Consider the following 57,671-nt stretch of genomic DNA (forward strand, 5'->3'; position numbering starts at 1 on the left):
TCATGGTGTAAATCTTTATTACAGCGAGTGAGTGCAAGCCCGGATATTCCGCGCCAGAAATCCCTCACGCTGTAAATCTTTATCACCGCAGCCGCTACATACGCGCCAGACAGCGCAAAAAACCGCGCTAGACTGGCCGCGCACTGGTTGCTGCGTCGATGCGATTCAGACCAGATTCAATCCGTCGCCGTAGTATCCGGCGCTCCGTTTGCCCGCGGTTCACGCGCACTGGGCAGCGGTCCCGATTATTTCTCGAAGAAGGGTTGAACCCATGAAAAAACTCCTGATCGCCACGACCTTACTTGCCGCACTGCCGTTCGCCGCGTTCGCCGACGGTGGCTGGAACGGTTCCGGTGAACTCGGCTTCGCCGCCTCGCGCGGCAATGCCAAGTCGGAAAACCTCAATGCCAAGTTGAACTTCAGCAAGGAAGACGACACCTGGAAGGACAACTTCTATCTCACCGCCCTGCGTTCCAAGGGCAATAGCACCAGCATCCAGAGCATCGACGGCGTACCCACCGCCGTCACCAGCTACGACTACACCGCTAACCGCTACGAGGCAGGCGCCTCGGCCGGCTACAAGTTCGACGAGCGCAGCTATCTGGTCGGTGCGCTGCGCTACGAAAACGACGATTTCTCGCCGTTCAACTACCAGGCCGTGGTTTCGCTGGGTTACGGCTATACCGCCATCAAGAACGAACGTACCGAGCTTTCGTTCGAAGTCGGCCCGGGCTACAAGCGCGTCGAGCCGGTGCTGACCGGCGAGACCGAATCGGACGTCGTCGGCCGCGGCCTGATCGGCTTCAAGTACCGCTTCAACGAGAACACCGGCTTCGAAAACACCTTCCTGGTCGAAGCGGGTTCCGACAACACCTTCTACCAGAACGATGCCGGCCTCGTGGTCAACATGAACAAGACCCTGGCGCTGAAGCTCGGCTACCAGGTTCGCCACAACAGCGACGTTGCGCCGGGCCTGAAGAAGACCGACCAGCTGATGACGACGAACCTGGTCTACAACTTCTGATATTTGTTGCAGAAGGTAAAAAGAAAACGGGCCCTGCGGGGCCCGTTTTCGTTGGCGACGGCGACGGCGACAGAACTCAGCGCAGCATGGCATCCGCGCCCTGGTCGAGCAGCCGTTGCGCCACCTGCTCGCCCAGCGCTTCGGGTGCATCGACCGCACCGAGCGCCTCGGCACGCAGCAGCCGGCCGCTGCGCGCATCGCCGACCAGGCCGATCAGTTGCAGCAGCCCCTGCTCGATTTCCAGGCAATACGCGCCAATAGGCACACTACAGCTGCCATGCAGGCGCCGGTTCATCGCGCGCTCGGCTGCCGTGCAGCGCCAGCTGTCGGCGTCATTGAGCGGCTGCAGGCGTTCCAGCGTAGCGCGGTCGCCGCTACGGTATTCGACGGCAATGGCGCCCTGGGCCACGGCAGGAATCCAGTCCGGCGGCTGCAGGCGGCTCGCGATGCGCCCGGCCAGGCCCAGGCGGTCCAGTCCGGCGCAGGCCAGCACGATGGCGTCGTACTGCTCGGCATCGAGCTTGCCCAGGCGCGTACCGACGTTGCCGCGCAGGTCGATCAGCTGCAGGTCCGGCCGCAGTGCGCGCAGTTGTGCCTGGCGGCGCAGCGACGAAGTGCCGACGCGGGCGCCGGCCGGCAGCTCGACAAGGCTGCGGTAGCGGTTGCTGACGAACGCGTCGGCCGCGTCGGCTCGCTCCAGCACCGCCCCCAGGGCAAAGCCCGCTTCCAGCTGCATCGGCACATCTTTCAGCGAGTGCACGGCGATGTCGGCGCGGCCTTCCTGCATGGCGACTTCCAGTTCCTTGAGGAACAGTCCCTTGCCGCCGATCGCCGACAGCGGCTGGTCGAGAATCTGGTCGCCCCGGGTCGTCATTGGCACCAGTTCCACTACCAGGCCGGCATGCAGCTGGCGCAGGCGTGCGGCCACATGCTCGGCCTGCCACAGGGCCAGCGCGCTCTGGCGCGTGGCGATTCGAAGCTGTTTCATCGGTCGTTCGGCGGATTGAGGGACGGCGCATCCTAGCCTGACTCGGCCCGCGCACCCAATCGCCGCGGCTGCGGCATGGCGCCGCGGGCGAGCGGCCCGCGCCGGCGGCCTGCTTGCGCAGCAGCCCCGGCCATGACCCGCGCCGCCAATGCAGGCGTATCTGCGGATTCGACAACCACCTCACGCATGCCTGAGGGATTCCCCCCTTGCGCCGCCGACTTCGTGACAAGTTATTTACTTTTTCGACATTCAACTATTCTTTTTGTGTACTTGTGGTTATAGACTAGCAACGCCGAAGGATCGCAACATCTGCGCAAGACCTGGAGAACGCGAATGACTCACCCTCTGGACGATGCAACGGCGTCCTGTCTGGTGCTGCTCAATCAGGAAGGACGCTACTCCCTGTGGCCGGCGTTCCTGGCCGTACCTGCGGGCTGGGCTGTCGCCCTGGCCGCCAGCGACCGCGAAACCTGCCGCGTCTACCTGGAAACGCACTGGCGCGATTGCGGCAGGGTACAAGCCGCCGACACGACACCGGCCTGACCGGTCGGCGCCGCGCGCCAAAACGTCACGCCATCGCCGTTCCGGCGCTGCTTCCCGCTGCCTCCAGGGTGCAGCGCGGTGTCGTATCGCCCGGGACACACCTGCGCCGATTGCCGCGCCGGCTGCTGCCGGCTGGAGACTACTCATGTTCAGCGCCGCGCCCGCTTCCGCTTCGCTGCCGTTGACCGGCGGCCAGATGGGCATCTGGCTGGGTCACGAATTTGCCGGCAGCGACACCAATTTCAATCTGGCCGAAGCGGTGGAAATCCGCGGCGGCATCGACGTCGCGCAGTTTCTCGCCGCCATGGCCGACCTGGTGAGCGAAGCCGACACCACGCGCGTGCGCATCGCCGCCGGCAGCGACGGGCCGCACCAGCTGATCGACCCGTACTTTCGCGGCGATTTGCCTTATGTGGATTTTTCCCGCGAGGCCGACGGCCGCGCCGCGGCGGAAGCCTGGATGCGCCAGGACTACCTGCAGCGCGGCGACCTGGCGCGCGAAGCATTGTTCCGCTTTGCCTTGCTGCGCGTCGGCGACGACAGCTACATCTGGTATCACCGCTGCCACCATATCGTCATGGACGGCTTCGGCGGCGGCCTGGTGGCGCGGCGCCTGGCCGAGCTGTACAGCGCCCGCGTACAGCAGCGCGCGCCCGACCCGGCCAGCGCTTTCGGCTCGCTCGCCAGCCTGGTCGAGGAAGAGGCCGCCTATCGCGAATCCGGCCGCTTCCCCCGCGACCGCCACTACTGGATGAGCCGCTTCGCCGACACGCCGGCACCGGCCAGCCTGGCCCAGCGCCGCCTGCCCAACCGCGGCGGCCTGCTGCGCCGGACTGCCTTCCTCGCGCACACACGCGTCGGCGAGTTGCGCCGCATCGCACAGGAACTCGGCGCCACGCTGCCGCAGCTGCTGATCGCGGCAACCTGCGCCTATCTGTATCGCATGACCGGCGCGGACGATCTCGTCGTCGGCGTGCCGGTGACCGCACGGCATAACGAGCGCATGCGCCGCGTTCCGGCCATGGTCGCCAACGCCGTGCCGCTGCGCCTGGCCGTGCGGGCCGAGCTGCCGCTGGCCGAACTGGTGCGCGAAACTGGCCGGCAGATGCGCCAGCTGCTGCGCCACCAGGCGTATCGCTATGAAGAACTGCGCCGCGACCTCGGCCTGCTGAACAGCAACCAGCCGCTGTTCACCACCGTCGTCAATGTCGAACCCTTCGACTACGACTTTCGCTACGGCGACTGCCCCGGCACACCGCGCAACTTGTCCAACGGCACGGCCGAAGACCTGGGCATCTTCTTCTACGATCGCGGCAACGGCCAGGACATACAGATCGACTTCGACGCGAATCCCGCTTTGTATACCGAGGAAGCGCTGGCCGGGCACCAGCAGCGCCTGCAGCAGCTGCTCGACGCCCTGATCGAAGACCCGCACCGCTGCCTGGGCAGCATCGAGCTGCTCGATGCCGCCTGCCGCCACCAGGTAGTACACGACTGGAATGCCACCGCACAGCCACTGGCGCGCACTACGCTGGCTGCCCTGCTGCAGGTCGCACTGCGGCAGCATGCAGCGCGCACGGCGCTGCAGTTCGGCGACGCCAGCCTGGACTATGCGCACCTCGACCAGCACGCCGAAGCGCTGGCGCAGCAGCTGCGCCGGCGTGGCGTGCGCCGCGGCAGCATCGTCGCCGTGGCGATACCGCGTTCGTTCGAGCTGGTCATCGCCCTGCTCGCCAGCCTGCGCTGCGGCGCAGCCTATCTGCCGCTGGACAGCGACTATCCGCGCGAACGCCTCGCCTTCATGCTCGACGACGCCCGGCCCGGCCTGGTGCTGACCACGACCGTCGCCGCCGCCGCCCTGCCCGACACCGCGCCCCTGCTGCTGATCGACCAGCCCTGGCAAACCGACGCTACCGATACGGCGGCGGCAACGCAGCAGGAAGCAACGCCGGCCGACCCGGCCTATGTCATCTACACCTCCGGCACTACTGGCCGCCCCAAGGGCGTAGTCACCGCGCATGCGGCCATCGTCAACCGCCTGCTCTGGATGCAGGACGCGCTGCAGCTCACTCCGCAGGACCGCATTCTGCAGAAGACGCCGGCGAGCTTCGATGTCTCGGTATGGGAATTCTTCCTGCCGCTGCTCGGCGGCGCCACCCTGGTGCTGGCCCAGCCGGGCGCACACAAGGATCCTGCCCAGATAGCCGACGTCCTGGCCCGGCAGCAGATCAGCATTGTGCATTTTGTCCCATCTATGCTGGATGCATTCCTGTCCCAGGCCGCCCTGCCGCAACTGCCGGCGCTGCGGCATGTGGTCTGCAGCGGCGAAGCGCTGCCGCCGGAACTGCTGCGCCGCTTCCGCCGGCGCTATTCCTGCGCGCTGCACAACCTGTACGGCCCTACCGAGGCCGCCGTCGACGTGAGCAGCTGGACCGCGCCGCAATCCGACTCCTTGCCCATCAAGGGGCAGGCCAGCATTGGGATGGCGCCTGCCTCGGCCCCATCGGTTGCGAACACCGCAAGCACCGCACAGCCGTCCTCGCATACCGCGTACGACGCGCGGCGAGTGGAAACCGGCCAGAACCTGCAGCTGTCGGCGACAGAGCTTCACCCGCTTGAGCGGAACGCATCGGCACCCGCCAGCGTGCCGATCGGCAAGCCAATCTGGAATATAAAACTTTATATACTCGATGCCGCCTTGCAGCCGCTGCCACCGCTCGCCCGCGGCGATCTGTATCTCGCCGGCCTGGGCCTGGGCGAAGGCTATCTGGACCGGCCCGACCTTACGGCCGAACGCTTCATCGCCAATCCGTTCGGCCCGCCGGGCAGCCGCATGTACCGCAGCGGCGATATCGCCAGCTGGAATGCCCAGGGCGAGATCGAATACCACGGCCGCAGCGATGCCCAGATCAAGCTGCGCGGCCTGCGCATCGAACTGGCCGAAATCGAGGCCGTGCTGCTGCGCCAGGCCGGAGTGGCCCAGGCCGCGGTCGACGTGCGCGACCAACGCCTGGTCGCCTACCTCGTAGCCAGTCCCGGCAGCGATCCGGTGCCTGCGTCATTGCGCGAACAGTTGGCGCGCACCCTGCCCGACTACATGCTGCCTGCCAGTTTCGTGCTGCTGCCGCGGCTGCCGCTGAGCCTCAGCGGCAAGCTGGACCGCGCCGCCCTGCCGGCGGCCGAGGCCCGTCCGGCCGCGCCGTATGCGCCGCCGCGCACGCCGACGGAAAGCGCGCTGGCCGAACTGTGGGCAGCCACCTTCAAACTCGACCGCCTGGGCATACACGACAACTTCTTCGAACTGGGCGGCCACTCGCTGCTGATCGTGCAGCTGCTGTCGAAGATCCGCGAGCGCTTTCTGGTGGAGCTGCCGCTGGACACGCTTTTCCAGGTTTCCACGATTGCAGAACTGGCCGAACGCCTGGACCAGGCCGCGCCGCCGCGCCCGCCGCTGCGGCCACAGCCGCGCGGCGAACGCGCGCCGCTGTCGTTCGCCCAGGCGCGCTGGTGGTTCCTCAGCCACCTGGCCGGCGCGGCGCCGGCCTGCAACATGCCGCTAGCCCTGCGCCTGTCCGGCAACCTGGACAAGGCCGCGCTGAGTGCGGCGCTGCACGACCTGGTACAGCGTCATGAAAGCCTGCGCACGGTCTACCGGCTGCACGAGGGCCGGCCCTGGCAACAGGTGCTGCCGCTCGCCGCGGCGCCGCCACGGCCGATCGAGGCCATCGCGAGCGAGGACGACATCGAGTCGCGCCTGCAGGCCGCTGCCGAAGTCGGTTTCGACCTCGCCCAGGAAGCGCCGCTGCGCGTACACCTGTTCGCGCTGGACAGCGACGAGCACGTGCTGTTGCTGCTGCTGCACCATATTGCCGGCGACGGTGCCTCGCTGCTGCCGCTGGGACGTGATCTTGGCCTGGCCTATGCGGCACGCCTGCGCGGCACCGCGCCGGACTGGCAGCCGCTGCCGCTGCAGTACGCCGACTTCGCCGTGTGGCAGGAGCGCCTGCTGCGCGAGGACGACGAACAGCACAGCATGGCGCGCCAGCGCGCCTACTGGCAGCAGGCGCTGCACGGCCTGCCGGAGCAGATCCGCCTGCCCTGGGACCGGCCGCGGCCAGCCCAGGCCAGTCATCGCGGCGGCGTTGCACCGCTGCAGATTTCTGCCGAAGTGCATGCCCGTCTGCTGCAACTGGCGCGCGATACCCAGGCCAGCATCTTCATGCTGGTACAGGCCGCGCTGGCAGCACTGCTGACGCGCCTGGGCGCCGGCAGCGATATTCCGCTGGGCTGCGCTGTCGCCGGCCGCCACGATCACCAGCTCGACGACCTGATCGGCTGCTTCGTCAACACCCTGGTGCTGCGCACCGACACCGCGGCCGTGCCGGGCCAGTGCGAACCGAGCCTGCGCGAACTGGCGGCGCGCGTGCGCGAGCGCAACCTGGGCGCCTATGCCCACCAGGATCTGCCCTTCGACCATCTGGTCGAACTGCTGCAGCCGCAGCGTTCCCGCGCCAGCCATCCCCTGTTCCAGGTGATGCTGGGCTTCCAGAACAGCCAGGCGCTGGAATTCGACCTGCCCGGCCTGGCGTTGACGCCGCAGCCGGTGCCGCGGCATTCGGCCAAGTTCGACCTCGCCTTCATCCTGAGCGAGACGCGCAGCGGCGACGGCCTGCCCGGCGGTATACAAGGCGGCATCGAATACAGTGCCGACTTGTTCGACGCGGCCACGGCGACGGCGCTGGCACGGCGCTTCGAACGCTGGCTGGAACTGCTCAGCGCCTCGCCGGACGAATCCTTCGCCGCCCTGCCCCTGCTCAGCGCAGACGAACACGAGTGGCTGGCCGCGCATGCGCAGCGGCCGCGCGCGCTGGCCTGGCGCAGCCTGGCCGATTTCGTGCAGCAGCAGGCCGCGCAGCAGCCCTCGCTGCCGGCCTTGCTGTGGGGTTCGCAGCAGTGGAGCTACGCGGAACTGAATGCACGGGCCAATCGGCTGGCGCATCTGCTGATCGGCCGCGGGCATGGGCCCGGCGACGTGCTGGCCGGCGTGTTCGACGACGCGCGCACGCGCATCGTGGCACAGCTGGCGATCGCCAAATGCGGCGCGGCCAGCCTGCTGCTGCCGCCGGCCCAGGCCCTGCTGCGCCTGCCGCAGGCACTGGCACAACTGCCCATCGCCGCGGTGCTGGCCGATACCGATCTGCCCGCCGCAGCAATGCCACTGCCGTTCATCCAGCTGCACGCGGCAGATACCGCAGCCACACTGGCCGGCCAGGCCGCACACGATCCCCGCGACGGCGAACGCCGCCGGCCGCTGCAGCCGCAGGATCTGGCCTATGTGATCTTCACCTCCGGCTCCAGCGGCACGCCCAAGGCCGTCGCCGTCGCCCATGCCGGCCTGGCCAGCCTCGCCACCGACCTGGTGGAACAGTTGCACCTGGATACAAGTGCACGTGTATTGCAGTACTCCTCCTGCGCCTTCGACGCCTCGGTAATGGACCTGCTGATGGCCTTCGCCGCCGGCGCCGCACTGGTGCTGCCGGTGCAGGAACGGCCACTGGGCGATGAGCTGGCCGAGCTGCTGCAGCAGCAGCGCATCAGCCATGCGCTGATTCCGCCTGCGGCGCTGGGCACCTTGCCGATGCGGGAACTACCGGCGCTGCGCTGCCTGGTGGTCGGCGGCGAAGCCTGCGCACCAGAACTGGTGGCGCAATGGTCGCGCGGACGCCGCCTGATCAATGCCTACGGCCCCACCGAGGCAACCATCTGCAGCAGCCTGAGCGCGCCGCTGTCCGGCAACGGCCGCATCGACGCGGGCAGGCCGGTGAGCAATACCGGCCTGCTGATCCTCGACGAGCAATTGCGCCTGCTGCCGCCGGGGCTGTGCGGCGAGCTCTATATCGCTGGTGCCGGCCTGGCCAGCGGCTATCTCGGCCAGCCGTTCCTGACCGCCCAGCGTTTCATCGCCAATCCACACGGCCCGGCTGGCAGCCGCCTGTACCGCAGCGGCGACCTGGCGCGCTGGAACGCCCAGGGCCAGCTGGAGCTGCTGGGGCGCTGCGATGCACAGCTGAAGGTGCGCGGCTACCGCATAGAACCGGCGGAAATCGAGGCGGCACTGCTGCTACATGCCCAGGTGCAGCAGGCCGCCGTCGTGGCCCGAGCCGATGCAGCCGGCAGCCAGCGCCTGATCGCCTATGTGCTGGCGCGGCCGGCAGTGGCCCCGGCGGTGCTGCGCCAGCATCTGGCCGCGCTGCTGCCGGACTACATGTTGCCTTCTGTCTTTATGGTTTTATCCAGCTGGCCGCTGGGCGTGGGCGGAAAGCTCGACCGCGAGCAGCTGCCGCCGCCGCAGTTCGACGCCGACACGGCATTTGCCGCCGCGCAGACGCCGCTGCAGCAGACCCTGGCGGCGCTGCTGGCCAGCACGCTGGACCTGGCCCGCGTCGGCCTTCACGACAACTTCTTCGACATCGGCGGGCATTCGCTGCTGGCGCTGCAGCTGGGCCAGCGCATCCGCGCCGAGATCGATGCGGCCTTTCCTCTCAGCGGCATCTATACCCATCCCAGCGTGGCCGAGCTGGCACGCCTGATCGAAGTCGGCAGCGCCGAGGAAGTGCCGCAGCTGGACCGCGACGCGCAACTGCCGGCGGATATCCGCTGGAACGGCGCGCGTCCGGCGCCGCAGCCCACGTGTGTGCTGCTGACCGGCGCTACCGGCTTTGTCGGCAGTCATCTGCTGGCCGCCCTGCTGCGCGACACCTCGGCGCAGGTGATCTGTACCGTGCGCGCCGCCGATGCGGCACAGGCGCGCACGCGGCTGCTGCAGTCGCTGGCGCTGCGCCGGCTCGATGTGGATGCGGCGCAGGCCCGCATCGATGTGATCGCCGCCGATCTGGACCTGCCGCAACTGGGCCTGGCGCCGGCGCAGCTGGCACGCATCGAACACGACTGCGACCTGCTGCTGCACTGCGCCGCGCGGGTCGATTTCCTCAAGCCCTATGCCGCCCTGCGCGCGGCCAATGTGGATAGCACGCTGGCGCTGATCCGCTGCAGCCAGCGCGGCCGGCCCAAGCACCTGCACCTGGTTTCCACGCTGGCCGTGATCGGCCCGGACAACGGCGCGGAAGTCGACGAAGCCGCGGCACTGGCGTCCTGGCACGGCCTGGTCGACGGCTATAGCCAGAGCAAATGGGTGGCCGACAGCCTGGCGCGCCAGGCGCAGCGGCGCGGTCTGCCGCTGAGCATCTATCGCCTGGGCGCGGTGACCGGCGACCGCCGCCACGCGATCTGCAATCCGGCCGACCTGATCTGGCGCGTGACGCGGCTGTATGCAGACCTGGGCGCGATTCCGGCGCTGGAACTGCCGCTCAACCTCACCCCGGCCGACGACGTGGCCAGCGCCATCGTCGCGCTGGCGACACGGGCGGAAAGCTGGGGCCAGGTCTATCACCTGGGCAGTCCGCAGCCACTGCAGGCCAGCGATATACCCGCCGTGTTCGAGCAACTGGGCCGCACGCTGCAGACATTGCCGCTGGCGCACTGGCTGGAACGCGCCCGTGCCCGCCTCGCCCGCACGCAGGACCTGGAGCTGGCCGCCGTGCTGGGCATTCTCGACCGCTACGATAGTGTGCAGCGCTATCCCCAGGTACATGCCGCGGCGACCCAGCTCGCCCTGCAGCGCGCCGGTGCGGCGATTGCGCCGGTCGATCGCGCGCTGCTGCGGCGCTATTGCGAAAACCTCGGCCTGGGCAAGGGCACCAGCCCGGCATTGCCCGCGTGAAACCACCGCATAGTTTTCTTGTATACGAAAGGAGATTGCTGCCATGGCCCGCTACCTGATCGCCGCCACCGCCCTGCCCGGCCATGTCGCGCCGCTGCTGGCCATCGCCGCCCATCTGCGGCAGCGTGGCCATCAGGTGCTGCTGCATACAGGCAGCAGCTTCGCCGCCGCGGCGCGTGCCCGCGGCATCGACTTCGTGCCGTTCGCGGCCGAGATCGACTACGACTACCGCAGCGTACACGAGCGCTTTCCCGACTGGAAAACCCTGCCATCGGCGCATGCACAGCTGTGCTACGGCCTGCGTCATGCGTTTGCCGATGCGATGCCGGCGCAGCTGGCCGGCATCGATGCGCTGCTGCAGCAGTTCCGCCCCGACGCGATCGTGGTCGATTCCATGTTCTGCGGCACCGTGGCGCTGCAGCGCCGCGGCCCCGCGCGGCCGCCCGTCGTCGGCATCGGCATCTCTGCGCTGGCCTTGTCCAGCGCCGACACCGCGTTCTTCGGCACGGCGCTGCCGCCGTCGTCGGCCGCTGCCGACCGCCAACGCAACCTGGCCATGGCGCGCAATCTGCAGCAGGCCATGTTCGGCGGCGTGCAGCAGCATTTCGATGCGGTGCTGGCCCGACTCGGCCTAGCGCCGCTACCGTGCTTTTTCGTCGACGCGATGATCCGCCTGCCGGAACGCTATCTGCAGCTGTGCGTGCCGGGCTTCGAGTATCCGCGCAGCGACCTGCCCGACAGCGTGCGCTTCGTCGGCTCGCTGCTGGCACCGGCCAGCGCCGACTTCGTCGCACCGCCCTGGTGGGCCGAACTCGGCGACCGGCGGCGCAAGGTACTGGTGACCCAGGGCACGCTGGCCAACCAGGATGCACAGCAGCTGATTGTGCCGACCTTGCGCGCACTGGCCGATCGCGACGACCTGCTCGTCATCGCCACCACCGGCCGCGACGAAGCGCCCGATTTCAGCGTGCCGGCGAATGCGCGCGTCGTGCCTTTCCTGCCCTACGACCGCCTGCTGCCGCAGATCGACGTGCTGGTCAGCAACGGCGGCTATGGCTCGGTCAATCATGCCTTGAGCCTGGGCGTGCCCCTGGTCGTCGCCGGCGACAGCGAAGAGAAGCCCGAGATCGCCGCGCGTGTGGCCTGGTCGGGCGCCGGCATCAACCTCGTCACCGGACGGCCGGCGGCGCGGCAGATCGCCGAAGCGGTGAATCGCGCGCTGGAGCAGCCGCGCTATCGCGAACGCGCGCGCCAGCTGCGCGACGAATACGCGCGCTACGATGCCCTGGGCACGATCGAGGCAGAGCTGCACGGGCTGGTCACCGGCCAGCCGCTCGCTGCGGGTGCCACAGCCGCCGCCGCGTCAGACCACCGGCAAAGCCAGGCAAGCGGTGTCGCCCCGTAGGCTGCGATGAGCAACGCGAATTGCACCATCGCGGTGTCGGCCGTACTGCAACCGTCAGACCGTGCGGCCCAATTCGCTGCGCTCATCGCGCCCTACCAAGGCCCTTCCGCTCCGGTAGGCTGCGATGAGCAACGCGAATCGCACTGCCGTTGTCGACTACTGCCACGCCGGCAAAGCCGCCGTTTCGCGGGCTACAGATTCCTGACCAGCTTGCGCAGCGCCGGCAGGTTGCGCCGGCTGACTTCGAGTACGTCGCTGGCGCCGTCGATGCGCACGAATACGCGGCCATCGCTGCCGCGGGTGAGGCCGGACATGCGTGCGCGCGCCACCAGGCAATTGCGATGGATGCGCACGAACTGGTCGCCGAATTCGTCTTCCAGGCCTTTCAACGCATCTTCCACCAGCACCTGTCCCTTGACGTGATGGACGACGACGTATTTGTCCTCGGCCTGCAGGTAGAGGATTTCCTCCACCGGCACCAGCACCAGGTTGCCGCGCACGCGGGCGCAGATATGGCTGCGCTGGCGCTGCGGCCCCAGCGTCTGTGCAACTTTTTCCACTTTGCCACCGCTCAGCCGCGCCGCGCGGGCCAGCGCCTGTTCCAGGCGTTCGCGCCGCACCGGCTTCATGACGTAGTCGACGGCGTGCGCGTCGAAGGCCTTCAGCGCGTATTCGTCGTAGGCGGTACAGAACACCACCGCTGGCGGATTGGCCAGCTGGCCGATCAGCCGCGCCGCGTCCAGCCCGTCCATGCCCGGCATGCGGATGTCCAGCAGGCAGACCTCCGGCTGCAGCCGCTCGGCCGCTTCCACCGCACGCTCGCCGTTTTCCACGCTGGCGACGACTTCGCTGCCCGCGTCGCCGACCAGTGCGGCCAGGCGTTCGCGCGCCAGCGGCTCGTCGTCGGCAATCAGTACACGCATGGCTTTCTCCCTTTTTCCATTTATCGGTGCGGCGCCGGCTGCTGCGCCAGCGGAATGCGCAGGCGGCATTCGAACCAGCCGTCGCCCTGGGCGACCTCCAGCCGCGCGCGCTCGCCGTAATGCAGGGCGAGGCGGCCGCGGATATTCGCCAGCGCCATGCCGTTGCCATTGCCGTGACGCGGCGCGGTGGCCGGCGGACAGGGATTGTGCACAAGGATTTCCAGCGTATCCGTGCTGCACTGCCCGACCAGGCTGACGCAGCCGCCCTCGGTCAGCGGCTGGATGCCATGGTAGACCGCGTTCTCCACCAGCGGCTGCAGCAGCAGCGAGGGCAGTTCCAGGTCCCGCGGCAGGCCGTCGACCTGCCATTGCACGCGCAGGCGCTGGCCCAGGCGCAGCTCTTCGATGCGCAGATAGCCGCGGGCCAGATCCAGTTCCTCGCCCAGGGTGCCCTGGGCGTTCTCGCGCCCCAGCGCGGCGCGGAACAGGTCGGACAGGTCTTCCACCGCGGTCTCGGCCTCCCGCGGGCGGGCGCGGATCAGGCTGGCGATCATGTTCATGCTGTTGAACAGGAAATGCGGGCGGATGCGCGCCTGCAGCGCTTCGAAACGCGCGCGCTCTTCGGCGCGGATGCGCGCGCGCCATTGTTCCTGCACATAGAAATAGCGCAGCACCGCCGCCGCGACGAGGGCGCAGATGACGCTGTTGCGGACGACGAAGCGAATGCTGTCGGCGGCCCGGTCGACCAGGCCCAGGCCCAGCCCTTCGTCCACGGCGAATACCAGCCAGCTGGCCAGTGCCGTGGTCGACACCATCACGCCGAAGGCGGCGAACTCGCCCATCCATGGCTGCAGCCGCAGCAGCAGCGGCCGTGCCTTGCACAGGCAGACGGTCCAGACCACCGCCAGCCATTGCACGAACAGGCTGGCCACGCCCAGCTGCTGCCAGCGCGGCACATTCACGTCGCTGGCCGACAGCACCACGACCAGCGCGGTCAGCTCGCCGATCACGATCAACGCGACCAGCACCGGCCAGCTGCAGAAGTTCGGCAGCCAGTGATGGGCCAGATCGGTACCGCGGCTGGATTCCTGGGCGCGTAGGGACGTCGGCAATCTGCGCCTCCCCGCGCCACGATCGACGCCGGATTATGCCCCGAGGCGAAGCGCCAGCCACTGCCGCAGGTCGGCGATTTCCTCCGCATTGACCTGGTGTGCCATCGGATAGCTGTGCCAGTCCACGCTGTAGCCCAGGCCGCGCAGCACGTCGCGCGAGCGTGTGCCGAGGTTTTGCGGCACGACCTGGTCGTGGCTGCCATGGGCCATGAAGATCGGCAATTCGGCGTTCGCTACGCTGCGCTCGGCGGCGGTTTTCTCCGCGATCGGCAGGTAGGTGGACAGGGCGACCACGCCGCCCAGGCGCTTGGCATGGCGTACGCCACCGGCCAGCACGACCGCGCCGCCCTGGGAGAAGCCGGCCAGGATGACCCGCTCGGCCGGCACGCCGCGGTCGGCTTCGCGGGCGATCAGCGCATCGAGCTGGGCCACCGATTCGCGCACGCCGGTTTCGTCCTGGCGCGAGGCGATGTCGGTGCCGGCGATGTCGTACCAGGCGCGCATCTTCATGCCGTTGTTGATCGTCACCGGACGCACCGGCGCATGCGGAAAGACGAAGCGGATGGCGGGCCAGTCCTTGGCCACCAGCTCGGGAATGATGGGCGCGAAATCGTGCCCGTCGGCGCCCAGTCCGTGCAGCCAGATGACGCTGTGGCGCGGCTTGGGCTTGGTTTCCAGTTCGACGGCGGGCAGGACCATGGGGGGACTCCGGCAAAGGGCGGCATGGTGCCTGAGGCGTGCGGCAATGACCATTGCCACGGCTCAAGCCGGCAACCATTGGGTATGCTCGACCGGTCCTGTCCAGGAGTTGCCCATGTCAGCCAGGCTCAGTGCCGCCGTCGCCGCCCTCGTTACCTTCCTCGCCCTGCCGGCGCAGGCCGAAACCAGCCTCGACCGCATCATGTCCGATCCCGAATGGATCGGCGCCCCGGTCGAATCGCCGTACTGGTCGGCCGACGGCAGCGCTTTGTATTACTCGCTCAAGCGCGGCAGCGGCAGCGTGCGCGACATCCATCGCATCGCCCTGGCTGACGGCAAGGACAGCGTACTCACGCCGGCCGAGCTGGCGGGCATCGACGGCAACGACGCCAGCTACGACCAGGCGCGCCGCCGCGCTGCCTTCGTGCGCAACGGCGATGTGTTTGTGCGCGACCTCGCCAGCGGCCGGCTGATCCAGGTCACCCGCAGCAGCGAAGAGGAAAGCGCGCCGCAGTTCTCTGCCGACCAGGCCAGCCTGCAATACCGCGTCGGCAACGACTGGTACGGCTACGATTTCGCCAGCGGCGTGAACTTCCCCATCGCCGTGCTGAAGGCGGAAAAGAACCCCAAAGACAAGAAGCCCGGCGATTTCGAGCAGCTGCAGCTGCGCCTGATCTCGACGCTGAAACAGGACTACGACAACAAGCAGGCGCTGAAGGCCCGCGCCGACGAACTGCGCAAGGCCGATCCCAGCCGCGCCGCCGAGCCGGTCTATCTCGGCGACGACGTGAAGGTGACGATCAGCGTGCTGTCGCCCGACGGCCGCTGGCTGCTCGCCGTGACCACGCCCAAGGGCTTCGACGAAGGCCGCGCCGGCAAGATGCCGATGTACGTGACCGAGTCGGGCTACGAGGAAATCGAGGACGTGCGCACCCGCGTCGGCCGCGGCAACCCGGCGCCGGATACGCTCTGGCGCATCGACCTGGCCAGCCAGACTGCGCACCGGCTCGACTACGCCGTGCTGCCCGGCATCGACGACGATCCGCTCGCCACCGTGCGCGCCGAGAACGAAAAGGCCGCCGCCAAGGGCGAGCCGGCCGCCAGGGACAGCAAGGCCGGCAAGAAGAAAGACACCGCCAAGGACAAGCAGGACGCCAAGCCCGACAAGGTGCTGCGCGTCGTCCATGTGACCGGCCTGGAATACACCCGCGACGGCGCCCAGGCCGCGGTGATGCTGCGTGCCGGCGACAACAAGGACCGCTGGATCAGCGTAGTGAACAATGCGGAAAATGCTGCATTGGTGCCACGCCACCGCCTGACCGACCCGGCCTGGATCAACTGGAACTTCAACGAATTCGGCTGGCTGCAGGACAACCGCAGCCTGTGGTACGTATCCGAGGAAAGCGGCTTTGCCGGCTTGTATACCCGGCATGACGGCGACAAGGCCAGGGCTGTCGTGCTCGGCCGCTTCGAAGTGTCCGCGCCGCAGCTGTCGCCCGACGGCAGCTGGTTCTACTTCAAGAGCAACGCCGACGCGCCGTACAGCTACGACATCTACCGCGCGCCGGTAGGCGGCGGCGCCGCAACGCGCCTGACCAGCCAGAAGGGCGTGGAAAGCTTCCTGCTGTCGCCCGACGGCAAGCAGCTGGCGGTGGCGCATTCGTCGAGCTACGTGCCGCAGCAGCTCAGCCTGCTGCCGGCCGACGGCGGCAACGCACGCCAGCTCACCGACACGCGCACGGCCGAGTTCAAGGCAATCGCCTGGCAGGAACCGAAGATCGTGCCGGTGCCGTCCACGCATACCAAGGAACCGATCTGGAGCAAGCTGTATACGCCCGCGGCGAATGCCAGCGCCGGCAAGCGGCCCATCGTGCTGTTCGTGCACGGCGCCGGCTATACCCAGAACACCCACCTGGCTTTTCCGTATTACTTCCGCGAGCAGATGTTCCACAACCTGCTGACCGAGCGCGGCTACCTGGTGCTGGATATGGACTACCGTGCCTCCGAAGGCTATGGCCGCGACTGGCGCACGGCGATCTACCGGCACATGGGCAAGCCCGAGCTGGAAGACCTGGTCGACGGCGTCAACTGGCTGGTCAGGGAACACAACGGCGACAAGGACAATGTCGGCGTCTACGGCGGCTCCTACGGCGGCTTCATGACCCTGATCGCGCTGTTCCAGGCGCCCGACGTGTTCAAGGCCGGCGCCGCGCTGCGCCCGGTCACCGACTGGACCCAGTACAACCACGAATACACGTCGAACATCCTGAATACGCCACAAGTGGACGATATTGCCTACCGCCGCAGCTCGCCGATCGAGTTCGCCGAAAACCTCAAGGGCTCGCTGCTGATCGCCCACGGCATGATCGACGACAACGTGTTCTTCCAGGACTCGGTGCGCCTGTTCCAGCGCCTGATCGAGCTGAAAAAGGACAATGTCGAACTGGCGCCGTATCCGCTGGAACGCCACAGCTTCGCGCATGCGGTGGCCTGGCGCGACGAATATGCACGCATCCTCAAATTGTTCGAAACCAATCTGCGTCCGGCCACGACCCGGTAACGCTTTTCGGTGTAAGGTTTCGTCCCTCGTCGCGATTCTCGTCGCGGCAACCACTACTCCCATCGCGCCCTGCCCCTGTCCGGGGAGGGCGCTGAGGCTCCATATCGGCTAGCTGGTTCGCTATTCGCTGTTGGGTTCGACCTCGATGCTGTGCCCCCTGCGGGCGCGGCGGCACGGGAGTGGTGGCGACGGTCCGGCGGCAACGCCGGCGTACATCCACATCCTCAAGCCCCCTGGTGACCGATGCCCCATAGCGTAGAACTGATCAGCACCATCGCCGCCGCTCTCGGCCTCGCCCTGATCGTCGGCTTCATCGCCGTAAAGCTGAAGCTGCCCGCCCTGGTCGGCTATCTCGTCGCCGGCATCATCATCGGCCCGGCCACGCCGGGCTTCGTCGCCGACGTCCACCTGGCCGGCCAGCTCGCCGAAATCGGCGTGATGCTGCTGATGTTCGGCGTAGGCCTGCATTTCTCCCTCGACGACCTGCTCTCGGTCAAACGCATCGCCCTGCCCGGCGCGCTGGTGCAGATCAGCGTGGCCACGGCGCTGGGCGCCGGCCTGGCCTGGCTGTGGGGCTGGCCGCTCGCCGCCGGCCTGGTATTCGGCCTGGCCCTGTCCGTCGCCAGCACCGTCGTGCTGCTGCGTGCACTGGAAAGCCGCGGCCTGGTGGAATCGGTCAACGGCCGCATCGCCGTGGGCTGGCTGGTGGTCGAAGACCTGGTCATGGTGCTGGCCCTGGTGCTGCTGCCGGCGCTGGCCGGCATGGACGGCGGCGACGCCGCCAGCGCCGGCCACGCCGCGCATGCCGCCCGGCCGCTGTGGCTGGCCATCGCCATCACCCTGGGCAAGGTCGCTGCCTTCGTCGTGCTGATGCTGGTCGGCGGGCGCAAGCTGTTTCCCTGGCTGCTGTGGCAGGTGGCGCGCACCGGTTCGCGCGAACTGTTCACCCTGTGCGTGATCGCCGCCGCGGTCGGCATTGCCTATCTCGCCGGCATTCTGTTCGACGTGTCGTTCGCGCTGGGCGCCTTCCTCGCCGGCATGGTGCTGCGCGAATCCGAACTGAGCTACCGCGCCGCGGAAGAATCGCTGCCGCTGCGCGATGCGTTCGCGGTGCTGTTCTTCGTCTCAGTCGGCATGCTGTTCGATCCGAAGATCCTGCTGACCCAGCCGCTGATGGTGCTGGCCGTGGTCGGCGTGGTCATCGTCGGCAAAGGTATTGCGGCGACCGCGCTGGTGCTGCTGCTGCGCTATCCGCTGAACACGGCGCTGACCGTCTCCGCCGGCCTGGCGCAGATCGGCGAGTTCTCTTTCATCATCGCTGCGCTGGGCGTGTCGCTGAAGATCCTGCCGGTGGAAGGACAGAACCTGATCCTGGCCGGCGCGATCATTTCCATCGCGCTCAATCCGCTGATCTTCCAGGCGATAGAGCCGGCCCAGTCCTGGATACGCAAGCGCTCGCGCTTCGCGCGCAAGCTGGAGCGCCCGGCCGACCCGCTGGCCGAACTGCCCATGAGCGTGGGCTCGGACTACCTCACCGGCCATGTGCTGCTGGTCGGCTACGGCCGCGTCGGCCGGCGCATCGCCGCGGCACTGCGCGAGCGCGGCCTGCGCCTGGTGGTGGCGGAAGAAAACCGCGAGCGCGTGGAAACCCTGCGCCAGCAGGGCATCCATGCCGTCGCCGGCAATGCGGCGGAAGCGGCCGTGCTGATCCAGGCGCATGTGGCGCGCGCGCGCCTGCTCGTCATCGCCATTCCCGATACCTTCCATGTACGCCAGATGGTGGAAACCGCGCGCGCGCTGAATCCGGCCATCCAGGTGGTCGTGCGCTCGCACAGCGAAGAGGAAGCCGCCCTGCTGCAGCAGGACGCCGCGACCGACGTCTTCATCGGCGAGGAAACCCTGGCCACGGCCATGACGCGCGACGTGCTGGAAAAAGCCGCAGCCACCCCGGCACCGGCACACTGAGAACACATCGGGAAACGTATACATGTCTGAAACGGACAGCGGCCTGACCATCCGCCGCGGCGTGGCCGCCGACGCGCCGGAGCTGGCACGCAACATGGCGCAATGGTTTCTCGCCGCCTACGCCCATGCCAGCGACGCGGCCAACACCGGCGCCTTCGTCGCGGCGAATTTCGACGCGGCGCGGCAGGCGGCCGAGCTGGCCGATCCGTCCATCGTCACGCTGCTGGCGGAAAGCGCCGGCGTCATGGTCGGCTATGCACAGCTGCGCCTGGCGCGGCCGGCACCGGACTGCGTGGACAAGGACGCCAGCGCCGAAGTCGGCCGCTTCTACTTCGCGCCCTCGCAGCACGGCCGCGGCGGCGCGGCGGCACTGATGCAGGCACTGCGCGCCCAGGCGCGCGAACGCGGCCGCTACTGGCTATGGCTGCTGGTCTGGCAGGAAGCGCCGCAGGCCATCCGCTTCTACGAGAAGCAGGGTTTCGAGAAAGTCGGCACGGCCGTCTTCCTGGTCGGCGAAGACCGCAAAGCCGACTGGGTCATGTGCGGACCGGTCTGACACAGCTGCCTCGTAGGGCGCCGATGAGCGCAGCGAATTGCGCCGCCCTTCCCGCACGAAGGTAGCCCACCCCACTACCTCACCGTGCGATTCGCATGCGCTCGTCGCACCCTACGAATCAATTCATGCGCCGGGCAAACCGCCGAACACACTGACACCGGTCGCCGCGGCAAACTGCTCTATCGCGGCGGCGGCGGCGATGGAATTGCCTGTTGCATCCAGCCGCGGCGACCAGGCGCAGATGCTCATGCGCCCGGGCACGATGGCGAGAATGCCGCCGCCGACACCGGTCTTGGTCGGCAAGCCGATGCGGAAGGCAAAATCGCCGGCCGCATCGTAGGCGCCGCAGGTCAGCATCAAGGCGTTGACACGGCGCGCATCGAGCGGATCGAGCACACGCACGCCACTGGGCTGGCGACCATCGGCAGCAAGGAACAGTGCCGCCTGCGCCAGTTCCGCGCAGGACATGGCAATGGCGCACTGCGCGCAGTACGCGTCCAGTACCGCGGCGACCTCGCCTTGCAGATTGCCAAAGCTGCGCATGAAATGCGCAATCGCCGCATTGCGGTCGCTGTGCAGGCGCTCCGAGCGCGCGACCTCCGTGTCGATCGCCACCGTGGTGCGGCCGAGCAGGCGATGGACGAATTCCAGTACGGCGCGCTCAGGCTGCAAATAGCGCCGGCACAGCACGTCGGTGATGACCAGCGCGCCGGCATTGACGAACGGGTTGCGCGGAATGCCGCGTTCGCGCTCCAGCAGAACCAGCGAATTGAATGGCGTGCCGGAAGGCTCGCGGCCGACGCGCTGCCATAGCGCATCGCCTTCGCGCTGCAGGGCCAGCGTCAGCGCGAACAGCTTGCTGATGCTTTGTATCGAAAATGCCTGATCAGCCTGGCCGGCGCGGAACACTGCACCGTCCACCGTGGCAACGGCAATGCCGAACTGCTGCGGCGCGACGCGCGCCAGGGCGGGGATGTAATCGGCAACGTCGCCGCTATCGGTAAGACATATAGCGGCTTCGGCGATTTGCGCGAGCAGCGGGGAAAAATCGTCGGCCATGGGTACAGCGTGGTGCGGCGAGGGCTAAACACCGGATGATAGCGTGCTGCCTGGACAAACCGGCAAAGCCCTCTCCCCCGGGCCTTGTGCCTGGAGGAGAGGGAATACGTCTTGCCGGCTTCAGAACTGGAGGCTCCAGTCGTCGAGATAGCCCGCATCGGTGCTGTAGACGTCGGTCACGCGCAGACGCCACAGACCGTTCTTGGCCGAGGCCGAGGCATTTACGGTGTAGGTGGCGTGGATGTCGTCACCGCTGTCGTTGTCGTAGTTTTTCAGGCGCACGGTCTGGCCGCTGGGAGCGATCAGGTCGATCTGCACGTCGCCGCGATACGGATGCACGATATTCACCGTGACCCTGGTCTGGGCGGAGGCGTTGCCGCTCTGGCCGGATACCGTGATCGGACTGGTGACATTGCCCGGATCGGGAATCGCGTAGTCGGTGGTGTTGCTGAAACCGCCGCCACCGCCCGTGGTATAGCTGCCGGTGAGGCTGACGCCGGAAAAAGCCGCATAGGCGACCAGCTTGACGTAGTAGGTGCCGGCCTGGACATTGCTAATTGTGCAGGTTTCGCTATTGCTCGGCGTATCGGACTTGCAGGTATAGCTGGCCGTGGTCGGCGCGCTGCCCAGCTTGGCGTAGACGTCGACATCGCCGCTGCCGCCGCTGGTGACGAACTTAAGGTTGCTGGCACCGGCCGGCACGACCAGGCTGAAATCGAGCGAGCCGTTCAGAGCCGCACTCAGGCCGGTCTTGGCCACGCCGTTCTGCAGCACTGCGCCGCCGCCGTTGCTGGGCACAGTGACCGAGGCGGTCTTGGTGTTGTCCAGGCCGCCGTTGTCGGTGACCTTGAGGGTGACCGTGTACGTACCGGCGGCCGCATACGTCTTGCTAGGGCTGGTCGCGGTCGAGGTGGTGCCGTCGCCAAAATCCCAGGCATGCGAGGCGATGCTGCCATCGCTGTCGCTGGACGCGTCAGTGAAGCTGACGGTGAGATCGTTCGCGCTGAAGGTGAAATTCGCCGTTGGTGCGACATTGCCGCCATTGCCGCCAAGAGCGAGCAAGGTCTTCTTCGCATCGACCAGGCCGGCGCCGCAACCGCCACTGCAGCTGCCGGGCAAGGTGCGCACGTTCTGCTTGAGCAGGGTTTCGATCTCGTCCGGCGTCTTGCCGGGTGCCTTGGCCAGGATCAGCGCGGCCAGGCCGGCTACATGCGGCGTCGCCATCGAGGTGCCCTGGTAGTAGGCATAGGTTTCGCTGCCGGGCGCGCTGGTGCCGCTGTTGAGCGTGGACAGCACGCCGTTGCCGGCGACCGCGGTTTCGCCACCGGGCGCGGTCACGTCGATGCCGGTGCCGTAGTTGGAATACGACGCGCGGTTGCCTTCGCGATCGCTGGCGGCGACGGCGACTACCCCACTGCAGTTGGCCGGCTGGAAGCCCGACACGTTGGTATTCGAATTGCCCGCCGCGATGATGACGACGGTGCCGCGCTGCCGCGCAGCGTTGATCGCACTCTGATAGGTGGAACTGCACGAGCCGCTGCCGCCGAGGCTCATGTTGATCACCTTGGCCGGCGTCTCGTTCGCGGGCACGCCCTGCACGCTGCCGCCGGAAGCCCAGATGATCGCGTCGGAAATATCCGCCAGGCTGCCGCCGCCCTTGCCCAGTACACGCACGGGCTGGACCTTGGCATTGAAGGACACGCCGGCCACGCCCTTGGAGTTGTTGGTCAACGCGGCAATGGTGCCGGCGACATGGGTGCCGTGCCAGCTGGAATTGTTGCCATTGTAGGCATCGCCAGGATCGGCCGGATTCGAATCGCGGCCGTTGCCGTCGTTGGAGACTGTGGTATCGCTGATGAAGTCGTAGCCGGCCACGGTCTGGCCGGACAGATCGCTATGGGTGGTGATGCCGGTATCGATCACTGCCACCACGACGCCGCTGCCGGTGGAAATGTCCCAGGCTTCAGGCAGGTTCATGCCGGCGGTGGACTCGAAGTAATGCCACTGGTCCTGGTAGCGCGTGTCGTTGGGTGTCAACGCAATCTGCATGCGCGCATCGGGCTCGATCAGGGCCACGTCCGGGTTCTTGGCGAATTCGGCCATGATCTTCTGCGCCGACGGTACTGCGCCGCGGTGGCTGGCAGCAGCATTCAGCTCGATCAGGAAGCCACCGGTAGCCAGCGGCCGCACCTGCCTGAATTCGCTGCCCAGTGCCTGGCCGGCACGTGCCAGGTCGGCGTCGAGGCGCTTGGCCGAGGCTTCGGCCAGGGCGGCGTTCTCGCTGGTGCCGAACGGCATCGCGTCAAAATAATGCACAATGAAACGCGTATACGTGTCGCCGCCCCGCAGCGCGTCCAGCGCCATGCGCTCGCCGCTGGCGGCGCGTTCGGTCCAGACCGTGCCGGCCATGGCGCTGGTCACCGTTCCTGCCAGCAAGGCTGCGGCAGCCAGGCTGAGGGCCGTGCGCCGACCCAGGTTGATGCTTAGTTTGCTCACGAGTTCACCTATGCAAAAGCGATTTGTGGTGTGGGCAGCCCCCTCTGGCTGCCCGCTCGTCCTTTTCGCCGCGCACGCACGTCCCGCCGCGCTGCTGGCGCGACGTCGCTGATCTGTACCGAATGTGCGGCGCCGGAACTTCGATGGGTTGCCCGGCGGCGTGACGGTCTGCGCGGCCCCCGCCGCGTTCGACGGTGTCACGCTAACGCTGCCGGCGCTGCCCAGGCATGAGCGCAGGGAATGCCGCCACAACGGTCATACCGTCAGGGCGAGAGCGCCAGGGGAAATACGCAACACGCCAGGCTGCCGGACTCGGCGACGCACAGGCCGGAATGACGCCCATCGCCAGGCAGTACGTCGCCGTGCGATTTTGCGAAAAAATAACTATCAAATAGTGAGCGGTGCATCGCTCTACCCCAACGGCCGGCCGGTACATGCCGCAACCGTGGCAACAGGGCAAAGAAACAGGCGGCACACGCCATGGCCGCGATGGCGGGGAATGGATCGGCGGCGGCGCCAATTCGGCGCGGAAATCAACCGTGGGCGACGACGGCGATCTGGATAGACCTCAACACGCCATCGATCATGGCCGCGGCCGAATAGTTGCCGACGCCACTGATCGGACTGTCATCGATCGCAATCAGCCCCTGCAGCGGCGAAACGTCGACGAAACCGAGCAGCTGGGTCAACTCCGCCGGCGACAGCGGCCGGGGCAGCTTGCCGCTGTCGTCGCAGTCGATCTGGATGGCGACATGGGCGTCGAACCGATCGATGCGCCGTATCGGCGAATGCAGGCTTTGCGGCAAAAAGCTCATGCGGCCGCCAGGAATGGCCGCGGCACTGCCCTTGGGGGTGCGATTCGCCGGTGGACGAATATAGAACGGCGTGTCGTCTCTTTGCGGATCGAACGTAACCGCTCCGCCGGTAATGACCGACGGCTGCCGGATGCCGAGCATGGCCGGGCGGGAAACATGCCAGTCCGGATCCTGCTCCAGCAGGTGAAGATCGTCTTCCTGCACCTGCGCTTCGACCAGGATGGCAGTCTTGGGCGTCAGCACAATACGCGGCACGCGTTTGCGCAGGCGGTTCTCGGCATCATGGCGCGATGCCGGCTTGCCGGTGTAGGTAAGGACGACGCTAGTCATGACAGGCGATTCCGTAACCTTCATATGCCTTTCCCCAGCCGACTTCGCGGGCGAGGTCGGTGACGAGTTTGACGATAGCTTCGGCGCGCGCTGCAGTTCGCGGCATGCTACGCACGCGCTGGTTGCCAGACAAGAGGCGCGCCGCCATGCCGCTGGTAAACGGCGTGGCCATCGACGTGCCCGAATTTGCGGAAAACTTGTTGCCCGGATAGGTGGAAACCACGCCAACACCGGGGCCGATGAAGCGGGTGGAATCTCCATAATTGGAAAATCCGGCAAAAAACTCGCCCCCCCTGGACCAGAACTTCGCCAACCGGGCCGCCAGGCATTGCTCGGGAAAACTGGCATGGCGTCCCAGCGCCGCGACGCCGAGTACAGGTTCATAGCAGGCCGGATAACGCGAATAATCCCTGCCATCATTGCCCGTGGCGGCAAAAATGACGATTCCCGAATTCCACGCCTGCTGCAGCAGCGGTTTCACTTCAAGCATTTCGTCGAAACTGCCCAAGCTGATATTCACGATATCGCATTCGGCCGCTATGGCACGCTCAAGCGCCCCAGCAACGTCCAGCGAACTCGCCATGGTTGCATCTTTGTCCAATGCCCCACCTCTTCGCGGAAAGACCCGGTAGGAGAGCAGCGTGCAAGCGGGTGCGAGTCCGTAAACATTTGTGTTGGCGCCGCGCCTGGCGGCAATTATCCCGGCCACATGCGTGCCATGGCCGAGACCGTTGTCGCTGAAATCGGAAGAGACCTCGCCTGTTACAGGGCAGTATCCGCCGGCGACTGTAATGTCTTCGTGCGGACCTACACCGCTGTCGATGACTGCGACGGTCACGCCGCCGCCGGCTTGTTCGTCGTACCTGGCATAGTGGGACAGCAGCATGAATTCGTCGGGAACGATGGGCTGCAGCTGTAGCTGAAATTGCTTGTCGGCCGCGGAAAGCTGGATATTGGCTTCGAAGCTAGACCAGTAGGAGTGGTCCGGTTCCGCCGCAAGCAGGATGATGTAGTCGTGCAAGCCTTTTTCAATCTCCAGTAGCGCCTTGCCCCTGCGATTGGTTACTGCTGCATAGTGCAAATCCGAAGAGTAATTGACGTAAGCGCGCACTTTCACGTCTTTGACAGGCTTTCCCTCGGAATCGTTCACGCTGACCTGCAAGCGCCGCAATGCGGCGCCCTGCGCCGGGCGGTAAATCCATCGGTCGAGTTCGGAAGCCAATGGCAGGAAAGTCTGCGGATAAAGCATCGCAACCGGTGCGACTTCGATGGAAGGGAATTTGCGCTGGATTTCCGCGACCTGCCGGGTATCGCCACGCACAATGCGCGAACGCAGTGCCGGTTTCGAGAAATTCATGCGGTTACCGCGGGACATCGATTGCAGGCCGGCACCGCCGGCATCTTCTTCCAGATTGGTTATGGCCGCTACTTCGGGGCTGTTCCTTGGTGTCTCGCTGGCAACCTGTACGACGACGAGCCCGGAAGTTTCCTGTTGCCGCCTGGCCTGGCGCAAGCTCATCTGCTTCAAAAACTCGGTTACGCGCTCGTCCCTGGCTTGAGCTTCGGCATCAGATACAGCAAGTCCAAGCGCGAATTCTGCAGCCATCGAAAACACCCCCGTAAAAATTCTTGTTAATGTCGAGCTATTTCCAGCCATTGGCGACGGCCGGTCCTTCGGCTGCCGGCAGATCAAACGCTGGAGAAGTTGTCGTTTTTGACGGGGCAGGATGCCGTGGACCAGCGGCGGATTTCCCGGCATTTCCCACCCGTCACGACATTCCGTCAGGCCTGTTCAAATTTGGATTTTCGGGTATCGAATGCGGTGCCGTCGGCACGCCAGGAAGACGATGACCCCGTTGCAGCGGCCCGACATTGCCGGCCGTATTTAGCGCGCAACTAGTGATGTTCGCAACAGTATTGTCATGTGCACAAATTTGTCTTCGCCGACAGATGGCATCTCATGGAGTGCTGTGTCGCCAGGGCGCACAACCTCTCAGGCAGGACGGCTGCAACGCTCCACGCCGCGGAGCAGCCGGGCCACCACGCTCGCTCAGGCGGCAGATCTGTCCCATCCCGGTGGAGCCGGCCATTCCCCGGCCTCGCCCAAGGCCAACGTGCGCCGCATGCTGCGCAACTCCATATGCGGCGCCAGCTCGGCCGCCAGCTCCAAAGCCTGTTCCAGTGGCGCGCAGCGTGCCGGAAAAGCCGCCCAGGCGGTACAGGGGCGGAACAGGTTACCCAGGGGCAGGGCCTGCAGGTCGGCATCGCGCTCGCGCTCGTAGGCGGTTTCGGCCACGATGCCGACGCCGAGCCCGGCACGGACGTAGGTCTTGATCAGATCGGCATCGGCCGTACAGGTAGCGATGGTCGGCTTTACGCCATGCAGGGCAAATGCGCGGCTGAAGTCCGACACCGGATCACGCGCAGAGGCGTAGGTCACCAGCGGATGGGCAGCCAGATCGGCCAGCGTCGCCGCACGGCCGATCGCCGCCAGCGGATGGCCCGCCGGCAGCAGGGCGAGCCGCTGCCAGCGGTAGAGCGGCACCGCCGCGACGCGGCGCGGGCGCAGGCCCTGCGTGCTGGCCAGGGCCAGGTCGATCTGACCGCTTTCGGCCCAGCCCAGCACTTCCTCGTCACCCCCCACCCGCAGCGCAATCTGCAGCTGCTGGTGGCCGCGCTTGAGCCGCTCCAGCGCGGCAGGCAGCACATAGCGCGCCTGGGTCGGCGTGGTAGCGATGCGCAGGGCGCGGCCCATGCCGGGCGCGCGCTGCGCAACCAGGCTGCGGATGCCGGCCATTTCCGCCAGCACGGCACGGCCGTGCTCGATGACGCGCTGGCCGCACGGCGTCAGCGCACTGAGGTTGTAGCCGCGGCGCTGGAACAGTGGCTGGCCCATCTCGGTTTCGATCTGCTTGAGTTGTTTGGACAGGCCGGACTGCGTGGTGTGGACGCGCTCGGCGGCACGGGAAATCACCAGCCCGGCATCGACGATGGCAACGAGATAGCGCAACTGGTTCAGCGTCATGAGAGAACGGCCTGCAGCGACGGACGAAGGCCGCAGCCTTGCCGCAGCGGTCGCCGAGCTTCCTCGGCGGACGACTCAAATCTGTCTCAAAGGTGGCTCAAGGCGCCGTTTTGCCGCATTGCATCAACGGCCGCGCCGGATTGGCCGCTACCATGCGCGCCGGGCAAGGGATACCAACGTGCAGTTATTGATTCCAGCCAGCTGGCCGCCGGAAACGCCGGTCGTTCGGGTAGGCGATCTTTGCCTGGATCTGCGCTATCGCCGCCTGTGCAGTGCCGAGGGTGAGGTCGAGCTCAGCAGTCGAGTCTTCGACGTGCTGCTGTTGTTTCTGGCCGAGCCGAACCGCCTGCATACCCGCGAGGCCATGCTGGCGCGGATCTGGTCCGGCGTAGTGGTCGAGGACGGCAACCTGACGCAGACCGTATCGGTACTGCGGCGCCTGCTTGGCGACGAACGCAAACTCTGGATACGCACCGTGGCCAAGCGCGGCTACGTGTTCGAGCCGCCGGGCCCGGTGGTGCCGCTGGCCCTGGACGGCGAGGCTGCCATTCCTGCCGCAGTACAGCCCGCAACGCTGCCCCTGCCGGCAGCCCCGCGCAGCGGCACACGGCCACGCCGGGCGGTTGCGCTTGTGGCTGCCCTGCTCGTCGTGGCTTGCCTGGTCGGCGCCGGCTGGCTGGCCGGCCGCTCGCCTGTGCCGCCGGCCAGCCGGCAGATTGCACTGATCGTGCTCGACGATCCGGGCGCCAGCCAGTCTTCGCGCTGGCCGGCGACCGTGCTGCAGTCCTGGCTGGAGTGGCAGCTGTCGCTGGCTCCCGAAGTGACGGTGCTGAACGCCGCCGACCTTGCCGCCGCCGAGAGCGCGCGCGACGGCGTGGAAGTCGTGATGCTGTCGGCCACGCCCAGCGGCACCGACCGCATCCGCCTGCAGGCGCGCACGCCGGGCGGTGCCAGCCGCGAAGCCGAGGGCGAACTGGCGTCCGTCGATACCCTGGTCGACCAGGTCAGCCGCAGCGTATTCGCTGATCTGCTGCCGCGGCGTGCCGGCGAAGTGCGGCCAGTCTTGCGCCTGCGCCGCGACAACGCCGAGCGCTATGCCGAGGCGGTATTGCGCCATCGCCAGCACGACTGGACGCCCCATCTGGAGCTGTTGCGCCAGGTAGTGGAACAGGAGCCGGACTTCGGCCTGGCCCGCCTGCAGCTGGCGCAGTCGCTGATTACCTTCGGCCAGCTGCGCCAGGCCGAACAGCATTTCGCCCGCCTGGACGAATGGGCAGCCGACTGGCCGGCCGATGCACGCGCCATCCTTACCGCACAGCGCCTGCTGATGGCACAGCAGCACCTCGCTGCGGCGCACGCCTACGGCGCGCTGGCCGAACGCTTTCCCAGCCAGCCACAATTCGTGCTGGAACAGGCGCGCTGCCTGTTGCGCAGCGGCTACGCCAGCGAAGTGATCGCCCTGCTGTCGACGCCGCGCTGGCAGCGCCAGCCTGTCGCCACGCGCATCTTCGCCCAGCTGAACCTGTCGGCTGCCTACGGGGTGATGGGCGACGCCAGCAATTCCAAAGCCGCGGCGCTGGCCGCACAGCAGCTGTCGGCCCAGGCCGGCTGGAAATACGAAAGCGCGATGGCAACACAGGCCGTCGTCATGGCCGACTGGATGCAGGGCGACGGCGCCGAACTCGCGACACGCTTTGACGAAGCCGGCCAACGCTACGAGGCCGCCGGCGATCCGCTGCGTGCGCTGGTCATGCATTTCTATGCCGACCTCACCGACCCGGCACGCCTGCCGCAGCACCTGCCCGCCCTGCTGACCGCGGCGCGGCGCAGCGGACAGCGCAATGTGGAATTCGACGCGCTGCGTCGTGCCTCGTTCAAGTACTACCGCCTGGGCGACTTCCCCGCCTACCGGCGCTACCTGGAGGAAGCCGCCACCCTGGCCGAAAGCGAGGCACAGTTCGCCCTGCCCTCGATCGAATTCGACCGCATCAACGAAGACTTCATGCGCGGCGACTTCGCCAGCGCGCTGGCGCGGGCGGAAAAACTGCAGCAGCAGCCCGGCAAAGGCGGCCTGGGCACCAATATCGAGGTGTACATCGGCCTGATCCAGCTGCGCCAGGGCCGCTTCGCCGCAGCCGAAGCCACACTGGAGCGGGCCGATCCCCAGGGACAGGTCGTCGACAAGGCCCTGCGCCGCGAAGCGCCGGAGATCGCCTTCAGCCTGGCCTGCCTGCGCGGCACCGTCGCCCTGCTGCGCGGACAGAGCGCCGCAGCGCAGACCGGATTTTCCCGTTGTAGCAATTCCAGCGATCCTTCCATTGGCTACTTTGGCAGACTGGGCGAAGCGGAAATCGCCCTGCTCGGTGGCGACCGCAGCCTGGCGAACCAGCCACTGCAGCATGTGCAGGCCGATATGAACGACGTTTCCAGCCTGGTCGCGCGCTGGAGCCTGGTACTGGAATGGGCCACCCAGGCCGTACGCCACGGCGACGCGGCCGCAGCACGCAGCCAGCTGCAGCAGATTGCTCCGGCCATTGCCGCGTCGGGCTACCGCCTGCTGGAACTGGACGCAGAGCTGGGCCTGGCCGAAGCCAATCTGGTGCTGGACGAACGCGATGCCGCCCGGCGGCATATCGATACGGCAAGGAAACTGCTGGGCAGCGACGACTGGCTAGGCCGGCGGCGCCTGGACATCGCCAGCGCCGGCTTGGCACTGGCACGCGGCGACCACGGCAACGCCGCCGCGATCGCGCAAACCCTGCACCAGACAGCTGCCGCCAACGGCGACGTGGCCACCGAACTCGGCACGCATGACCTGCTGCAGCGTGCCGGTGCAGCCTCGCCGTGTGGTCCGGCGCAGCACTTGCAGCTGGTGACGCGATCAGGCATGCGCGGCGCCAACCTGGCGTGGCTGTTGCCCAGAAGTAGTAAAGCGGATCTGGCGCAGATGCGCTGAGAGACGCGCGCCGTCGACGGGTGCCGCAGGGCCGGCGAATTTGCTCCGGGAGCATCCTTGGCGTTGCCCGGCTGAATACGGCTGTTGCCACCTGGGCGAGCGCAACGCTGCCCGCATCGTCCACAAAGTACGGCGCGCAACGAACCAGTTGTCGGCGCATTCGCCAATGAACCGGCAATCGAGCCGCCTGGGTTGAACGCAGCACTGCACCCGCAATCTCGTCAGCTCGTTGCATTGCATTGGAATGCACACTTCGTACCCAGGCCACACTTCGCGTCGCGCCTGTCGGACTACCATGTGTTCGCATCACACAAGGAGTGTCCAGTGCGCTACGCCTCCCTCTTCCGCACGCCAGCCTCGCGTTGCGCGGCATTGCTGGTCCTGACAGCGCTGATCGCTGCGACCGCATCCGGCAAGGCACCGGACGGCATCGAGAACCGCTGCGGCTGGTTCGTCAATCCGTCGCCCGGCAACGCCTCCTTGCTCGACCGCGATGGCGAGTGGACAGTGGCGATGCAGGGCGGCCATCAGGCCGAAGGCAACTGGCCGAGCATCGACAAGAAGCAGTGGGTAGCTTACGGCGGCACCGGCTACGGCTACGGCTGCACTTGCATGCGCGTCGTGACCGACGCCGAGGAAGACACGATCAAACGCATCGTCTCCAGCCAGAGCAAACCCCTGCTGCAATGCCGGCGCGACCCGAAATTGACCGAACCCCGCCTCTGACACCTGTCGAAGTCCCGCCACGGTGCGATTGGAAAAGCGCCGTCCCAGCAGCCGTCTGCAGCAGACCTCGTTGATCGGGAGATACCATGCCTAGCCGTTACGTCCTTGTTCTGTTGTCGCTGCTGCCTGGCGGGCTCGCGTCGGCCGCACCGCCTGGTCCGCCGACCCGCAGCGAGTTGAGCCTGGGCGGCCTGAAAATCAACGATTCTCTGGCCGTCGTCTACCAGAAACTCGGCAAGCCGGCGGGCACGGCAGGCGAGCCCGGCGATCACGACTATGTTCTGTCATATCCGGGTTTGCGCATCGAAATGACCGAGCCCGGCCAAGTCCTGATGCTTGAATCCACCTCGCCGCGCTACTGCACGCCTTCCGGCCTGTGTCCGGGGCAGCCTATGGAAGAAGCACGCAAACGCTGGGGCGAAGGCGAGATCTACGACGAGGACAGCGGCAACGTCGACTACGGCAACATCGACGATTCTTCGTGCTTTCTGGAAATCAAACCGGACTCGTCGCGCAAACGCATTCGCAGCGTGGCCCTGGCCTGTCCCTGACGGCATGAACTCGCCCGTATCTCCTGCGACCGCATTTTCGGCAACGCGCCCCTGGGCCAGCACGGGCACGGAGCCGGCATCACCCTAAGCCAAAAGACAGGATGCCGGCGCTGTCCCGGTCGGGCTTATGAGCCACCCTGCCGCAGGGCAGTCCGGTCGACACGCTCTCGTTGGAAAAATCCAAAAAGCCAACTATTACCAAGGACATAAAAGAAAAAATCCCGCCGCACCTGCGCGCGACGGGATCATTCCCAACCGGATGTTCATGCCGCCTGCGCAGCAAACCCCAGTGGCACAGCCTGCTTGGCTTCCGCGCTGGCGACCAGCTGGCGCCAATGCGGCGGTGCGGGCCAGTCGGGCGTGGTGACGCCGTCGAGCACGCGGCGCAGACCGCGGCGATCAAGCTGCGGCGCCAGTTCGGCGACGAGATCGAGCGCGTAGTCGCGCAGCACGCGGTCGCGCCGCAGCACGACCCAGGTCGTGCAGAGCGGGAAAAGGCCCGGTGCAGGCAGCGCCTTCAGGTCGGCCAGGTCTTCGGGCAGCATGGCCATTTCGGCCAGCACGCCAACGCCGAGACCGGCGCGCACGTAGGTTTTGATCAGGTCGGCATCGCGTGCGGTGATGGCGATTCGCGGCAGCAGCCCGGCGCCGAGAAAGGCGCGGCGCAGCGACGAATCGGGCTTGAGCGAAGACTCGTAGCTGACCAGCGGGTATTCCGCCAGCTCATCCAGCCGGGGCGCCTTTTCCAGCTTGGCCAGCGGATGCGTACGCGGCACCAGCACGTGACGGTCCCAGCGGAACAGCGGCACGGCAAGGCCGCCGGCGGGAACGCTGCCGGCCGTGGAAACGATGGCGATATCGGCTTCGCCACGTTCGAGCAGCGCCAATACTTCGGCATCGCCGCTGGGCTTGAGGTGGACGCTGACCTGGGGATAGCGGCGCTTCAGGCTGGCGATGGTACGCGGCAGCACGAAACGGGCTTGGGTATGTGTCGTTGCGATGCGCAGTTCGCCCTGGGCTTCGTTGCGAAGATTGGCGGCGAGGGCGCGGATATTGGCGGCTTCGGCAAGGATCACGCGGGCGCGATCAATGACCTGGATACCGGCAGGAGTGATGCGTTCGAGACTCTTGCCCTTGCGGGCGAAGATCTGGAAACCAAGCTCGTCTTCCAGCTGCTTTAGCTGCTTGGAGATGCCCGGCTGGGTGGCGTGTACGCGCTCGGCGGCGAGCGTGATGTTCAGGCCGGAATCGGCGATGGCTATCAGGTAGCGGAGTTGGGTAAGTGTCATGACGGCCTTCTCTGGGGAGATCGCAACAGTTCGGACGCAAGCGGACGACGCCAATTTTTAATTACGTAATGCATACAGAATCGAGTGGCGTAATTAGTTTTCATGTGTTGCTCCAGTCGTGGTAAAGCCTGTTGGGTTGAAAACGTTTGCGGCGCCTGCGCAGGTGCCGTCTGGTTTCAAGCCGGGGTGAACCGACTATAACCATAGATCATTTAGCCGTCTATACGTCCGCCTGGAGATACATGCCCTGGCGGCATAACGGCACATCGTTTGCTCACTTCCCTGCAGCACAGCGGGCGCCCAGCATGGTCCTGCAAGCCGACAGCAACGTCGTGTCGGTTATCTCCATGACTACAGGTGTTGTTGCAGAAATCATCATGCCCGCCGTCCGACTCTATCCCATCTTTGCTGATCTTGCAGGCCGCTCCGTCCTCGTCGTGGGAGGCGGAATCGTCGCGGAACGCAAGGTTGCAGCCCTGCTGGAAGCCGGTGCATTGGTGACCGTCGGCGCACCGGATTTCACGACCAACTTGCGCAATTGGTCGGGAAGCGGCCGCATCTGCCTGATTTCCGGCGAATTCGTCGAAGCGTGGCTGGAACGCAGATGGCTGGTGATCGCCGCTACTTCAAACGTTCGTGTGAATGCGGCGGTTGCCGCGGCAGCAACGGAACGCTTTATCTGGGCCAACGTGGTCGATGACGCAGAGCTTTCCAGTTTCCAGGTGCCGGCGGTGATCGACCGCTCGCCGCTGGTCGTCGCTGTTTCCACCGCGGGCGCCGCACCGGTACTGGCGCGGCTGCTGCGGGAAAAAATCGAAGCCTTGCTCGATCCTTCTCTGGGCGCGTTGGCGTCGCTGGCCGACCGTTGGCGTGTGCGCATCCGTGGGCGCCTGGCCGATCTCGGTCAGCGCCGCCGTTTTCTCGAACGCCTGTTTCAGGGCCGCGTGGCCGAACTCGTGCGCCGCGGCCAGCTGGCTATCGCCGAAGCCGCACTGGAACAGGACCTTGAGCAAGCAGATGCGCAACCACATGGTTCGGTAGTGTTGGTTGGCGCCGGCCCCGGCGACGCCGGCCTGCTCACGCTCAAAGGCCTGCGCGCACTGCACGAAGCCGACGTCGTGCTGCATGATCGCCTGGTCAGCCGCGAGGTACTGGCTCTGGCCCGGCGCGATGCGCAAAAGATAGAAGTGGCAAAAGAGGCGGGCACTCACCACACCACCCAGGACGGCATCCACGAGTTGCTGCTGCAGCATGCCCGGGCCGGCAAGCGCGTCGTACGCCTGAAAGGCGGCGATCCGTTTGTGTTCGGCCGCGGCGGCGAGGAACTGGAATTCCTGCGCGACCACGGCATTCCGTTCGAAGTGGTACCCGGTGTCACCGCGGCGCTGGCCTGCGCAGCCTATGCGGGTATTCCGCTGACCCATCGCGATCACGCCCAGTCGGTGCGTTTCGTCACCGCGCACTGCAAGCAATCGCTGGATACGCTGGACTGGCACTCGCTGGCGGCCGAACGCCAGACCCTGGCGGTGTACATGGGCGTAGCCGGGCTGGATCGCCTGCGCGGCCAGCTCATTGCTCACGGCAGAAGTGCAACGACACCGGTGGCATTGGTCGAGAACGGCTCGCGTGCCGAGCAACGCGTGGTGCTGGGCACATTGGAAAATCTACCCACGCTGGCCCGCCAGTTCGCGCTGAAGTCGCCGGCCCTGCTCATCGTCGGCGAAGTGGCTGCACTGGGCGCGAGCCTGCACTGGTTCGGCGCGGCGCCGCTGACGACGGCCGCGACCGAGTTGCGCCGCGCCGCCTGAACCGCAGTCACCACACCTTCCACTAGTTTTTTCCTCCAATAAATCCATCGCAGAGCGCGCCATGATCTACGACAGCATTCTCGACACGATCGGCAATACCCCCATCGTCAAGCTGCATCGCCTGGCGCCCAGGCACGTCGACCTGTATGTCAAGGTCGAGGCATTCAATCCCGCGGGTTCGGTCAAGGACCGACTGGCCCTGGCCATCGTGCTGGACGCAGAACGCCGCGGCACGCTGAAGCCGGGCCAGACCATCGTCGAGGCAACCTCGGGCAATACCGGCATTGCCTTGGCCGCGGTGGCCGCAGCACGCGGCTATCCCTTCGTCGCGGTGATGACCGAAACCTTTTCCGTCGAGCGACGCAAGCTGATCCGCGCCTACGGCGGCAAGGTGATACTGACACCGGCCGCCGAACGCGGCACCGGCATGGTGCGCAAGGCCGCGGAACTGGCACAGCAGCACGGCTGGTTCCTTGCCCGCCAATTCGAGAACGAGGCCAATCCGGCCTGGCACCGCAGTACCACCGGGCCGGAAATCCTGCGCGATTTCGCCGGCAAGCGACTGGACTATTTCGTCAGCGGCTGGGGCACCGGCGGCACCATTACCGGCGCGGGCGAAGTGCTGAAGCTGGCGCGGCCGGATATCCGCATCATCGCCTCGGAACCCGCTGGCGCGGCGCTGCTGTCGGGCCAAGAATGGAAACCGCACAAGATCCAGGGCTGGACGCCCGACTTCCTGCCGGCGGTGCTCAGCCGCACGATCGCCGATGAAATCCTGCCGGTGGACGATATTCTCGCGCGCGACACCTCGCGTCGCCTGTCAGCGGAGGAAGGCATCTTCGTCGGACTGTCTTCCGGCGCCACCGTGGCCGCGGCCTTGAAGGTGGCGGAAACCGCGCCGCCGGGCTCAACCATCCTGGCCATGTTGCCGGATACGGGAGAACGCTACTTGTCCACTATTCTGTTCGAAGGCGTGGCCGAGGGCTCCGACGACGAATGGCTGGCCGGGCTTACTCCGCTGGCGGCATGATCCGATCCACGGCGGCGCAATTCGCGTTGCTCATCGCCCCCTGCGAATACAGCACTGCCCTTAGCGTGGGGCGCGATGAGCACAGGAAATTGCGCCGCGAGGTCTTGATCGGCCCGGCAAGCGGAAGGCAGAGGGACCGCCAGCTTTCGGCATGACCAGCCCGCGCCGCCTAGCCACCGCGCGGCGCCTTGTCCGCACCGGCGTGGCCATAGCCCACGGCAAGCAGACAGGCGATCAGCAATACGCTGTATTCCATGCCATTGCGCCCCAACCCGACCACGAACCAACCGGCCGGCGCATGCACCAGCACAATGCCGACGAGGTAGATGGCACCGTAAAGCAGGCATAACGGCCGCACCAGGCGGCCCCAGGCCAGCAGCGGCGTGCCGGCGATCTCCACCGCGGTAACGCCGACGGCGATGGCCATGCCCAGCGGGAAACCCAGGCCATCCAGCCAGCTGCCGAACGGCGCAACACCGCCGTAGTACCAGCGCGCCCAGCCATGGGCAGCAATCAGTCCAGCCAGTAGCAAACGTATTGCGATCAGGCTGTGTGTGGCACGTTGCGGCGATGCGAGGGCGAACGACATGAAGGGGGCTCCGCTGATCGGTCAGGCACCGATCACGCCAGCCCCGCGCGCCGCACGCAAGTCATGCACACAGGCAACAGGCGCATTCGCTCAATCGCGGCAACACGGGCCTTAGCCACTACGAGCCATCAGCGACCTGCCGCGCCATAGTCCGAAACAATCTGAACTACGAACTCTTCGCTGCTGCCGGCGTGGGCGCGGCGCCTGTCGCGTCGCAACCGGCCAGAACCTGGCTGCGCTGTGCTTCCACGCGTGCCCGCTGTTCCGGCGTGCCGCGCACGGGCGGCAGATTCAGCGGCAAGGTCACCCGCGTCAGCACTGGCGTAAGCGCCTGGTTGTTCGAGGCCGGCGCATAGCGCAGGCTTTTGATCGCCGATGTGGCCACTACGCCCAGGTCGCCCATCGGCACCAGCTTCTCCAGCACCACGTCGCTGGTACTGCCGTCGGCATTGATCACGTAGCGCACCACGGCGCAGCTGGGCGTGTGCAGGTTGACGCCGGTATTCGGCACCAGCGCTTCCATCGCGTCGCTGGCGACGAGCCAGTATTTGGCCAGATCCTTGGCAGCGACCGGACGTGGTTCGTTTTGCGCCAGCGCGGCCGCAGCACCTAGCGCCAGAAGCGCACCGGCGGCGAGAAAAAGCGAAGGAGACAGCGGGCGGCGCATGGGAATACTCGCTACCCGCAAAGGCGCGGGTGTTGCAGATCAGGGGTCGGAAAGCTTTCGCATTGTCGCTGGAAAATCCTCGATGACACAACGCTGCATGAGGGATTCGCCCCTTTCCTCGGTGGTCTTGGCCGAGCCTTCGGTCGAGTTCGGCGCAAAGGTGGTCAAGCCGTTTTCATCCGGCAGAGCATCTGCGGCGTAGCGGTCTTTGGTCGGGGCCAGCGTAAAGGTGGTGATGTCGTAGGTATAGACCGGCCGGGGCCGGCCGACCGGCGCATAGCGCAGTTTCCCGGCCCAGATTTTCGTTGCGTCGCCAAAGCCTCTGGCCTGCTCTTCTTCGGCACCGTTCACAACGACACGCAACACCTGCACATCGCTGGTGCTGCCGTCGGCCTCGATCTGGAAACCTACCGCGACACAGCCCATCTTGCCCGCCTGCAGATTCTCCGCCGGATAAAACGGAGGGTTGTCCTCGGCATTGGCCAATGTCCACAGATCAGCAATTTTTTCCCGATCGCGGAATTCAATGGGAGCCGTGGCGGACAACGGCAACGTTGCAGACAACAGCAGCGGCAGGAAGAGCGGCATGGAGAAATTCCTCATCGGCGAGGCGCCAAGGCTAACTCATGGCTGCCACGCCGCCGCAAGCGTATGCCCACCCTAGCAGTGCTGCATTCAGCAATCGAAATGAAACCTTATGGAATATGACTGCTGCCGGCGAATAGCTCGCTAGCAAAAAAAATAACGATCTTTCTACAAAAATCCAATGCTGCTACTGCATCAGGCCACATGTAGGTCCAGTCGTCCTCATGTGATCGTTTCTGGCTCGGCTGCACCGACAGCCACTGCGCTCAAAGCTCGCCCAGCCCTTCCGCCAGCCCGCCAGCCCCCACCCGCAACAGCTTCATCGTATTCGTACCGCCCAGGCGTCCGGTATGGTCGCCGGTGGTGATGACGACGCGGTCGTTCTCTGCCAGCCGCCCCAGGTTGAACAGGTGCTGGATCGCCGCACGCGTCGCATGTGCCGGATCGACACCGCGGGCGTCGAATTCGATCGGATAGACATCGCGGTACAGCTGCATGCGCTTGCGTGCCGGGGCGCTGCGCGACAGTGCGTAGATCGGCACGGCCGAGCGATAGCGCGACAGCCATTGCGCGGTGGCGCCGGATTCGGTCAGCGCAACGATGGCGCGGGGGTTCACCTGTGTAGAAAGAAACATTGCCGACATGGCGATGGCCTGGTCGGTGCGGTCGATGCGGTGCATGCCGGGCTGGAAGCCTTCCAGCGGCTCGAACTGGCGCTCGGCGCCGAGGCAGACGCGGCGCATGGCTGCAACGGCCTTGTCCGGATGGCGGCCGGCCGCGGTTTCCTGGCTCAGCATCACGGCGTCGGTGCCGTCGATCACGGCATTGGCCACGTCCAGCACTTCGGCGCGGGTGGGAATCGGCGATTCGACCATGGACTGCAGCATCTGCGTGGCGGTGATGACGACGCAGTTGCGTACCAATGCCTCGCGGATGATCTTCTTCTGCAAGCCTGGCAACTCGGCATCGCCGATTTCCACGCCGAGGTCGCCACGCGCAACCATCACGGCATCGGAGGCATCGATGATTTCGCCGAGTACGTCGATGGCCTCGGCGCGTTCGATCTTCGCCACCAGCGCGCCCTGCCCGGCCGCCGCGCGCAGCAGGCGGCGCGCTTCGTTCATGTCGTTGGCGCTCTTGGCGAACGATACGGCGAGGAAGTCGGCGCCCAGTTCGGCGGCCAGCTTGATGTCGGCGCGGTCCTTGTCGCTGAGCGCGGCAATCGACAGGCCGCCGCCGAGGCGATTGAGGCCTTTGCGGTCCGACAGCGCGCCGCCATACAACACCTGGCAGCGCACTTCGGTGTCGACCACTTCCAGCACGGTCAGGGAAATCAGGCCGTCGTCAAGCAGCAAGGTATCGCCGGTCTTCACGTCGTTGGGCAGGCCGAGATAGCTCACGCCGACGCGGTTCTCGTCGCCCGGCGCCGCATCGGCGCGGCAGTCCAGCACGAACGGCTGGCCGGGTTCGAGCATGATGCGACCTTTGGCAAACTTCTCGATGCGGATCTTGGGGCCTTGCAGATCGGCCAGGATGCCGACTTCGCGGCCCAGTTCGTCGGCCGCTTCGCGGGCTTCCCGGGCGCGCCGCACATGATCGGCGGCGGCGCCGTGGGACAGGTTCAGGCGGACGATGTCGACGCCTTCCTCGATGATGCGTTTGAGCATGCCGGGGGCATCGGTAGCCGGGCCCAGGGTGGCGATGATCTTGGTGCGGCGGATCTGCATGGGGCTTGGTCTTTGCGTCGTTTTGAGTGCAGCAAAACTAGCACAAGCCTGTGCCGCAATCGCGCGCGCCAATCGATTCGTGCCGCCAGCCGTGGCGGCATCAGCGCCTTGTCCCGCGCGACATGCACTGCAGCACGCATTCCACTTCGCTGCAGAGGCGGCGCCGCCTCAGTCGCGGCTGCCGCCCAGCACGCGTTCGAGCACCGCATCCAGGCGCGCTGCGGCCAGTTGCATGCGCCGTTCGGCCACCGGCAGTTCCCGCGCGAGGTAGGCCTCGTCGATGCTGTTGCCTTCAGGGTAGACGCCTTCGTCGCGCACCACGCGGCAGGATTCTTCCGCCCATTGCGCCGGCCCCGTCCTGTCGGCCGGCTTTACCCCAGGCGCGAGCCGGCGCACATAGTCGGGCCAGCGCAGACCGGCGCTCTTGAGCAGCAGCGAATCCCAGACGCCGTGCAGGTTCCAGTTTTCCCGGCCGTAGCGCAGTTGCACGGTGTTGCCACCCTTGTCGCGCTTGAAGCTCGCATGCAGCGGCTGGTGTACGTCGGCAATGAAGTGCACGACGAAACGCAATGCATCGGCACGTTCGGCACGCGGGCGCGAGCGGTCGCCGAGGATTTTCTCGTAGCGCTCTATCGCCGCGACGACGCATTCGCCCTTGCGGCAATCGCGCTGCGGCACGTAGCTGCACTGGCCGCTGGCAAAATTCACGTAGTGCATTTTTCCAGTACTGCGATAGCGTGCCGGATCGGTGTCGCGCAGATCGTCGGCCCAGGTGGCTACGTCGACCAGGGTGCTTTCGTTGTCCGGCTCCAGCAACTGGCGCACCTGTTTCTGCACGGCGGGCGAGAGGTGCTCCTGGGCCAGTCCGGCGACGGTGCGGTGGCCTATAGGCCCCCAGGCCAGCAGCGGTGCGGATGCCGCCAGGGCGGCCACGGCAAACAAGATGACAGCGCTACGCTGCAGGCACATGGCCAGCTCCGGCAAAGACAGGCGCTGGAGTCTGCCAGCCGCTACCACGGCGGGCAATGCGCACAGGCAAATCGCGCCACCAGCGCTGGAGTCGCAGCGGTGCACGCAGGTGCGGCGCAGGACGTGGCCGGCTAGGACAGCGGAATCTTCAGGAAGGAAACGCCGTTCGCCTGCGGCGGCGGCAGCTTGCCGGCGCGGATATTCACCTGCAGCGCGGCATACAGCAGCCGCGGCGGCGGCAGGCCGGCATCGCGCGCGTGGCGCAGGGCGACGTAGTCGGCTTCGGCGGTATCGCGGCGCACTTGCGCATTGCCGCTGCGCTGTTCGACCAGGTCGACCATTTCGCGCGGCTCTGCATCTTTGGGTGGATAGTCGTGGCAAAGATAGAGCTGCGTCTGCGCGGGCAGGCTGTACAGGCGCTGGATGGAACGAAACTGCGCCACTGCATCGCCGCCCGGAAAATCGCAGCGACCAGTGCCGGCCGCGGGCGAGAACACGGTATCGCCGACGAACACCGCGTCGCCGATGCGATAGCTCATGCCGTCGCTGGTATGGCCGGGCGTGGCCAGGGCCTCGATGACCAGTTCGCCCAGCGCGAGCGAATCGCCGTCGTCGATCAACTGGTCGAAGTCGCTGCCGTCGGCAGGGAATTCATCGCCGAGCTGGAACACCTGCCGCCAATGCGCCTGCACCCCGACAATGCCGCGGCCTATGCCAGTGCGCGCCGGCATGCCTTCGGCCTGCAGCTGGCGCTTGAGCCAGTCTGCGCCGCTCAGGTGATCGGCATGGGCATGGGTTTCGAGTATCCACTCCACGCGCAGCCGATGCGCATGCACTGCAGCAAGAATGGCCTGGGCCGATTCGCTGCAGATACGGCCGGAAACGCTGTCGAAATCCAGCACCGGATCGATGATAGCCGCGGCAGTGCCGTCGCCATTGCTGGCCAGGTGCGACCAGGTCGACGTGGCGCTGTGGAAATAGGATTGGATCTGCAACGGCATCGCACACTCCGCTTCCGGTCGCGCGATTGTTGCCTGAAAGCCCCCGCCGGGTGCAATGAGTGCGACAGCAGGTGCGACTATGCGGCGACTGGGGACTACAGGGTTCTGGCGGGGCGGCGGGTATCGCCATGGCGACGCCGCAATTCGCCTGCGGCTCATCGCACCCTGCCAAGACCACTACGAGGGCACCACAAAGGCTTCCTGCGAACGCGTGCCGAGCCTCGCGCAGGGTTGGTGCATGAGCGCAGCGAATTGCATCGCCTGCGCTGCGCCCCAATCAGTAGACGCCGTGCTCCAGCCGCATCAGTTCGTTCACCACGGCTTCGCGGTCGCCGACCATCAATACCTCCAGCGGCGAACGCTGGTTCAGATGGTGGTTGCGCGAGGAAAACCAGGCCGCCGCGATGACACTGTTGCCAAGCACGTGGGTGCCGAGCTGGACCAGGCTGTCGTCGACGATGCGCAAGGTTTCGTACAGGCCCAGGGCGCGGCGCGCGAACGCTTCTTGCGCCGCCTGCAGCTCGCCACGGGCAGCACGGGCCTGGCGCGCGAGGTCGGCCAGCACGGCATTGTTGGACTGGTGTGCCGGAACGTTGAACGCGTTCGGTGGAGTGGCCGGGCGGCCAAGACTCGGATTCGGAGTTACCGGTGCCCGCGCCGTCGGCGCTGCGGGCGGCAGGGGTGCGCGCGGTTGCTGCGCAGCGGGTTGGGCCGGAGCAGCCGGAGCACGCGGCGGCGGAGCAGCCGGAGGACGCGGACTCGTTGCGGCAGGCGCCGGTGCGGACTCGGGCAGGCTCGAAGGCCAGTTCATCCACGTCGAACGCTGAGTCGACATATCGCCTCCAGACAGGGCCAAACAAACCAGCCTGCACGCGGGTGAGCGTCCGGGCCAGCCACCGATGATTGCTGCGGTCAGCCCCTGCCCGACCTTCACTTCCGTACCGCGCCGCGAGCTTAGCACCGCAACGGCTACGAAGGCGTGCCCACGATAGCGTTTCCTTTTGCCGCCCAACTGCGTTGTGGCGCACGAACCGGACGCAAGCGGACAAGCGGCCAGATTTGGGCGGCGGACGCGAGCCTTGGCATCCGCGCTTCGGCCCTGTCGTGTCCGCCAGCTACGGCGGGGGAGCGCGATGGTCCTGCCCTGGAGAAACTCCGAACACGTCGGATTTTGCCGCCTGCGTGAGCCGGAGGCGGCCAAGCCCCTGCGATGCAAGGGCTTGGCGGGGTTGCGAAGACAGGCAGCCGGCTACAAGAGCCGTTCACTCGACACTTGCTCAGACTTAACTTGCCACTTCAGTTCAGTACCTGGTCGAGAAAGGCCAGCGCCTCGTCCGAGCCCGACTGGCCCAGCCAGAACAAGGCTTTCTGCTTCACATCGCGGGGATAGTGGCCGCGCAGAACCTCGATCAGGGCCTGGTCGCCGGCTTTGTCGGGCAGTTGCGACAGGGCAAATACCGCCTGCTCGCGCACGTCGGCTTCCTGCTCCTTGTCGAGCAGGCCAAGAATGTCCTTGCCCGCACGCGAATCTTTCATCTGGGCCATCCAGAACATGGCCTGGCTGCGCACTTCGCCGGCGCGGTCATTGCGTGCACTGGCCAGCAGCTTGGGGTAGGTGTCGAATTCCTCGGCCTGGGACAGCACGAACAAGGCGTGGCGGCGAATATCTTCGTCGGCGTCGTCGCGGGCAAAGCCTTCGACCGCGGCCACGCCCTGGGCGCCGCGTGCCTGGCCCAGCCAGAACAATGCCGTTTCGCGGCGTTTTTCCGGCTGGCCGGCTGCGGCCAGGCGCAGCAGCGCCTGCTGCGCGGCGCTGTCGGCATGGAAGGCCAGGGCCATCACGGTTTCGTCGCCGATGTGTTTGGCGTCGCTGCCGCCGGCGACCTGGCGTTCCAGCCAGGCGACGCTGTCAGCTGCAGCCACGGCAGGCAGCGGGCGCAAGACCTGTCGCGTATTCACCGGACAGGTGGCCGCGTAGGCGCGGATCTTGTCGACCTTGCCGTGGCTGACATGGGCATACACGGTGAGTTGGTCGGTCGATGCCGGCTTGGCCTGGGAATTCCGGGAGCCGACGCTGACGCTCCAGTTGCCACCGTCGAGATCGCAGCCAATGCGGTCGACGCCGCCGCGGTTGAGGTCATAGCAGCAGGGTTCGCCGGCATCCGCGACTTTGCTCACTTGCCAGCTGGTCCAGCCGTCGCTGCCGGCGATCTGGCTGGCGAGGTCGGCGGCGTTGGCCTGGGGAATCCACAACAGCAGGATGGCGAGGAATTTACGCATGGGAGTTCTCCATAATGGGATTTTCTGGGCGCGGAAAAGCGCGCCGGCGGAAACGCTTGCGGTATGCGATGACGGTGAATAGACCGGAGCACGCTTGCTGTGCGCCGGTTGAGTCGGGCGCGATTCATGCGGGCGAAAAAATGTCAGCTGGGGTTTGCGGGAAGCCCTGCCCCTTCACCCAAACCCGCTCCCCGAGCGAGCTTTAGGGAGAGGGCTTTTGCGCCTGAGACATTTCATCCGCATCGCACGTTGGCCCAGAGGACTGTTGGCTGAACCGGCAATTCACTCGAATCGCGCATTCAGCAGTAGGCTGCAGGCTGGAACTAGTTCAGCTCCTGCTCGATGATCTCGATTGCCGCGTCGTCGCCCAGGGTGGTGAGCATGCGCAGGATCTGCTGCTTTTCTTCCTTGGTCTTGGCGCTTTTGTACAAGGCCGTCATGGCCTTGGCGTCATCGGCAATGAGCAGGCCATGCAGGATGGCGTCGCGTTCTTCGCGGTTGCCGGCGCGGGGATAGGCGGCTACGAGGGCATCGCTGGCCCGCTTGCCGCCGCCGATGCCGATGGCGCGATACGCCTCCAGGCGCGCGGCCGGGTTCAGATTGCCGGCCAGCAGCTGCACGATGGCGTCGACGTCACCGGCCACGCCCAGCGACTGGATGATCTTGCTCTGCAGTTCCGGCTCTTTCACGCTGGGCAGCAATTGCTTCAGTTCGGCAGTCGCATCCATCGCGCCAAGCAGCTGGATCGCATCGCCGCGCAGTTTCGCGTCGGTTTCGTCGCGCGCCGCAGCGAAAACCAGATCCTTGCGGTCGGCCACCAGCCAGGCCTGCAGTACCTGGCGCTTTTCCTCGGGCCCGGCAGATTTGTAGAGCGTGGATAGTTCGTTCACCGCCTTGTCGTCGCCGCTGATGCCGAGCATGCGGATGGCCTCACCGCGCAGAGCCGGATCGCCGTTGCGCGCCACGCCGATAAGCACGTCCATGGCCTGCTCGGACTCGAGCTGGCTGAGCACGAACAAGGCACGCCGCTTGACCTTTTCCGGCTGCTTGCCGGCCAGCACTTTCTGCAGCAGCGGCAAGGCGCGCTCGGGCGGCGCGTGCATCAGTCCTTCGACGGCGATCTCGGCCAGCTCGCGGTCGTCGGCGGATTTTTCCGTCGTGTCGGAAGCCACTTCGTCCTGGCGCAGCAGCTTCTCGGATTCGGCCACCCAGCGACTCTGCGGATACTTCTCGCGCAGACGATCGATCGTGCGCTTGGCCTCACCCGTGCGCTTGGCCTGGACCAGTACATAGGCCTGCCAGAAAATGGCCGTATCGACGTTGGAATCGCCGCCCGCTGCCATGCGTTCTTCCAGGCGGCGGAAGCGTTCCAGCGCCTGCGCCCAGTCCTTGCGCGACATGGCTTCCTGGCCCTGGGTATACAGCTGCTGCAATTCCTTGTCGGCGCTCTTGACTTCGGCGCCGGCCGGCACAGCGAGGACCAGCGGTGCGGCCGCAGCCAGCAACAGGCCCAGCGCAATGGAAAGAATGGACTTGTTCATGAATGGACTCCGTCAGATCGAGGTGGAGCGCGGCGCTTCGATACGCGCCTGGGTCGCCCGCAATTGGAACAGCACATCAGATTTGTCGACGTAGTCGCGCAAACCCTCAGAACCTTGGATGGGATCTGAGCCCGGCGGGTTAGCCAGTTCGATCAACAAAGGTTCGAGTTGCTGCAGAAAATTCGCCAGGCGCGCATTGCCGGCGCGCGTCGCCGCCTGGGCGTACAGGCGATTCGAGTCGATCAGGCCAGCGGCCAGTTCGCGGTTGCCGGCCAGCAGATCGGCGTTGTCGCTGTTGACCGCCGTCAGTACCACCCCTTCGGTCTCGCGCAGGTGCGCAGCGACATAGGCATCGAGCACGCGGGCGGAAAGCTTGCCCGCATCGACGGCGGCGACCGGTGGCGACGATGGCTGCGACGGCAGCGGCACAGGCTGACGGCCGGCCAGAAAGCCGATGCCCAGCGCCGCCACCAGTGCCAGTGCCGTCGCCGTATAGCGCAGCAGGCCGCGGCGGCCCGCCTGCGCATCGCGCTGGCGCCCGGCACCGGTACTGCGCACATGTGCTGCGGCTTCCCGACCGGCCGTTTCTGCCACCAGCCGCGTATCGAAGCCTTGCCACAGGCGCTGCTCGAATGCCGCATCGGGCACAGGCAGCGGCTGTGCATCGACCGCATCCAGGGTTGCGCACAGTGCCGCATAGCGGGCACGCAGCGCGGCGGAGTCGTGCAGTGCCTGGGCAATGGCAGCCAAGGCGGCGGCATCCAGGCCGTCGCGGTAGTGATAGAGGATCAGGTCGCTGTCGCGAATCGTATCCATGGTCTTACCTCAGCGGTTCCAGCGCGCTGCGCAGCTTGCGCACCGCACGGAAAATGGCCTGTTTGCAGGCCGAGACATTGATGGACAGCACGCTGCAGATCTCCTCCAGCGACTGGCCTTCGTGATGGCGCAGCACGAAGGCGCTGCGTTCCAGATGAGTCATGCGGTCGAGCTGGGTCTGTACCTGGCTGCCGATTTCGCCGCCGGCGGCGAGCTGTTCCGGGCCGGGCAGTTCGTCGGCACGGGTCGCCAGGAAATCCTCGCGCTCGTCGTCGTCGGGCACGGCGTCGGCCATGGTCTGCTCGCGTCCGCTGCGCCGGCGCAGCTGCTCCAACGCGGCGTTTACCGTGATGCGGTGCAGCCAGGTCTTGAAATTGGCCCGGCCGTCGAAGTCGCGCAGGTGGCGCCAGGCGTTGAACAAGGCCTCCTGTACGGCGTCCTCGGCCAGGGCGGCATCGCGCGTGATGCGCGCGGCCACGGCGTACAGCGGCCTGGTCTCGGCCTCGACCAGGCGCCGGAACGCGGCGCGATCTCCATTGCGGGCAAGGACTACCCGTTCGTCTTCGACTGTCATGGACGCATGGATGCAGCTGCCGCGGATTCGGTTAGCAAGGCCGTAAGGTAGCGTGCTGCGCCGGCCACCGGCTGGCAGTGGCCGGCCATGGCGCCCTGTCGGGGCACGCCGCGGCGCATATTCCCGGCAGTCGTGCGCGGCGATTGCTACAATCCTGCGCCTTTTCTGTCATCTCCCTGTCCCCACCACCCTTTAGGAGCCCTCACCATGGCGGTGAAAGTTGCCATCAACGGCTATGGCCGTATCGGCCGTAATGTCCTGCGTGCCCTGTACGAAGCCGGCCGCAATCACGAAATCCAGATCGTCGCGATCAACGACCTGGGCGATGCCGAGACCAATGCGCACCTGACCCGCTACGACACGGCCCACGGCAAATTCCCGTTCGAGGTGGCCGTCGACGGCAGCGAGCTCGTGGTCAAGGGCGATCGCATCAAGGTATTCGCCGAGCGCGATCCGGCCAAGCTGCCCTGGGGCGAGCTGGGCATCGATGTGGTGCTGGAATGCACCGGCCTGTTCACCAGCAAGGCCAAGGCCGGTGCGCATATCGCCGGCGGCGCCAAGAAGGTGATCATCTCGGCCCCGGGCGGCAACGATGTCGACGGCACCTTCGTCTTCGGCGTCAACCACGACCAGCTCAAGGCCTCGCACCAGGTCATCTCGAATGCCTCGTGCACCACCAATTGCCTGGCGCCGCTGGCCAAGGTGCTGCACGAGAAGATCGGCATCGAGCACGGCCTGATGACGACCATCCATGCCTATACCAACGACCAGGTGCTGACCGACGTCTATCACTCGGACCTGCGCCGCGCGCGCTCGGCCACCCAGTCGCAGATTCCGACCAAGACCGGCGCCGCCGCCGCAGTCGGCCTGGTATTGCCGGAGCTCAACGGCAAGCTCGATGGCTTTGCCATGCGCGTACCGACCATCAATGTGTCGGTCGTCGACCTGACCTTCGTGGCCAAGCGCGCCACGACCAATGCCGAGATCGACCAGATCGTCAAGGAAGCTTCTGAAGGCGCGCTCAAGAACATTCTCGGCTTCAACAAGGCGCCGCTGGTCTCGGTCGACTTCAACCACGATGCACGCTCGTCGGTCTACGACGCGACCCTGACCAAGGTCATGGGCGGCACCCTGGTGAAGGTCTGCTCCTGGTACGACAACGAGTGGGGTTTCTCCAACCGCATGCTGGACATGACCCTGGCCCTGGTGGCCGCGAAGTAACATCGCCAGCGCGGCCGCGCAGCCGGCGCCCTCGGGCGATCGGCCGCGCGGCCTCATGCGTTTGCAGCAGCCTGTTGCGGCATGACCGGTCCGGTCTGCCGCGCAACGGCAAAGCGGTGCTGGCGTCCTGCCGCCGCGCCGGACTATCGAAACAACTCACCCTCATTGCCAAGGCAGGCGCCGCTCCCCCATCCTCGCCGCTCCGCGCCAGGGCGACGAACTTCATGAGCGAAAGCAACACTCCCGGTTATGCCCGCCGCCTCGGCGTACTCGACGCCACCATGGTGGTAGTCGGCGGCATCATCGGCTCGGGCATCTTTCTCAATCCCTCTATCGTCGCGCAGCGTACCGGCTCGTCCGGCATGACCCTGCTGGCCTGGGCCCTGGGCGGCCTGTTCGCCCTGGCCGGTGCCTTCATCTATGCGGAACTCGGCGCGCGCCGGCCCCAGGCCGGCGGCGGCTATGTCTACCTGCGCGAATCCTATGGCGCGCTGATCGCGTTCCTGTTCGGCTGGATCATGCTGCTGGTAAACTACTCCGGCTCGATCGCCGCCGTGGCGAATACGTTTTCCATCTACGCCTGCCGCGTGCTTGGCCTGCCCGACAACGTGGTCAAGCCGCTCGCCGTCGGCGCCATCCTGCTGCTGGCCGGCATCAATTTCTTCGGCATCCGCGCCGGGGCGCTGGTGCAGAACCTGGCCACTACGCTGAAACTGCTCGCGGTGATCGCGGTTGTCGTGGCCGGCCTGGCCTTCAGCGGCGTCGCCGCGGAAACGCCGAACGTGCCGACCAGCGCCAGCAGCCTGGGCAGCGCCATGTTGCCGGTGCTGTTTGCCTACAGCGGCTGGTTTTATATCAACAACATCGCCGGCGAGATCCGCGAGCCGCAACGCAATATCCCGCGCGCGCTGGTACTGGGCATGCTCACCTGCACGGCCTGTTATCTGCTGGCCAACTACGCCTACCTGCATGTACTCGGCCAGGCCGGGCTGGCAGCGAGCAAGGCACCGGCGGCGGAACTGATGCAAGGTGCGTTCGGCTCCACCGGCGCCCTGCTGATCGGCGCCGGCATTGCGATTTCCACTTTCGGCTTCTGCAACATCGCCATCCTCGGCGGCGCGCGCGTATTCCAGGTGATGGGTGCCGACGGCGTGTTCTTCCGCGCTGCCGCGCATCTGCACCCGAAGTACCGCAGCCCGGACGTGGCCCTGGGCGTGCTGGCACTGTGGTCGGCTGTGCTGGTGCTCAGCGGCAGTTATTCGCAGCTGCTCGACTACGCCACCATCGGCGACTGGATCGGCAGCGCCATGGTCGCCGCAACGCTGTTCTACTACCGCCGCCACGAAGGCAGCAGCAACGTTTTCCGCGCTCCGCTGTTCCCGCTGCTGCCGCTGCTGTTCATTGCTGCAGTCGCTTACGTGGTGGTGTCCAGCGCGATTGCACAGCCACGGGAGTCGCTGATCGGGCTGTTCATCATCGTGGCCGGTGTGCCGGCCTTCTACGCCTGGCGCGCGTTCTACCGCCGGCGCTGACGCCCTGGCGCTGCGCCATACGCCATCGCTGCTGCGACCGGCCGTACCGCCGCGCCCCTGTTCGCTCCCGCCGCCTGCTGCGACAATCGCCGCCTGTACTGCGGAGAGCTACATGCCCCAACCGAATGCCAAGACCGACCAGGAAGCTGCCGCGCCCGCCGCGGTGGCGACCAAGCCGGGCGCTATCGAACTGACGATCAACGGCGAGCTCTTCCTTCACACCGGCGCGCCGGATATGCCCCTGCTGTGGTATCTGCGCGACGTATTGCGCCTGACCGGCAGCAAATACGGCTGCGGTGTCGGTCAATGCGGCGCCTGCACCGTGCATGTCGAGGGCAAGGCGCAGCGCTCCTGCCTGCTGCCGGTCAGCGCGCTGGCCGGCCAGTCCATCACCACCATCGAAGGCATAGGCGCGGCCGACGACCTGCACGCGGTACAGCAGGCCTGGATGGAAGAAGACGTGCCGCAATGCGGCTACTGCCAGGCCGGCCAGATCATGGCTGCGGTAGACCTGCTCAAGCGCAAGGCCCAGCCCAGCGACGCCGACATTGCCCAGCTGACGAACATCTGCCGCTGTGGCACCTATCCGCGCATCCGCAAGGCGGTCAGGCGTGCCGCCCAATTGCTGGCGACCAGCACCAATCCTGCCGGAGCGAAGTCGTGAGCGGCATCAACCGGCGCCAGTTCATCAGCGTGATGCTGTCGGCCGGCGGTGCGCTGATCGTCGGCATGCGTGCGGCCGGCGCGGCCTTCAAGCCAACCGTACCCATCGACATGCTGGGCGAGCCGCTGACTTCGCTCGGCGCGTTCGTGCGCATCGAACGCAACAACCGCATCGTCATCGGCGCGCGCGGCTGCGAAATCGGCCAGGGCGTGATGACTTCGCTACCGATGCTGATCGCCGAAGAACTCGATGCCGACTGGGCCCGGGTGCGCGTCGAACAATTGCCGTACGGCTACGAAATCGGTCCGGACGGCCCGACCAACCGCTACGGCGCCCAGGGCGCCGGCGGCAGCACCAGTATTCCCGACGGCTGGAAAGACCTGCGCCAGGTCGGCGCAGTGGCGCGCTGGCTGCTGCTGGAAGCGGCGGCACAGCATTGGCAGTTGCCGCAAGACCGGCTCAAGACCGAATCCAGCCATGTGCTGCACCCGGACGGCACCCGCATGCCCTACGCGGAGCTGGTCGAACGCGCCGCCGCCATCCTGCCGCCGGCCGAGGCAGTAGCACTGAAGACACCGGAGCAGTACCGCGTCATCGGCAAGCCGGCCCGGACCGTCGACGCACTGGCCATCGTCACCGGCAAGGCGGCCTTCGGCATCGACAGCTACATGGGTGGCGCGCTGACGGCCGTGATGCTGCGCTGTCCCTATCTGGATGGCAGTGTCGACAGCATCGACGACAGCGATACCCGCAAGATCGCCGGCGTGCGCGATGTATTCGCACTGCCCGGCCCGGTACTGGGTTCGTCGCTGGATACCAACCTCGCCGCCGGCGTGGTGGTGCTGGCCGACAATACCTGGGCCGCGCTCAAGGGCCGCGCTGCACTCAAGGTCAGCTGGAAGCAAGGCCCATGGGCCGAGGAATCCAGCGCGAAGCTGGAAGCGCAGGCAACCGAGGCGCTGAAGGGCGCCGGCATTGCCGTACGCGTCGAAGGCGATCTGGACAAGGCGCGCAAGGCGGCCAAGCGCACCCTGGAAGCGAAATACCAGGTGCCCTTCCTGGCCCATGCGACGATGGAACCGCCGCATGCGCTGATCAAGATCGAACCCGATCGCGCGCTGTTCATCGGTGCACTGCAAAGCCCCAGCGGCGCCTCGCGCGTGATCGCCGACCTGACCGGCCTGGCGCGGGAGAAAATCGAGATCCGCATGACCCGCGCCGGCGGCGGCTTCGGCCGGCGTCTGAAGAACGACTACGTCGCCGAAGCGGTGATGATCGCGAAGAAGGCCGGTGCGCCGGTCAAGCTCATGTGGTCGCGCGACGACGACCTGCGCCACGATTTCTACCGCCCGTTCGGCGTGCACCAGCTCACCGCGACACTGGACAAGAAGAACCAGCTCACCGGCTTTGGCCATCTGTGCGCCGCCACGCCGGTGAACTACCGCAATGCCGGCATGAAGGACGAGGCTGCCGGTATCGGCTGCCTGGAGCCCGACGACTTTCCCGCCGGCCTGCTGCCCAACCTGGACAAGCGCTTCTTCGCGCTGGAATCGGGCATGCCGCGCGGCTGGTGGCGTGCCCCGCTGCACACTTTCCACGCATTTGCGGTGCAGAGCTTCATCGACGAAATCGCCGTGGAAACCAAGCAGGACGCCGTCGCCCTGCGCCTGGCCCTGCTCGGCGAAGCGCGCGAGCTGGACTACAAGGGCCATGGCGGTCCGAAGTTCGATACCGGCCGCCTGGCCGCGGTACTGACCCGCTGCGCCGAAGCGATCGACTGGAAGCGCAAGCGCAGCGACGGACGCGGCGTCGGCATCGCCTGTCATTTCACCTTCGGCGGCTACGCCGCGCACGCTTTCGAAGTGTCGGTGGACGGGCGCGATCTGCGCATCCACCGCGCCATCTGCGTGATCGACGTAGGCCGCGTGGTCAATCCGCTCGGCGTCGACGCCATGATGATGGGCGGCACCATCGACGGCATTTCCACCGCACTGAACCTCGCCATCACGGTGAAGGAGGGCCAGGTGGTGCAAGGCAGCTTCGGCGACTACGCCGTCGGCCGCATGGCGCAGATGCCGCACGAGGTCGAGGTGATCCAGATCGCCAGCGAGAAAGAGCCGGCAGGCGCTGGCGAAATGGGCATTCCCAGTGTCGCCCCGGCCCTCGCCAATGCGATCTACGCCGCAACTACCGTGCGCGTGCGCAGGCTGCCGATACTGCCCGAGCTGAACCGGCTGCTGTAAACGCCGCCACCAGCAGCGCAATTGCGGCAGATTGCATTTCTATCGTCTGCCGCATGTAGAAAACGATGCTGCGCGGCGCCCCAGAGGAGAGCGACGCGCAGCACCGCCCAGGGGGCTCAGGAAATCAGTTCCAGGGCATCGCCAAGCAGGGCTTGAGCCGTGACGTCAGCGCCCGCGCCGGGCCCGACCACCACCAGCGGCCGGTCGCGATAGCGTTCGGAAGTGAAGGCAAACAGGTTGTCGGCGCCGCGCAAGGCAGCGCAGGGGTGATCGGCAGCCACCGCACGCAGGCCGACGCGAGCACTGCCGTCCTCGCCCAGCGAGGCCAGATAGCGCAGCACGCGGCCCTGTGCCGCGGCTTCGCGGAAGCGGTGTTCGATGAAGGTGTCGATTTCGCCCAGGCGGCTGAGAAATTCGTCGCTGTCCAGGCGTGCCAGGTGCGCCGGGACCAGACCTTCGACAACGACGTCGGACTCCTCCAGCTCGATGCCGGCACTGCGCGCGAGGATCAGCAGCTTGCGTGCGACATCGGCACCGGACAGGTCGGCACGCGGGTCCGGCTCGGTATAGCCGCGCTCGCGCGCCTCGCCCAGCAGGGCCGAGAATGGCCGGCTGCCGTCGTAGTGATTGAACAGGAACGACAGGGAACCCGACAGCACGCCGTCCAGCGCAAGCAGGCGGTCACCGCTGCGACGCAGCCGGCGCAGGCTGCTCAGGGCCGGCAGGCCGGCGCCGACGGTGGCGCTGTCGCCGTATTCGCTGCCGCCGTGGCGGCGCGCGCGCTGCACTTCATGCCATTCCTGCAGGCGGCTGCCCTGGGCGATCTTGTTCGCCGTCACGACATGGATGCCCTGCGCCAGCCAGCGTGCATGGCGCCGCGCCACGGCTGCGGCCGGCGTGGCGTCGATGACGATGCGCAGCGGCTGCTCGCTCGCCAGCAGCACGGCCGCTACCGCGTCGAGGTCGCAGCCGGCCGCCTGTTCCAGCCGCGGCAGCAACTGGCCCAGCGCCAGCCCGGCCGGCTCGAACAGGCTGTGGCGCGAATTGGCCACGCCGAGCAGTTTCAGCGGCGCGCGCCGGGCGGCCGTTTCCTCGAGCAGGCGCAGCAGGGCGCCGCCGACGAGACCCGTGCCGAGAATGACGATTGCGGCAGCCGCGTCATCAGCGACGCTACGCGGCGGATGCGCTACCGCCAGGGCCAGCGCGCTCATGCACGTATCCTCTGTTTGCCCGCGTTGACGGCCAGCGCGCGCTGCAGGCCGGCGCTGACATCGGCCAGCAGGTCGACGCTGTCTTCGATGCCGACCGACAGGCGCAGCAGGTTGTCGGCGATACCCGCCGTGCGGCGCGCTTCCACCGCCATGGCCGCATGCGTCATCGAGGCCGGATGGGCGACCAGGCTTTCCACACCGCCCAGCGATTCGGCCAGGGAGAAGCAGCGCAGTCCTTCGAGGAAGGCGGCGATGCCGTCGTTGTCCGCATCCAGTTCGAAACTCAGCATGGCGCCGAAACCCGACTGTTGCCGCGCGGCCAGGGCATGGCCCGGATGATCGGCCAGGCCGGGGTAATAGACCTTGGTCACGGCTTCGTGACCGGCCAGCAGCTGCGCCAGCGCGTCGGCATTTTCCTGGTGCGCACGCAGGCGCGGGCCCAGGGTGCGCAGGCCGCGCAGGGTGAGGAAGCTGTCGAACGGCGCGCCGGTCAGGCCGATGCAATTGGCCCACCAGGTCAGCTGTTGGGCAACTGCAGCGTCCTTGGCCACGACGGCGCCGCCGACGACGTCGCTATGTCCATTGATGTACTTTGTGGTTGAGTGGACAACAATATCCGCGCCCAGCGCGATCGGCTGCTGCAGTGCCGGCGACAGGAAGGTGTTGTCGACCACGACCAGCGCGCCGGCCGCATGCGCGGCCTGGGCGACGTGACGCACGTCGGTGATGCGCAACAGCGGGTTGGACGGCGTTTCCACCCAGACCAGGGCCGGCTTGTCGGCCAGCGCTTCGGCCAGGGCCAGCGGATCGGTCAGGTTGACAAAGCGGACCTGGAAACGGCCCTTCTTCTGCCAGGCGTCGAGCAGGCGCCAGGTGCCACCGTAGCAGTCGTGCGCGGCGATCACGGTGCCGCCGGCTGGCACCAGTTCCAGCACCAGTGCGACCGCCGCCATGCCGCTGGCCGTGACCACGGCACCGGCACCCAGTTCGAGTTCCGCCAGGGCATTGCCGAGCAGGTCGCGGGTGGGGTTGCCGCTACGCGAATAGTCGTAGACACGCTTCTGGCCGAAACCGGCGAAGGTGTAGTTGGTCGACAGGTGCAGGGCCGGAACCACGGCGCCATGCTGGGTATCGGATTCGATGCCGGCACGGACGGCGCGGGTGGTGGCGGTCAGTTCGCTCATGGGGAAGAGTCCTTGCGATCAACAACAGGAAAGGGCGTTGGCAACCAGCGCGCCGACGCGCCCGGTTTCCTTCAGAAAGGCGTCGTGGCCGTAGATCGAATCGATCTCGTGATACGTGGCGCAGGCGGCAACCGCAGCCAGCTCGCGCAGGTCGGTGGTGGGAACCAGGCGGTCGCTGCTGACGGCAATGACGTCGCAGGGCACCTGCACAGCCGTCGCGTCGATGCGGTGCAGGTCGATGGATTCGGACAGGCTCAGGTAGCGCTGCGCATCGAAGCGCGCGACGAACTTGCGGCCGGCGGCGCCGAGATAGTCTTCCACCGGGAAATGGAAGCGGCCATCGCGGAATTCCGGCGCGGCGTCGAAACGCTCGGCAAATTCCTCGGCGCCGCGGTAGGTGGTCATGGCCAGCTGGCGCGCCAGGCCCAGCGCGCCGGCGATGTCGCCGCTGGCAATGCCGCCGCGGACGATTTCGCGCTGGATCGCCCGCAGCGCGGTAGCCAGCGGATGCGCGCGGTGGGCGCCGCTGATCGCGACCAGGCGGCCGATGCGCCGCGGCGCCAGCGTGGCCAGGGCCAGCCCGACCATGGCGCCGTAGGACGAACCGATATAGGCCTTGGCCTGGGCGATGCCCAGTGCGTCGAGCAGGGCAACCAGGGCCTGGGCCTGGTCTTCGCTGGACACCGAGATGCCGCCGCCCAGATCGCTCGCTGCCAGCCAGTCGATGCTGAGTACGCGATGGCAGTCCAGGTCTAGCGGCTTGCCGTTGCCGACCAGATCGTCCCACCAGCCGGCATTGCCGCCTTGGCTGCAGACATCGCGGCTGGCGGAAATGCCGCCCTGCACGATGACCGTCGGCGCGTCTGCTGCGCCGTGCCAGAAATAGCGCAGGGTGACCTTGACCGCCTCGCTGCCGTACTTGGGCTGGATGCGCACCACCGCTTCGCTGCGCGCAGGCCGCGGAATCGGCTGCAGGAACGCGGCGGACTCGTAGGCGAAGACCGTCGTGTCGAAAGCGGCGAAGGAGCTGGCGTTGGCGAGGGTCATGCGGTTCTCCGGCAGTGGTCGAGCTTCTGCGGACACCGATGACGTGGCGACAGCCGCCACCCGCGACAGGGGTGGATGGCTGCTACCCATCTCTCGGCACGGCGCTGCAAGCGCCTCCGTAGGAGTTGGCACCGTGCGGTTTCCCGTCGGTTGCCCCGGCTTCCAAGGGCCTTTCCCTCAGCCGGTCTCGATGGATCGTGGGGTGAACTGTAGTGACCACGAGGCATATCGTCAATAGACGTTTAGACGTCTAAACGGCCATATATCGAATCGACCTATGCGCACCGGCAAGCCATACGACGGCGCCGGTGCGGTATCCGGCGGCCGGTACCTACGAGCCGGAGGGGGCGAGGCCACGCCGCGGCGGCCACAGCAGCGCTGGCCCCACATACCCTACAATCCGGCGATGACCACCCCTGCCCTACGCCTGCTTGCCGCCACGCTGCTGCTGTTCGCCGCCGCGCCGCAGGCAAAGAAGATATACAAATACACAGACACTAACGGCGTCGTTCATTTCACCGACCGCAAACCCGACACCGCCCAGCCGGTGCAGGAAACCGTGGTCAAGGTCGAACAGGGCAAGATGGTGGAGCTGCGCCTGGAAGGCCACGCCGACCAACGCCAGGCGCGTGTGTTCAACAACTACGCCGGCCCGGCCGAGGTGGAGCTGAGCCTGGGCGATGCAAGCAATATCGCCACCGAGCCGCCGCTGCCGCTGACAATCACCCTGCCCGCCCGCGCCGAGCGCGTGCTGGCCAACCTGCGCCAGGCCGATACAACCCAGCCGGCACGATTGGAACTGGCCATCCGCGCCATTCCCGGCAGCCCTGGCGCGCACCACGAAGACGCCGAGTACGCCTGGCCGCTGGGCAAACACGACGCGCGTATCGACCAGGGCTTCAACGGCAGTTTCAGCCATACCGACGAGCAGTCGCGCTATGCCATGGATGCCGCAACGGCCGAAGGCACGCCGGTACTCGCCGCACGCGATGGCGTGGTGATGGAAGTGCAGGACGACTACTACGGCGCCGGCCTGGACAAGGAAAAATTCGGCGGCCGTGCCAACGTGGTGCGCGTACTGCACAGTGACGGCAGCATGGCGGTATATGCCCATCTGCGCCCGGAAAGCGTGGTGGTACAGGCCGGCCGTCATGTCTACGTCGGGCAGCAGCTCGGCGAATCGGGAAATACGGGCTTTTCCACCGGCCCGCATCTGCATTTCTGCATCCAGCTCAATGCCGGCATGAAACTGGTGTCGGTGCCGTTCCGCATGCGTGGGCCGGACGGCGGGGCGCTGGATCTCGGCGCACGCTGATCGCCGGCATGCCATTACGGATGGAGAGATGACAGGCATCGAGCAATCGCGCCTCATCATGAATTCACGCGGCTCGCTGTCCCCGGCCACGCTTATCGCCGCCGATACGCCGCTGCGGCACAGCCTTGGCTATCACCCCGACCACGGCAACACGCTGGTGCTACTGGGTTACGTGCTGACACACCAGCGCCGTTTCGGCGAAGCGGCCGCAGCCTTCGACACGGCCCACCGGGTCAAGGCGGACAGCCCCTGGCTGGAACTCAATACCGGCGAGGTGCTGGCCATGCAGGGCCGGACAGAGGAAGCCCTGGATCACTACGAAGCGGCGATCGCAGACCCGAAAAAGTGCCGCACCTGATCAAGGACTGGGCTACCGAGGAAATGTCACGCCTGCTGGCGGAAATGGGCCACGGCGCCAGGGCCGTCGCCGCCTAGGACCAACTGATCGCCTCTGGCCGCGCCAAGGCGTGGACCTTCGGCCACCACTCGCGCATCCTGCGCGTGCATCTGCTCGACACGAAACGCTCGCTGGAGATGAGCCGGCGCGCCCTCAATCTCATGGACTACGGCTGGGGGCGCGACAACCTCGGCCGCACCCTGTACCTGGCCTGGGCCGAGGCACTGATCGTCGACAAGGACACGGCCAAGGCGGAAGCACTGTACGCCGAAGCGCAGCAGTACCTGCCCGATCTTCGCTATGTCGCCGAGGAATTCAGCGAATTTCCGCGCGCACATCCGATCTTCGAGGCGTTCAAGCGCCGGGGCTATTCGCTCAATCGCCGGGGCAGCGATCCCATCAGCACCAGCCAGTTGCTGCTCGCCGTGGAAAAGTCCAACGCCGGCGGCCTGAAGAGATTGCTCGACG

General features: G+C 66.6%; 43 protein-coding genes and 1 riboswitch (1 of these 44 only partly in view). Of the genes, 19 read left to right on the forward strand and 24 right to left on the reverse strand.

Annotated features, from left to right (window positions below):
* Nucleotides 1-271: 271 nt before the first annotated feature.
* The gene (locus tag DFR29_RS19650) at nucleotides 272-1,024 is read left to right on the forward strand and encodes a DUF481 domain-containing protein (RefSeq protein ID WP_133820340.1); all 753 of its coding nucleotides are present in this window, start codon (nucleotides 272-274) and stop codon (nucleotides 1,022-1,024) included.
* Between the two features lie 76 nt (nucleotides 1,025-1,100).
* Here DFR29_RS19650 and hemC read toward each other — a convergent pair whose 3' ends face one another.
* Nucleotides 1,101-2,012 carry a hydroxymethylbilane synthase gene (gene hemC / locus DFR29_RS19655; protein WP_133820341.1) on the reverse strand — a complete coding sequence of 304 codons (912 nt, stop codon included), beginning with the start codon at nucleotides 2,010-2,012 and terminating at the stop codon, nucleotides 1,101-1,103.
* A 333-nt stretch (nucleotides 2,013-2,345) separates the two neighbouring features.
* Here hemC and DFR29_RS19660 point away from each other — a divergent pair, with 333 nt between their 5' ends.
* The 3 genes from DFR29_RS19660 to DFR29_RS19670 all read left to right on the forward strand — a co-directional run bounded on the left by DFR29_RS19660 (nucleotide 2,346) and on the right by DFR29_RS19670 (nucleotide 11,740).
* Nucleotides 2,346-2,555 carry an MbtH family protein gene (locus tag DFR29_RS19660; protein ID WP_133820342.1) on the forward strand — a complete coding sequence of 70 codons (210 nt, stop codon included), beginning with the start codon at nucleotides 2,346-2,348 and terminating at the stop codon, nucleotides 2,553-2,555.
* Nucleotides 2,556-2,700: 145 nt separating this feature from the next.
* On the forward strand, nucleotides 2,701-10,335 hold the full coding sequence (locus DFR29_RS19665) for a non-ribosomal peptide synthetase (protein ID WP_133820343.1): 7,635 nt from the start codon (nucleotides 2,701-2,703) through the stop codon (nucleotides 10,333-10,335).
* A gap of 43 nt (nucleotides 10,336-10,378) precedes the next feature.
* Nucleotides 10,379-11,740, forward strand: a complete 1,362-nt coding sequence (locus DFR29_RS19670; RefSeq protein ID WP_133820344.1) for a glycosyltransferase — start codon at nucleotides 10,379-10,381, stop codon at nucleotides 11,738-11,740.
* 191 nt (nucleotides 11,741-11,931) lie between these two features.
* On the opposite strand, the gene DFR29_RS19675 is transcribed toward DFR29_RS19670, so the two are convergent.
* From DFR29_RS19675 to DFR29_RS19685, 3 genes are read right to left on the reverse strand one after another with little or no spacing between them, the layout of a single operon-like run.
* Nucleotides 11,932-12,663: a LytR/AlgR family response regulator transcription factor gene (locus tag DFR29_RS19675; RefSeq protein ID WP_133820345.1), complete on the reverse strand. Its 732-nt coding sequence runs from the start codon at nucleotides 12,661-12,663 to the stop codon at nucleotides 11,932-11,934.
* Nucleotides 12,664-12,683: 20 nt separating this feature from the next.
* A complete protein-coding gene (locus DFR29_RS19680) occupies nucleotides 12,684-13,775 on the reverse strand; it encodes a sensor histidine kinase (protein ID WP_133820346.1) in 1,092 nt (363 codons plus the stop codon).
* Between the two features lie 33 nt (nucleotides 13,776-13,808).
* The gene (locus DFR29_RS19685) at nucleotides 13,809-14,474 is read right to left on the reverse strand and encodes an alpha/beta hydrolase (protein ID WP_133820347.1); all 666 of its coding nucleotides are present in this window, start codon (nucleotides 14,472-14,474) and stop codon (nucleotides 13,809-13,811) included.
* Between the two features lie 115 nt (nucleotides 14,475-14,589).
* Between DFR29_RS19685 and DFR29_RS19690 the strand changes: the two genes are divergently transcribed.
* From DFR29_RS19690 to DFR29_RS19700, 3 genes are all read left to right on the forward strand, one after another.
* Nucleotides 14,590-17,034, forward strand: a complete 2,445-nt coding sequence (locus DFR29_RS19690; RefSeq protein WP_133820348.1) for a S9 family peptidase — start codon at nucleotides 14,590-14,592, stop codon at nucleotides 17,032-17,034.
* 243 nt (nucleotides 17,035-17,277) lie between these two features.
* The gene (locus DFR29_RS19695; protein WP_133820349.1) at nucleotides 17,278-18,999 is read left to right on the forward strand and encodes a cation:proton antiporter domain-containing protein; all 1,722 of its coding nucleotides are present in this window, start codon (nucleotides 17,278-17,280) and stop codon (nucleotides 18,997-18,999) included.
* Nucleotides 19,000-19,021: 22 nt separating this feature from the next.
* Nucleotides 19,022-19,555, forward strand: coding sequence for a GNAT family N-acetyltransferase (locus DFR29_RS19700; RefSeq protein ID WP_133820350.1), 534 nt, complete (start codon nucleotides 19,022-19,024; stop codon nucleotides 19,553-19,555).
* Nucleotides 19,556-19,678: 123 nt separating this feature from the next.
* On the opposite strand, the gene DFR29_RS19705 is transcribed toward DFR29_RS19700, so the two are convergent.
* From DFR29_RS19705 to DFR29_RS19725, 5 genes are all read right to left on the reverse strand, one after another.
* Complete coding sequence (locus DFR29_RS19705; protein ID WP_133820351.1) at nucleotides 19,679-20,614, reverse strand: glutaminase; 936 nt, start codon at nucleotides 20,612-20,614, stop codon at nucleotides 19,679-19,681.
* Nucleotides 20,615-20,734: 120 nt separating this feature from the next.
* Nucleotides 20,735-23,110: a S8 family serine peptidase gene (locus DFR29_RS19710; RefSeq protein WP_133820352.1), complete on the reverse strand. Its 2,376-nt coding sequence runs from the start codon at nucleotides 23,108-23,110 to the stop codon at nucleotides 20,735-20,737.
* Nucleotides 23,111-23,643: 533 nt separating this feature from the next.
* Nucleotides 23,644-24,255 carry a hypothetical protein gene (locus DFR29_RS19715; protein ID WP_133820353.1) on the reverse strand — a complete coding sequence of 204 codons (612 nt, stop codon included), beginning with the start codon at nucleotides 24,253-24,255 and terminating at the stop codon, nucleotides 23,644-23,646.
* Entirely contained in the window at nucleotides 24,248-26,014 is a 1,767-nt protein-coding gene (locus DFR29_RS19720; RefSeq protein WP_133820354.1) for a S8 family peptidase, read from the reverse strand. Before DFR29_RS19720 ends, DFR29_RS19715 begins: the two co-directional genes overlap by 8 nt.
* A gap of 291 nt (nucleotides 26,015-26,305) precedes the next feature.
* Entirely contained in the window at nucleotides 26,306-27,280 is a 975-nt protein-coding gene (locus tag DFR29_RS19725; RefSeq protein WP_133820355.1) for a LysR substrate-binding domain-containing protein, read from the reverse strand.
* Nucleotides 27,281-27,458: 178 nt separating this feature from the next.
* Between DFR29_RS19725 and DFR29_RS19730 the strand changes: the two genes are divergently transcribed.
* The 3 genes from DFR29_RS19730 to DFR29_RS19740 all read left to right on the forward strand — a co-directional run bounded on the left by DFR29_RS19730 (nucleotide 27,459) and on the right by DFR29_RS19740 (nucleotide 31,513).
* Nucleotides 27,459-30,236 (forward strand): tetratricopeptide repeat protein, encoded by a 2,778-nt coding sequence (locus DFR29_RS19730; protein ID WP_166654218.1) that lies wholly within the window; start codon nucleotides 27,459-27,461, stop codon nucleotides 30,234-30,236.
* Between the two features lie 192 nt (nucleotides 30,237-30,428).
* Nucleotides 30,429-30,962 carry a DUF4087 domain-containing protein gene (locus DFR29_RS19735; protein ID WP_208113660.1) on the forward strand — a complete coding sequence of 178 codons (534 nt, stop codon included), beginning with the start codon at nucleotides 30,429-30,431 and terminating at the stop codon, nucleotides 30,960-30,962.
* Nucleotides 30,963-31,048: 86 nt separating this feature from the next.
* The gene (locus DFR29_RS19740) at nucleotides 31,049-31,513 is read left to right on the forward strand and encodes a hypothetical protein (protein ID WP_133820357.1); all 465 of its coding nucleotides are present in this window, start codon (nucleotides 31,049-31,051) and stop codon (nucleotides 31,511-31,513) included.
* 263 nt (nucleotides 31,514-31,776) lie between these two features.
* On the opposite strand, the gene DFR29_RS19745 is transcribed toward DFR29_RS19740, so the two are convergent.
* Nucleotides 31,777-32,802, reverse strand: a complete 1,026-nt coding sequence (locus DFR29_RS19745; RefSeq protein WP_133820358.1) for a LysR family transcriptional regulator — start codon at nucleotides 32,800-32,802, stop codon at nucleotides 31,777-31,779.
* A gap of 377 nt (nucleotides 32,803-33,179) precedes the next feature.
* Here DFR29_RS19745 and cysG point away from each other — a divergent pair, with 377 nt between their 5' ends.
* Together cysG and cysK are read left to right on the forward strand one after the other, a co-directional pair.
* On the forward strand, nucleotides 33,180-34,610 hold the full coding sequence (gene cysG, locus DFR29_RS19750; RefSeq protein WP_133820359.1) for a siroheme synthase CysG: 1,431 nt from the start codon (nucleotides 33,180-33,182) through the stop codon (nucleotides 34,608-34,610).
* 61 nt (nucleotides 34,611-34,671) lie between these two features.
* On the forward strand, nucleotides 34,672-35,640 hold the full coding sequence (gene cysK / locus DFR29_RS19755) for a cysteine synthase A (RefSeq protein WP_133820360.1): 969 nt from the start codon (nucleotides 34,672-34,674) through the stop codon (nucleotides 35,638-35,640).
* Between the two features lie 169 nt (nucleotides 35,641-35,809).
* Here cysK and DFR29_RS19760 read toward each other — a convergent pair whose 3' ends face one another.
* The 11 genes from DFR29_RS19760 to DFR29_RS19810 all read right to left on the reverse strand — a co-directional run bounded on the left by DFR29_RS19760 (nucleotide 35,810) and on the right by DFR29_RS19810 (nucleotide 46,389).
* On the reverse strand, nucleotides 35,810-36,229 hold the full coding sequence (locus DFR29_RS19760; RefSeq protein ID WP_133820361.1) for a DoxX family protein: 420 nt from the start codon (nucleotides 36,227-36,229) through the stop codon (nucleotides 35,810-35,812).
* Nucleotides 36,230-36,395: 166 nt separating this feature from the next.
* Nucleotides 36,396-36,896: an energy transducer TonB gene (locus DFR29_RS19765; protein WP_133820362.1), complete on the reverse strand. Its 501-nt coding sequence runs from the start codon at nucleotides 36,894-36,896 to the stop codon at nucleotides 36,396-36,398.
* A 39-nt stretch (nucleotides 36,897-36,935) separates the two neighbouring features.
* Nucleotides 36,936-37,484: an energy transducer TonB gene (locus DFR29_RS19770; RefSeq protein ID WP_166654219.1), complete on the reverse strand. Its 549-nt coding sequence runs from the start codon at nucleotides 37,482-37,484 to the stop codon at nucleotides 36,936-36,938.
* Between the two features lie 263 nt (nucleotides 37,485-37,747).
* Complete coding sequence (gene pyk / locus DFR29_RS19775) at nucleotides 37,748-39,208, reverse strand: pyruvate kinase (RefSeq protein WP_133820364.1); 1,461 nt, start codon at nucleotides 39,206-39,208, stop codon at nucleotides 37,748-37,750.
* Between the two features lie 168 nt (nucleotides 39,209-39,376).
* Entirely contained in the window at nucleotides 39,377-40,177 is an 801-nt protein-coding gene (locus DFR29_RS19780) for a S1/P1 nuclease (RefSeq protein WP_133820365.1), read from the reverse strand.
* 131 nt (nucleotides 40,178-40,308) lie between these two features.
* Nucleotides 40,309-41,178, reverse strand: a complete 870-nt coding sequence (locus DFR29_RS19785) for an MBL fold metallo-hydrolase (RefSeq protein ID WP_133820366.1) — start codon at nucleotides 41,176-41,178, stop codon at nucleotides 40,309-40,311.
* Between the two features lie 277 nt (nucleotides 41,179-41,455).
* Entirely contained in the window at nucleotides 41,456-41,743 is a 288-nt protein-coding gene (locus DFR29_RS29325; RefSeq protein ID WP_166654220.1) for an MbcA/ParS/Xre antitoxin family protein, read from the reverse strand.
* A 731-nt stretch (nucleotides 41,744-42,474) separates the two neighbouring features.
* Nucleotides 42,475-43,458, reverse strand: a complete 984-nt coding sequence (locus DFR29_RS19795) for a HEAT repeat domain-containing protein (protein ID WP_133820368.1) — start codon at nucleotides 43,456-43,458, stop codon at nucleotides 42,475-42,477.
* A 323-nt stretch (nucleotides 43,459-43,781) separates the two neighbouring features.
* A complete protein-coding gene (locus tag DFR29_RS19800; protein WP_133820369.1) occupies nucleotides 43,782-44,999 on the reverse strand; it encodes a HEAT repeat domain-containing protein in 1,218 nt (405 codons plus the stop codon).
* A 12-nt stretch (nucleotides 45,000-45,011) separates the two neighbouring features.
* Nucleotides 45,012-45,815 (reverse strand): hypothetical protein, encoded by an 804-nt coding sequence (locus DFR29_RS19805; protein ID WP_133820370.1) that lies wholly within the window; start codon nucleotides 45,813-45,815, stop codon nucleotides 45,012-45,014.
* Nucleotides 45,816-45,819: 4 nt separating this feature from the next.
* The gene (locus DFR29_RS19810; protein WP_133820371.1) at nucleotides 45,820-46,389 is read right to left on the reverse strand and encodes an RNA polymerase sigma factor; all 570 of its coding nucleotides are present in this window, start codon (nucleotides 46,387-46,389) and stop codon (nucleotides 45,820-45,822) included.
* Nucleotides 46,390-46,596: 207 nt separating this feature from the next.
* On the opposite strand from DFR29_RS19810, the gene gap reads away from it, so the two are divergent.
* From gap to DFR29_RS19830, 4 genes are all read left to right on the forward strand, one after another.
* A complete protein-coding gene (gene gap / locus DFR29_RS19815) occupies nucleotides 46,597-47,610 on the forward strand; it encodes a type I glyceraldehyde-3-phosphate dehydrogenase (RefSeq protein WP_133820372.1) in 1,014 nt (337 codons plus the stop codon).
* Between the two features lie 224 nt (nucleotides 47,611-47,834).
* On the forward strand, nucleotides 47,835-49,142 hold the full coding sequence (locus DFR29_RS19820) for an APC family permease (protein WP_133820373.1): 1,308 nt from the start codon (nucleotides 47,835-47,837) through the stop codon (nucleotides 49,140-49,142).
* 112 nt (nucleotides 49,143-49,254) lie between these two features.
* On the forward strand, nucleotides 49,255-49,806 hold the full coding sequence (locus DFR29_RS19825; RefSeq protein WP_133820374.1) for a (2Fe-2S)-binding protein: 552 nt from the start codon (nucleotides 49,255-49,257) through the stop codon (nucleotides 49,804-49,806).
* Complete coding sequence (locus DFR29_RS19830; RefSeq protein ID WP_133820375.1) at nucleotides 49,803-52,049, forward strand: xanthine dehydrogenase family protein molybdopterin-binding subunit; 2,247 nt, start codon at nucleotides 49,803-49,805, stop codon at nucleotides 52,047-52,049. Before DFR29_RS19825 ends, DFR29_RS19830 begins: the two co-directional genes overlap by 4 nt.
* Before the next feature lie 116 nt (nucleotides 52,050-52,165).
* On the opposite strand, the gene DFR29_RS19835 is transcribed toward DFR29_RS19830, so the two are convergent.
* Genes DFR29_RS19835 through metX form a run of 3 tightly spaced genes read right to left on the reverse strand, consistent with a single transcriptional unit; the run spans nucleotide 52,166 to nucleotide 55,491 of the window.
* The gene (locus tag DFR29_RS19835; protein WP_133820376.1) at nucleotides 52,166-53,260 is read right to left on the reverse strand and encodes a homoserine dehydrogenase family protein; all 1,095 of its coding nucleotides are present in this window, start codon (nucleotides 53,258-53,260) and stop codon (nucleotides 52,166-52,168) included.
* Nucleotides 53,257-54,444 (reverse strand): cystathionine gamma-synthase, encoded by a 1,188-nt coding sequence (gene metB, locus DFR29_RS19840; protein ID WP_133820377.1) that lies wholly within the window; start codon nucleotides 54,442-54,444, stop codon nucleotides 53,257-53,259. Before metB ends, DFR29_RS19835 begins: the two co-directional genes overlap by 4 nt.
* An 18-nt stretch (nucleotides 54,445-54,462) precedes the next feature.
* Entirely contained in the window at nucleotides 54,463-55,491 is a 1,029-nt protein-coding gene (gene metX / locus DFR29_RS19845; protein ID WP_133820378.1) for a homoserine O-succinyltransferase MetX, read from the reverse strand.
* 83 nt (nucleotides 55,492-55,574) lie between these two features.
* Nucleotides 55,575-55,688, reverse strand: a riboswitch (SAM riboswitch).
* A gap of 209 nt (nucleotides 55,689-55,897) precedes the next feature.
* On the opposite strand from metX, the gene DFR29_RS19850 reads away from it, so the two are divergent.
* From DFR29_RS19850 to DFR29_RS19860, 3 genes are all read left to right on the forward strand, one after another.
* Nucleotides 55,898-56,806, forward strand: a complete 909-nt coding sequence (locus tag DFR29_RS19850) for a peptidoglycan DD-metalloendopeptidase family protein (protein WP_166654221.1) — start codon at nucleotides 55,898-55,900, stop codon at nucleotides 56,804-56,806.
* Between the two features lie 28 nt (nucleotides 56,807-56,834).
* Nucleotides 56,835-57,164, forward strand: coding sequence for a tetratricopeptide repeat protein (locus tag DFR29_RS19855; protein WP_133820380.1), 330 nt, complete (start codon nucleotides 56,835-56,837; stop codon nucleotides 57,162-57,164).
* A 143-nt stretch (nucleotides 57,165-57,307) separates the two neighbouring features.
* Nucleotides 57,308-57,671, forward strand: partial view of an ankyrin repeat domain-containing protein gene (locus DFR29_RS19860; RefSeq protein WP_208113661.1) — the 5' end (the start) only. Its footprint extends 482 nt past the window's final position; the window shows 364 of its 846 coding nt (coding positions 1-364); its start codon is at nucleotides 57,308-57,310; the stop codon falls past the right edge of the window.

The sequence above is a fragment of the Tahibacter aquaticus genome (assembly GCF_004363655.1).
Taxonomy (GTDB): Bacteria; Pseudomonadota; Gammaproteobacteria; order Xanthomonadales; family Rhodanobacteraceae; genus Tahibacter; species Tahibacter aquaticus.

Excerpts from the sequence above, each read along its gene's own strand:
- DFR29_RS19745 (WP_133820358.1), bottom strand. The coding sequence starts at position 32,802 with ATGACACTTACCCAACTCCGCTACCTGATAGCCATCGCCGATTCCGGC.
- DFR29_RS19695 (WP_133820349.1), top strand. The coding sequence starts at position 17,278 with ATGCCCCATAGCGTAGAACTGATCAGCACCATCGCCGCCGCTCTCGGC.
- cysK (WP_133820360.1), top strand. The coding sequence starts at position 34,672 with ATGATCTACGACAGCATTCTCGACACGATCGGCAATACCCCCATCGTC.
- DFR29_RS19820 (WP_133820373.1), top strand. The coding sequence starts at position 47,835 with ATGAGCGAAAGCAACACTCCCGGTTATGCCCGCCGCCTCGGCGTACTC.
- DFR29_RS19795 (WP_133820368.1), bottom strand. The coding sequence starts at position 43,458 with ATGCGTAAATTCCTCGCCATCCTGCTGTTGTGGATTCCCCAGGCCAAC.
- DFR29_RS19685 (WP_133820347.1), bottom strand. The coding sequence starts at position 14,474 with ATGGTCCTGCCCGCCGTCGAACTGGAAACCAAGCCCAAGCCGCGCCAC.
- DFR29_RS19690 (WP_133820348.1), top strand. The coding sequence starts at position 14,590 with ATGTCAGCCAGGCTCAGTGCCGCCGTCGCCGCCCTCGTTACCTTCCTC.
- DFR29_RS19850 (WP_166654221.1), top strand. The coding sequence starts at position 55,898 with ATGACCACCCCTGCCCTACGCCTGCTTGCCGCCACGCTGCTGCTGTTC.
- DFR29_RS19855 (WP_133820380.1), top strand. The coding sequence starts at position 56,835 with ATGACAGGCATCGAGCAATCGCGCCTCATCATGAATTCACGCGGCTCG.
- metX (WP_133820378.1), bottom strand. The coding sequence starts at position 55,491 with ATGACCCTCGCCAACGCCAGCTCCTTCGCCGCTTTCGACACGACGGTC.
- DFR29_RS19800 (WP_133820369.1), bottom strand. The coding sequence starts at position 44,999 with ATGAACAAGTCCATTCTTTCCATTGCGCTGGGCCTGTTGCTGGCTGCG.
- DFR29_RS19665 (WP_133820343.1), top strand. The coding sequence starts at position 2,701 with ATGTTCAGCGCCGCGCCCGCTTCCGCTTCGCTGCCGTTGACCGGCGGC.
- DFR29_RS19825 (WP_133820374.1), top strand. The coding sequence starts at position 49,255 with ATGCCCCAACCGAATGCCAAGACCGACCAGGAAGCTGCCGCGCCCGCC.
- DFR29_RS19785 (WP_133820366.1), bottom strand. The coding sequence starts at position 41,178 with ATGCCGTTGCAGATCCAATCCTATTTCCACAGCGCCACGTCGACCTGG.
- DFR29_RS19715 (WP_133820353.1), bottom strand. The coding sequence starts at position 24,255 with ATGACTAGCGTCGTCCTTACCTACACCGGCAAGCCGGCATCGCGCCAT.
- DFR29_RS19660 (WP_133820342.1), top strand. The coding sequence starts at position 2,346 with ATGACTCACCCTCTGGACGATGCAACGGCGTCCTGTCTGGTGCTGCTC.
- DFR29_RS19650 (WP_133820340.1), top strand. The coding sequence starts at position 272 with ATGAAAAAACTCCTGATCGCCACGACCTTACTTGCCGCACTGCCGTTC.
- pyk (WP_133820364.1), bottom strand. The coding sequence starts at position 39,208 with ATGCAGATCCGCCGCACCAAGATCATCGCCACCCTGGGCCCGGCTACC.
- DFR29_RS19720 (WP_133820354.1), bottom strand. The coding sequence starts at position 26,014 with ATGCCGGGAAATCCGCCGCTGGTCCACGGCATCCTGCCCCGTCAAAAA.
- gap (WP_133820372.1), top strand. The coding sequence starts at position 46,597 with ATGGCGGTGAAAGTTGCCATCAACGGCTATGGCCGTATCGGCCGTAAT.
- hemC (WP_133820341.1), bottom strand. The coding sequence starts at position 2,012 with ATGAAACAGCTTCGAATCGCCACGCGCCAGAGCGCGCTGGCCCTGTGG.
- DFR29_RS19725 (WP_133820355.1), bottom strand. The coding sequence starts at position 27,280 with ATGACGCTGAACCAGTTGCGCTATCTCGTTGCCATCGTCGATGCCGGG.
- DFR29_RS19760 (WP_133820361.1), bottom strand. The coding sequence starts at position 36,229 with ATGTCGTTCGCCCTCGCATCGCCGCAACGTGCCACACACAGCCTGATC.
- DFR29_RS19765 (WP_133820362.1), bottom strand. The coding sequence starts at position 36,896 with ATGCGCCGCCCGCTGTCTCCTTCGCTTTTTCTCGCCGCCGGTGCGCTT.
- DFR29_RS19670 (WP_133820344.1), top strand. The coding sequence starts at position 10,379 with ATGGCCCGCTACCTGATCGCCGCCACCGCCCTGCCCGGCCATGTCGCG.
- DFR29_RS19770 (WP_166654219.1), bottom strand. The coding sequence starts at position 37,484 with ATGCCGCTCTTCCTGCCGCTGCTGTTGTCTGCAACGTTGCCGTTGTCC.
- metB (WP_133820377.1), bottom strand. The coding sequence starts at position 54,444 with ATGAGCGAACTGACCGCCACCACCCGCGCCGTCCGTGCCGGCATCGAA.
- DFR29_RS19835 (WP_133820376.1), bottom strand. The coding sequence starts at position 53,260 with ATGAGCGCGCTGGCCCTGGCGGTAGCGCATCCGCCGCGTAGCGTCGCT.
- DFR29_RS19805 (WP_133820370.1), bottom strand. The coding sequence starts at position 45,815 with ATGGATACGATTCGCGACAGCGACCTGATCCTCTATCACTACCGCGAC.
- cysG (WP_133820359.1), top strand. The coding sequence starts at position 33,180 with ATGCCCGCCGTCCGACTCTATCCCATCTTTGCTGATCTTGCAGGCCGC.
- DFR29_RS19810 (WP_133820371.1), bottom strand. The coding sequence starts at position 46,389 with ATGACAGTCGAAGACGAACGGGTAGTCCTTGCCCGCAATGGAGATCGC.
- DFR29_RS19740 (WP_133820357.1), top strand. The coding sequence starts at position 31,049 with ATGCCTAGCCGTTACGTCCTTGTTCTGTTGTCGCTGCTGCCTGGCGGG.
- DFR29_RS19675 (WP_133820345.1), bottom strand. The coding sequence starts at position 12,663 with ATGCGTGTACTGATTGCCGACGACGAGCCGCTGGCGCGCGAACGCCTG.
- DFR29_RS19700 (WP_133820350.1), top strand. The coding sequence starts at position 19,022 with ATGTCTGAAACGGACAGCGGCCTGACCATCCGCCGCGGCGTGGCCGCC.
- DFR29_RS19780 (WP_133820365.1), bottom strand. The coding sequence starts at position 40,177 with ATGTGCCTGCAGCGTAGCGCTGTCATCTTGTTTGCCGTGGCCGCCCTG.
- DFR29_RS19705 (WP_133820351.1), bottom strand. The coding sequence starts at position 20,614 with ATGGCCGACGATTTTTCCCCGCTGCTCGCGCAAATCGCCGAAGCCGCT.